The sequence below is a fragment of the Bradyrhizobium ottawaense genome, from assembly GCF_900099825.1.
Lineage (GTDB): Bacteria > Pseudomonadota > Alphaproteobacteria > Rhizobiales > Xanthobacteraceae > Bradyrhizobium > Bradyrhizobium ottawaense_A.
Map to the genome: position 1 here is coordinate 6,113,759 of NZ_LT629693.1, position 54,905 is coordinate 6,168,663.

The window sequence follows — 54,905 nt, forward strand, 5'->3', positions numbered from 1 at the left end:
CGGTCCGCGCTTCGGCGCCGCCAGTTTTCGGATCAGGCGCGTCACGATCTCGGCTGCGGCCGACAGCGGGCGGTGCGAGCCGAACGACATCCAGGTCGTCTGTTCGATGGTCGGACGCACGATGCGCACGGCGCTGAATTCACCGGAAGCGATTTCGCGGGCGAACACGTGCGCGGGCGAGATGGTGGCGAGGTCGGAGGCGCGGATGGTCTCGCCGATCAGCGAGGTCGAACTGGCTTCCAGCCTGATATCGAGTTCGAAATGCTGGGCCGCGGCGAGCCCGGTCAGGAGATTGGTCAGGCTGTTCGGCCGCACCGGCAGCGCCAGCGGCACGTCGGCAAGCGCGCGCAGCGCCACCTCGGCGCCTTTCGCGATCGGGTGACTGCTGCGGACGATCAAATGGGTGTCCGCGCGCATGATCGCCTCGGCGTTGGCGACGCGACCGCGCCGGTAACGATTATAGACCGCGATATCCACCCGCTGGGCCGCGAGCCATTCCTCGACCTGCCCGCTGTAGCCCTCGAGCACGCGCAGCCGGATCCCCGGATAATCGTCGCGCAACAGTGCGGTCAGTCCGGCGACAAACGTACGCGACGCGACCGGCACCAGTCCCAACGTGACTTCGCCGGAAGGCCGGTCGCTGGGACTCTTGGCGGCCTGTTCGAAGGCCAAGGCGTCCGCGATCAGCGCGCGTCCCTGCGGCAGCACCCGCTCGCCGATCTCGGTCAGCGCGACGCCGCGCCCGGTGCGGTGGAAAAGACGCCCGCCGACCTCACGCTCCAGCGCCGAGACCTGCCGGCTCAACGCCGACTGCGCGATGCCGAGCGTGTTCGCGGCGCGGACATAACTGCCGTGCGTCGCGACTTCGACAAAGGCTCTGAGGTGCCGCAGCTCCATTTTTCCGGATATGCCGTATCAGCAATTCTGAATTATCAGGCATGATCTTACAGCATGGATCGCGGCCCGGCTAGGATGCCGGCATGAAACCTTCAGCCGCATCCTCCGCCTCACCCAGCCCTTCCGGTCCGCTTGTCGGCCTGCGCATCCTCGATATGTCGACCGTGGTGGCCGGGCCCTTCGCCGCGACGCTGCTGGCCGATCTCGGCGCCGACGTCATCAAGGTCGAACTGCCGGGCAAGGGCGATCCGCTGCGCGAACTGGCGCCGCACAAGAACAATGTCCCGCTGTGGTGGAAGGTCACCAACCGCAACAAGAAGGGCATCACGCTCGATCTGCGCAAGCCGGACGGCATGGCTTTGCTGGCGCGGCTGCTTGCCGATCGCGATGTCCTGATCGAGAATTTCCGTTCCGGCACGCTTGACCAGTGGGGCATCACACGGGAGTGGCTGCAGGAGATCAACCCCAGGCTCACGATCCTCCGCGTCACCGGCTTCGGACAGACCGGGCCTTATCGCGACCGTCCCGGCTTTGCGCGAATCTTCGAGGCGATGAGCGGCTTCACCCGCATGTGCGGCGAAGAGGGCGGCTCGCCGCTGCATCTCGGCTATCCGATCTCGGACGCCATCGGCGGATTGTTCGGCGCGGTCGGCGTGCTGTCGGCGCTGTACCGGCTCAAGGAAGATCCGACGGAGCGGGGCCAGGAGATCGACTGCTCGATGACGGAAGCGATGCTGCGCACACTCGACTTCCTTGCGATCGAATATGACCAGCTCGGCGTGGTGCGAACCGCCAGCGGCAATCGCAGCCAGTATGCCGCGCCCGGCAATATCTATGCGACCGGTGACGGCAAATGGGCATCGATCGCAGCTTCCACGCAAAGCATCTTCGTTAGGCTATGCGCCGCGCTCGAACTTCAGAGCTTGCTGGGCGATCCCCGATTCGCCGACAATCCGGCGCGCGTAAAAAATCGCGACGCGCTGGATGTGATCGTCGGCGGCGCCATCTCAAAGCTGACGCTGGCAGAACTCCGCACGAAGTTCGAGGCGCACGAGGTCGGCTTCTCGCCGATCTATGATGCCGCCGATATTTTTGCCGATCCGCACTTCATTGCGCGCGAGACCATCGTCAGCGTGCCCGATCCGGAGCTCGGCAATGTCCGCATGCAATGCGTGGTGCCACGCTTTTCGGAAACGCCGGGTTCGGTGCGCAGCGCCGGCCCCTCGATCGGTCAGCACAATGATGAGATCTACGCGGTGCTGGGGCTGACGCCGGACGAGATGGCCCGGCTGCGCGGTATCGGCATTATCTAGGGGAGCGAATGATGAAGCGCATCATGATTGCCGCGCTGGCGATCTTCCTTGCCGCACAGGCGCAAGCCGCCGAAGTGTCGCGCATCGTCGTCGGATTTCCGCCGGGGCAGGCGACAGATATCATCGCTCGCCTGATTGCCGAACGGATCGGCCCGATCCTGGGCGAGACGTTCATCGTCGAGAACCGGCCGGGGCAGGGCGGCAGCATCGCGCTCGCCGGCCTCGCCAAGTCGCAACCAGACGGCCGCACGCTGGTGCTGGCGCCGCTGGCCTCGATGGTCGCCAATCCGCATCTCTATAAATCCGTCGGCTATGACACGTTGAAGGATTTCGCGCCGGTGGCGCTGATCTGCGACTTGCCGATGCTGCTGGTAGTCAATCCGTCCTTGCCGGTGAAGACCGTGCCGGAACTGATCGCCTATGCGAAGGCGCACCCCGACAAGTTCGTCTACGCGTCTTCCGGCAACGGCACGCTGTCGCATCTCGGTATGGAAGACTTCAAGCGGCGCGCCGGCATCACCATGCTGCACATCCCCTATCGCGGCAGCGCGCCGGCGATGACCGACCTGATGGCAGGCGTCGTGAACAGCGCGATGGATACGGTAGCCGTAACCCAGCCCTTCATCCAGTCCGGGGGCTTGCGGCTGATCGCGAGCGGCTATTCGCAGCGCGTGCCGGCCTTTCCCGATACGCCGACATTAGCCGAACAGGGCTTTCCGGGCTTCGGTCTCGCGGCCTGGCTCGGCTTCGTGGTTCCGGCGGACACGCCGAAGGAACGGGTCGAGGCGCTTAGCGCTGCAATCATCAAGGTCGTTCAATCCGACGACATCGGTCAGAAATTCGTGGCCCTCGGCGTCATTCAGCGCACGGCAGGGCCGGATGGGTTTGGCGCGTTCATCAAAAGCGAATATTCGCGCTGGGGTGAAATCGTCAAGGCGACTGGCGCCAGGGTTGATTGAAAAGCATGTCGGAAGTGTCCGGGTGCGGGGCAGGGTGAATTGACTTTGGCGCTTGATCGGCTGCAAATGCGGCCAATCAACAGCTTCAAAAAACCCGTGAAGGAAACACCATGGTTGACGCGCTGATCATCGACGCATGCAGGACGCCGCGCGGCATTGGCAAGGCCGGCAAGGGCGCATTGGCGGGTATCCATCCGCAGCAACTCGGCGCGACCGTATTGCGCGCGCTGGCCGATCGCACCGGCATCAACACCGCCGATGTCGACGACATCATCTGGGGCACCAGTTCCCAGCGCGGTCCGCAGAGCGGCGATCTCGGGAGAATGTCGGCGCTCGATGCCGGTTACGACGTGCGTGCCAGCGGTGTCACGCTGGATCGCTTTTGCGGTTCGGGGATCACCAGCGTCAACATGGCGGCCAACGCGATCATGTCCGGCTCCGAGGATCTCGTGATCGCCGGCGGTACCGAGATGATGTCGATGGAAGGCCGCCGCGGCGAGGGGCCGTTCATGATGGACAACGGCAATCTCCGCCTGCGCGCCCGTCATCCGCAATCGCATCAGGGCGTTTGCGCCGATGCGGTGGCGTCGCTCGAAGGCATCACACGACAGGACGTCGATGAGCTGGGCCTCGAGAGCCAGAAGCGGGCCGCCGCCGCGATCAAGGGCGGTTATTTCAACAAGAGTCTTGTGCCGGTTTCCCACGAGGACGGCAGTCTCGCGCTTGACCGCGAGGAATATCCGCGTCCGCAGACCACGCTCGAAGGGCTGGCCGGACTGAAGCCGGCCTTTACCGCGATCGCGGATTATCCGCTCGATGATAAAGGCACGACCTACCGCAACCTCATCCTCGAAAAGCACCCTGGCCTCGACATCAACTTCATGCACCATGCCGGCAATTCTTCCGGCGTCGTCGATGGCTCGGCGGCGATCCTGCTGGCCTCGCCCAGCTATGCCAAGGCGCACGGCCTGAAGCCGCGTGCCCGTGTCGTGGCGATGGCGAACATGGGGGACTCGCCGACCCTGATGCTGAATGCACCGGTGCCGGCCGCCCGCAAGGTGCTGGCGAAAGCAGGCCTCACGATCGACGATATCGACCTGTTCGAGATCAACGAGGCCTTTGCGGTCGTCGCCGAGAAATTCATTCGCGACCTCAAGCTCGACCGCAACAAGGTCAACGTCAATGGCGGCTCGATTGCGCTCGGCCATCCCATCGGCGCGACCGGTTCGATCCTGATCGGCACCGTGCTCGACGAACTGGAACGGCGTGATCTCAAGCGCGGCCTGGTGACGATGTGCGCCGCCGGCGGCATGGCGCCGGCTATCATCATCGAGCGGGTCTAGGCTCTTTCGTTTGACGCGTTTTCTTCACGCGAACCGGTAACGACCCTCGGATCAAGTCCGAGGGCATGCTTCGCTTGAAAACGCTACGGCGCAGAAGCTCGAACGCGACGCCGGCGTCGGACGGCAACAGCTCGATCGACCCGACATGGCTGGTCATGACGTCCTGGCGATCGCGAGCCCCATTCCGGTGCCGCCGGTGTCGCGGCGGGTGGTGAAGAAGGCGTCGAATACCTTTTTCCGGTTCGCTCCGATATCGGATCGCGATCATTGCTCACCGTCATCCTGACGGTTGCGACGTCATCGCCTCGGAAGCGTTTGCGCAAGGGCAAGCTCGACGCCGCCCCCTTGCGTGACAGCGAAGCCGGGCAAACGGCTGCCATCCCCGCCGATTGAAGGACGGTTGCCCGCTGTCGGGGATGCTATTTCCGTCAGCCGAAATACCCGGCGCGACGTATGCGATCGCGACGCATTCGGCCGCACCCGGCGGTCTTGACCGCTGCCCCCCGGCCATGTTCGTTGATACATCAAAATTTCGGGGCCGACGAGCCTCGAATATAACAAGACAATATAACAAGACATGGACGGCCGGGTGGCAAGTTCAGGGGAAACGCAACGTCGGGACGGCGCCGAAGTGCTTCGGGTGGAGAACCTGACGGTGCGCTACGGCGCGCTGGTCGCGCTCCGTGATGTCAGCTGGTCGGTGCGACCGGGCGAAATTCTCGGTATCATCGGACCCAACGGTGCTGGCAAGAGCAGCTGCTTTGCCGCGGTCACCAACGCGGTCGGGCATTCCGGGCAGACCTTTCTCGACGGCGATGAAGTTTCGGCGACGAAGACCTTTGATCTCGCCAGCCGTGGCCTTCGGCGCACGTTTCAGCAGAACTCGTTCTTCGGGGAGCTGACGGTACTGCAGAACGCGATCGCGGCGATCGTGCGGGAATATTCCGCCAGCCTTGCGACCTCGCTGTTTTTGCCCTGGCGCGAAATTGCCGTGCGTCGTCAGGCTGAATTGATAGCCGCCCAGCTCCTGGAGTTCTTTGGCGTTGCCGCGCAGTACCATGACAAGTTGCCCGGCGACGTTCCCTATGGCGTCCAGCGTTTGTTGTCGGTCGCGCTCGCCTACGGCACCGGATCCAAGGTTCTGCTGCTGGATGAGCCCGCCGCGGGCCTCGGCGGCAGCGACATGCAAAAGCTCGCGGATGTGCTGGTTGATCTGCGCGGGCGCAATCTCGCCCTTGTCGTCATCGAGCATCACATGGACCTGATCATGTCGATCGCGGATCGCATCGTGATGATCGATCAGGGCGCCATGCTGGCGACCGGCACGCCGGTGGAGATCCAGCGCGATCCGAAGGTGCGCGAAGCCTATCTGGGGCGCGACGAATGACCGGCGTGCTCGAATGCGACGATCTCACGGTGCGATACGCCGGAAACGTTGCGCTATCCGGTGTCAAGATCAGCGTGCCGAGGGGCAAGATGATCGGGCTGGTCGGCGCCAATGGCGCCGGCAAGTCCACGCTGGTGAATGCACTCGCAGGCTGGTCGCGCGGCCGAGCGATCGTGACGGGCAAAGTCAATCTGGAAGGGCAGGGCATCGACGATTTGGCGCCGCATGAGCGGGTGACGCGTGGCCTTACGCTGGTGCCTGAGGGCAAGAACATCTTTGTGGAACTGACGGTGGACGAAAACCTCGAACTGGTGCGTCCGCCCAGGGACACAAACGGCCGGCACATCTTCAGCATTCCCGATGTCTTCGACTTCTTTCCCCGCCTTGCCGAGCGGCGTCACCACAGGGGCGCGGCGCTCTCGGGTGGAGAACGGCAAATGCTGGCGGTCGGGCGGGCGCTGCTCGCAGGTCCGCGCGTGCTGATGCTGGATGAGCCCTCGGCAGGTCTCGCGCCGCGGCTGATTTCCGATTTGCTGTCGCGTATCCGGCTCCTGGTGGATCGTGGGCTGCCGGTGCTGCTGGTCGAGCAGAATGTGAAGGCGGCATTGAAGGTGGTCGACCATCTCTATCTGCTGGAGCGTGGTCGGATCGTAGGTGAAGGATCAGCGGAAATCATGGCCGCGGATCAACGCATCGTTGAGGCGTATCTCGGTACGATCGCAGCTGGAGCGCGCGCATGAACATTGCCCAGCAAATCGTCAACGGACTCGTGCTCGGTTCAGGCTATGCCTGCATCGCGCTGGGCTGGACCATCCTGCTTGGGGTTGCGCGGCTGGTGAATTTTGCGCATGGCCAGCTCTATATGCTGGGCGCCTTCGCGACCTGGTATGCGATGACCAAACTGGGCATGCCGTATCCCGTGGCTATCCTGGCGGCGATCGTGGCGCTCGCCGCTCTCGGCGCGCTGATGCAGATCGCCATGATGGGGCTGGTCATGACGCAGAATTTGACCAGCCTGATGATCGTCACGCTGGGCCTCGGCTATGTCCTGCAGGGCGGCAGTGCGTTGATCTTCGGCGGCAATCCGCAGACGCTGCCCGGCACGCTGTCACGTGCCAAGGTCGATCTGGGTTCGCTGTGGTTTACCTGGCAGGACGTGCTGGTGCTGGTCGCGACGCTCGTGCTCTACGGCGCGGTGTGGCTGTTTACGCAGCGAACCCGCTTCGGCTCGGTTATTCGCGCCGTCGCGGAAGATCCAAAGCTCGCTGAGCTGTTCGGCATCAACGCCAAAGTCGTCTATCTCCTCGTCTTCGTGTTCGAATGTTCGGTGGTGGCGCTCGGCGCCGCCCTGGTGGCGCCGCGCTCACCGATCCTGACCAGCATGGGTTTCAACGAGGTCATCATGACGTTCGTCGTCGTGGTGCTCGGCGGCATCGGCTCGATTGGCGGCGCGCTGGTCGCGGGCCTCGGCCTCGGGCTGTTCATCGCCTTCTTCGGTGCCTTCGTGGCGCAGGCCTATACGACGGCGGCGGCGTTCGCCGTCTTGCTGGCCCTGCTCGTGGTCCGGCCTGCGGGATTGGCTACCAAATGACGGTGATCGAACCGACATCTTCAAGGCCGATGCCGTTGCTGCGCGCGGCGGCCGTTGCTGCACTGATCGTGCTCGCATTCTTCCTGCCGCGGCTGCTCGGTGGGACCTCAGTTGCCTATTCCACGTTGACCACCATCGCGATCTTCGCCGTGATGTGTTACGGCGTCGACGTCGTGCTGTCCTATCTCGGGGAAGTCAGCCTTGGGCATACGCTGTTCTGGGCCATCGGCGGCTACACGGCGGCCAATCTTTCGGTGAAATACGGACTGAACGGTTGGAGCACCGCGCTCGCGACCGTTATTCTCAGCATCGCTGCCGCGGCATTTCTCGGCGCGGTGACGCTGCGGACGCGAGAGTTCGTGTTTTCGCTGGTGACCTACGCGGCGGCGGTCGTGGCCTACGAGATCGCCTTCAACTGGGATGCGATCGGCGGTTCCGACGGCATCGTCGGCATTTCCGCGCTGAAACTTCCGTTCGGCATTGCAACCTATACCGGCGTGACGCAGGAGGAGCTGTGGCCGGTTGCATTCGCGCTATTGCTGGCGACGCTGGCTTTCATCGCACGATTCCGTCGCTCCAAACTCGGCACCACCGCGCTTATGGTGCAGATGAACCCGCCGCTTGCCGCAAGCCTGGGCGTCGATCCGCGTAAAGTGAGGCTCGCCGTGTTCGTGATTTCGGCGCCGATCACCGGGTTGGCCGGCTGGCTTTACGCCTATCAGCGCGCCTATGTCGGACCGGATATGTTCGAAACCTATTTTCTGGTCATGATGCTGACGGCGGTGGTGCTGGTCGGACGGCGGGTCTTGATCGGGCCGTTGATCGGTACCGGAATCCTGATCGTGCAGCAAAACCTGCTGTCGCTCGGGGGCGACTGGAACAAGATTATTCTCGGCTCGGTGCTGGCGCTGGTTCTGATCTTCTGGCCGGCCGGGCTGATTGGACTGTTTCGCCGCTTCGGCAAGAGCAAGGCGTAGAGTTCACACCTAAGAATAGAGGGAGGAAGCGACGTATGAGCAAATCCATCAAACTGGCGATTGCCCTGCTGCTGGGCCTGAGCGCGCCCGCGATTGCGCAAGACATCAAGGTCGGCACGATTTTTCCACTCAGTGGCGGCGCTGGGCCCGACGGTCAATCCGTCACCAACGCCGTCAAGCTCGCGATCCAGGAAATCAACGACAAAGGCGGCCTTCTGGGACGCAAGATCGCGCTGGTCTCCAAGGACGACGAGAGTACGCCGGCGGTGGGCGTCAGCCGCGCCAACGAGATGATCGCTGAAAAAGTCGATGTCGTGATCGAGGGCTGGAATTCGCCGGTGACCTTGGCGATGCAGCCGATCCTCGCGCGGGGAGGCGTTCTCGATATCACGGCGGTGTCGAAGTCTGACCTGATCCTGAGCGGCGAAACCAACCCGCTGGCGATCCGCATCAATAGTTCGAATGGTTTCGATGCCGGCGTGATCGCGAAATATGTCGCCGAGACCCTGAAGGCGAAGAAGGTCGCGTTCCTGACCCAGAACGACGTCTACGGCAACGGCTTCCAGGCCGCGGTCGAGGCCGAGTTCAAGAAGCTGAATTTCTCCGGCGAAGTCACGACGACCGAGAAATTCGCCTTCAAGGATACCGATTTCCGGGTTCAGCTCACCAACCTGAAGACCGCCAATCCCGACGCCATCATCGTCACCAACTCGTCGAATTCCTCCGGTTTGCCGGCCATGGTTGAACAATATCGCCAGGCCGACCTGAAATCGGCCTTTGTGGGCGCGGTCGGCATCATGCTGCCGACGGTCTACAAGGTGGCGGGCGATGCCAATAACGGTATCGTCTCTGCGGATATCTACTTCTGGGACCTGCCGCCGTTCAACGCTATTCCCGAGAGTAACTCCTTTGTCGCTGCGTTCAAGAAGGCCTACGGCGTCGAGCCGGACAAGAGCGCAGCCCTCGGCGCCGCCGCGCTGCAGGTCTGGGCGCGCGCAGTCGAGGCGACCAAATCGCTCGATCGCAAGACGGTGGCGGAAGCCATTCGCGGCAAGACCATCAGGGGCACGGTGTTCGGCGATGCCCAGTTCCTGCCGAACGGCCAGCTGCAGCCGCGCTACGTCGTCTTCAAGGTCGTCGACGGCAAGACGGCGAAGCTTGAGGCGCTGAAGTAGACACTGCTTCCGCCTCGGCCTGGGCAATCGCTCAGCGGAGATCGTGCAGCGCGGCACGGTCGAACTGGCGGTACAGGTATCGACCTGGTTGCGGATGGTGGTATCACTCAGCTCTGAGGCGCTGGCGCCGGTGGGACGGAGATCCCGCGCCGCCAGCGCCGGGAAACGCTTTGGACGGGTGGCGCGATGCAGTTCGGCATATTCGATCAGAACGACCACGGGCCATATCCGCTTGGCGAGCAGTACGAAAACCGGCTGCAACTGATCGAATTCTACGATTCCGCCGGATTTCGTACCTACCACATGAGCGAGCACCATTCGACGCCGCTCAACCTGACGCCGTCGCCAAGTGTCTTTCTCGCCGCGGCCGCGCAACGGACTAAACGCCTGCGTCTCGGCGCGCTGGTCTACGTGCTGCCGGCGCATCACCCGCTGCGGCTCGCCGAAGAGATCTGCATGCTGGATCATCTGAGCCAGGGCCGGATCGAAGTCGGAATCGGTCGCGGGGCGTCACCGCATGAGCTGCAGTATTTCGGTGTCGATCCCGATCAGGCGCAGGCCATGTATGTCGAGGCCTACGGCGTCATCATGCAAGCGTTGACGAATGACGAGGTGGATTTTCGCGGCAAGCATTATCGTTTCGAGAACGTGCCTATCGATATCAAGCCGGCGCAGCTCCCGCATCCGCCGCTGTGGTACGCCGTCCCGGTGCCGGAGGGGGCGGCATGGCCGGCGCAAAATGCGATCAACATCGTTTGCGGAGGACCGCTGCCGCGGGTGCGCGAGATCACCGACCGCTATCGTGCCGAATGGGCGGCAGCGGGGAATTCGCTCGCGCAGTTGCCCTTGCTCGGGATCAACCGCTTTGTGGTTGCGGCCGATACCGACCGCGAGGCGTTGGAACTCGGGCGCCGGGCCTGGCCGTCGTTTTATGCGAGTTTCATGAAGCTCTGGAAGAAGCACGGCACCCAGCCGCGCTTTGCCCGTCTGCCTGAGGATTTCGGCACCATGGTGCAAAACGGCGGCGCGATCGCGGGATCGCCGGGCACGATCCGGGAGCAGGTGCGAAGGATGGTTGAGGAAGCCGGCGCGAACTACTTCATCAGCCAGTTCTCGTTCGGGGATCTCAGGCAGGAAGAAGTGCTGCACTCCGCCGGCATCTTCGCACGCGAGGTGCTGCCGGCCGCGCGGGAACGCGTGGCGCAGGTGGTCTAGGGGCGCCGGGGCATGATCATCCGCATCATCGGGGCAAGCCGCGGGATCGAGATCGACGATCCCAAAAACTTCAAGGCTTTCTCAGTCCGGATCGAGGGGCCGATAGGCCCTGAGATTCAAACTGAATTGCTCGGCCGCATGGCCGTAAGCCACGATCGCGAGCATGCCTGGATCTCCGAGAACGCGTTGCGTGAATGGCCTTCGCTCAAATCCGAGGCATGGTGGCAGGAAGGTCTGTCGAACATGATGGCTGCCGTGACGAAGTTTGGCTGGATCGATCAGGCCAACCGGTCGATCCGTGCTCATATTGAGTATGCGCCGTAGGAACAAGCGTCGCGGCTTCGTCGGGATTGCGCGCGGGCGTGGGCTTCTGGTCCTGCCGTCTGGACCACGACACGTAATAGGCAACGCTGGTCATGGAGGCAATTCCGGCGATGCTGACGAGAACCTGCATGGCGAGTGAATCCGGACCCGTGATCAGGACGAGATGTCCGGCAAACGACAGGAATACGCCGGCGCAGAACACCGGCAGCCATTCTTCGCCGCACTTCATGAGCGGCTGCAGGGCCGGCCATTGAAAGCCGCGCCAGTCCCGTGGCACCAGATGGCTGACGAGGAAAGCCAGCGCCAGGAAATGCAGCACGCGGTAGGGGGCGATGTTTTCCTTGTCGTTGGGAAGGAAGGTGTCGAGCAGGGGCTCCGGTATCATCGCGGCGAGCTGCGGGAATTTTCCTGCCAGCGTCACGGTCAATGCGAACAGCAGATACAACAGCGCTGCCACGCGCAGGATCGAGAGGTTCTGCAGCGCCTGAATGGCGCGCATCGTCCTGGCGCCGCTCAGCGCCAGCCAGGTGCCAAGCACAAAGAGCAGTTGCCAGCAGAACGGATTGAAATACCAGCGTCCATCCGGATACGCGGACAGGTTCCAGTCGAGATGCCGGGCCACAACATACAGGCCGATCGACCCGGCCAATGTCAGATTTGGGCCGCGCATCATTCCGAACAGCACGAACGGGAAGAATGCCATCAGCACGATGAAGACCTGCAGCACATCGAGGTTGAGCGGCTTGGCCTGCAGCAGCAGACCGTAAATCAGTGTCCGGATCGTGTGGTCGACGATCCCGGTAACATTGAACTCGCCGATGATTTCGGGCGCCGCGGATTTCCGCGCAACGTATCCGATCAGGTCGATGTAGATCACGAACAGGACGACGTAGGCGGCATAGAGCTGCCACAGCCGCTTGAAGATGCGGGTCGCCGTCACGATGAGGCCGCGCTCCAGCATCATCTTTCCATAGAGGATTGCGGCGGTATAGCCGCCGACGAATACGAACAGGTCGGTAGCGCCGCTGAATCCGAAATTCCGCAGGGTGAGCAGACCGACTGCGTTATGCGGGACGTGATCCAGAAAGAGAAACCAGGCCGCGATTCCGAGCAGGAGACAGAGCCGGAGATCGCCGTCGCGTGCGGCAATCTCGGCCTTCATGGAAGGATACATTGGAAGTTTAAGAACTTTGCATGCCGGAGGAATTGAGTCGCGAATCTAGCGCGACTGTCCGTCCCGTTCGAATAGACTTTGCGTGACCAATAATTAAGCCGGTTGCGGGCGATCGGCATTGGTTAACGATCACAATCTTTTGAGCAAGAACGCCTTTGAACAAGAATGCCAGGGCGCACGACTCAAATCGTCCCATGCTTGCGCAGATCGCGGACATGGTCGAATGGGTCGGCCTGCAGATCTAAGCCCGCGGCGTCGATGTCGGGCCGGGCCGTCTCGCTCAGAATATCGGCCGTGATGTCCTCGACCGAGCAATCCGCAATTTCATGAATGAAGCTGATATTCCTGTATTCGCCGGACGCGATCCGCGAGACGACCTCGCGCCGGGTGATTTCCGGATCGACGATGGCCTCGCGACCGCGCCGGCCGTCGTCGATCATCACGACGAAGTACTGCATGCTGGCGATCTGGTCCTCATCGGGGAACTGGAATCGAGTGGCCGCAGTATTTCTGAAAATCAGAAAAAATCCAGCGCAAAATTTGGCGAATCAGAAAGGCAGGGATCCCGGTGGCGCAGTCCGGGGCCGCGGGACAGAATCACCCTGCGGTCGGGCTGGCTACTTCTCCGGCGTCCGTCCGCCCGGCGCCTTGGCCGCCTTGCGCGTCCGCGCCAGCGCCTTGTTGCGCAGGCGTTCGATCTGGCCCCTCGGCAAAGTGACGCAGATCTCGCCGATCCATTCGAGCTTTACCCCGCTGATCGGCTTGGCATTGAAGCTCGTGAGATTGACAAGTGCGGTGGATTTTCCCCGCTCGATCGTCTTCAGATAACGCTCGCCGGTCTTCAGGCGTACGGCAGCTTCCTCGCCGTAGAAGCTCGAGAGCGGATGACGCTGTTCGCGAAAAACCACGATAACATCGCCATTTTCGTATTTCGGCAGCATGGAATCGCCGGCGACCTCGAAGGCGATGGTCTCTTCGGCGATCGGGAAGGGTAATTCGACCTCGCCAAGGCCTTCCGGTGGCACCTGCTCGTGCTCGGGTTCGATCGAGGCGCCGGCGCCGACGCGGCCCATGATCGGCACCGAGTTCAGTTCGAGATACTCCATGATCGGCGCAATTTCCGATGCCTTGATCAGGCGAATCCCCGACAGGATCTCGGAAACCGCGCCCGGGCGAACGCCCATGGCCGCGGCGAGACCGCCCTTGGTCTTGCCCGGTTTCTCCAGCCCGCGTTCGATCAGCCTGATGTCCAGCATGGCCCATCCTTTCCGAATTTCAGAAATGATAGCAGTTCTGATTATCCGAAATCAAGCTTGACTTGAATTTCGGAATATCAGAAATTAAGGCGGCGTCGGGCGTGACAGGAAGAGGTGCGAATAATGGAGCAGACAAGCTGGCCGCCTGAGCATTCGGACGCCCTGCGTCAACATCTTGCCGAGCGCCTGTCGTTTTCCGAGATCGTCAAGGCGATCAATCTGAAGTTCAGGACGGCCCATACCCGGAACGCCGCGATCGGCCGCGCCAGGCGAATGGGACTTGGTGGCCCCGATCGTCCGCAACCGCTGCTGCCGGCCACGCCGCCGCGGCTGGGGAGAATTCTCAAACCCCGGCCGGTCGAGCCTGGATCGGCTGCGCTACGCCGGCCGACACCAGCCCTGAAGGCGCAGGAGCCGCCGAAGCTGCGTTGTGCCGAGGTCGAGCCGCGCCATCTTTTGCTGATCGAGCTCGAGCGCGGCGATTGCCACTATCCCTATGGCGGCGACGCAGATCGCGAAGCCATCACCTTCTGCGGCCGCCCGCGCTGCGCCGGTTCGAGCTATTGCGCGCCGCATTTTCATTTGAGTCGCAATCCCGTCGCGCCGCCGGAGCGCGAGGCCAGCGATAACGCCATCTGGTTGCGGATTGTGGAGACGGCGTAACGAAGATTTTCAGACCGCTTTCGAATTGTCATTTGCGAAAGGAGACCGCCAGATATGTCCAAAGCCAAACGCAAAAAGCCCCACGATCCCGCCAAGGCGCATGACCGACGGCCGCGGGATCTGCTGCGCAACGCCGAAGTCGCGACCGTCGAGGTCGACAATCCGCTGGCGCTTGACCCCGGCGAGAAGATCGTGGCGCTGCGCTCGATCCGCAACGATCCGCTAGCACGGTTGCATTCGCACCACCAGATCGACGAGGCGCAGTATCAGGGTGGACGCGCCTTCCAGAGCGATTGGGAAAAGGCCGAGCGCGGCCCGCGCGCGGTAGATCCGACCCGGGAATATGTCGACGGCGGCCAGATGCGTGAGCCGATCACCGAGGGACAGCGCAAGGCGGTGCTGCGGTTGAACCGCGCCGAGCTCGAACTCGGCGCCGACGGTTCGGCGCTGGTGCACGATGTTCTGGTCCACGGCATGACCATGGACCAGATCGGGCAGCGGCGGGGACTACGTACCCAGCGCTGGCGCGATTATTTCTCCCGCCGTTTCTGCGAATGCCTCGACCGTCTGGCGCTGATCTACGGGTTTGCGACGCAGATGCGCTGACGGTCTGCATCGTGTGCGGACTTGGTCCATGGACAGTCCGGCGGAAATTCCGCGTTCCGGGAATGAACCAAACGGCGCGTGGGACCGTCAAAACGCGGTAACCCCCGGGAGCCGTCATGAAAGACGCCGTTGTCACCTGCTTTCTTGCCTGCATTGGCGCAGCGATGGCGGTCGCGGCTATCGCGGCCGACGCAACCTATCTCGGGACGTGGAAGGTTTCCGGCGCAACGACGGCGCCGTGGGCCGATCCTAAGCAGAAGGCCGACGTCGCGGAGCAGACGCGTCTGATCGGCAAGGCCGTGGTCTTCAAGACCAGGGAGATTGCCGGCCCCGAGCCGCTGGCCTGCAAGGCGGCGCACTACAAGGAGAAGAATTACACCGCCGACATGATCTTCCAGGGCGCTTTCGAGGAGATGAAGTCGAAGGATAAATCGGTCGACCCGAGCAAGATCGCCGCCTCGCTCGGCTTTACCGGCAGCGGCATCAAGACGGTGGAAACCGGATGCGAGATCGACTTTCATTTCGTCGATGCCACGACGGCTGAAATCGGCCTGAACAATATGGTCTATACGCTGAAGAAGCAGTAGCGGCGCGTGCTTGTCCGCCTGCAGGCTAGAACCCACCGGCGCTGAATCGCAGCGGTTGCACCACGTCGTAGGCGGCCTTGGTCAGCGGCACGGCATAGTCGACGGTCAGGGCGCCGAACGGCGAAGCCCAGGTCAGGCCGGCGCCGACCGAGGAGCGCACGACATTCTTGTTGGCGACCTGCAGCGAGGCCGTCGATCCGCTGTAACGAAACACGCTGCCGGCGTCGACGAAGGCGCTCGCCTTGAGGCCGTATTCATCCGGCACGCCGGGGATCGCGCTTTGCAGTTCGGCGGTGGTTGCCCAGTACATGCTGCCGCCGACATTATCCATGGTGGTGCCGGGCGTCAGATCCCGCGGCCCAAAGCCGTTGGGCGCAAAGCCACGGACCATGGTCGGGCCGCCGAAGAAGTTGTTCATCAGCGGCACCTGCTGGCCGCCCCAGCCGGTGATATAGCCGCCTTGCGCCCGAACCATGCCGACCAAATCGCTGTTGATCGACTTGTAATAGCGCACGTCCTCGGCGGTCCGCAGGAATTTAACGTCACCGCCGAGGCCGGCCAGATCCTGGCTGAGCTGGGATTTGATCCCGTTCGACGGGCTCTTGGTGTTGTCGAGCGTACTGTAGGTCGCGGTGCTGCCGGTGGCGGAAACCCAGGCGGGACCAGCGGCGGCCGCCTGCTGGATTGGCAGCGACGGCGTCAGGCCGGAGGCGTTCGGCACCAGCGTGATGTTCTGATTATAAAGGGAATAGCGCCACTGTACGCCGAGTTGCTCGTTGATCGGCGTCCCCAGTTGCAGCGTCGCGCCGTAGGTGGTGCTGGCATAGGACTGGTAACTGTTGGCATCGTTTTGCCGGCCGAACAGCTCGATCCCCGCCGAAACCTTGGTGCCGAGAAAATACGGCTCGGAAGCTGCGAGATCGACCCCGCGCGCATATTGACCGTAGGTGAAGGTGGCCTGCACGTTTTTTCCGGTGCCGTAGAGATTGCGCTCACCGACCTTGAGTTCGGCGAGGGCGCCGTCGGTGGTTGAGTAACCGCCGGAGATGTTGAAATCGCCGGTCGACTGGTCGATGGCCTCGACGTCGAGCACGACCCGATCCGGCGTCGAGCCCGGCCTGTCCGAGATCTTGACGGTCTTGAAATAGTTCAAGTTCTTCAGATGCCGCTCGGCCCGATCGATCAGCGTCTTGTTATAGGGATCGCCCTCTGCGATATCGAATTCGCGCCGGATCACGTAGTCGCGGGTACGCGTATTGCCGTGGATCTCAATACGCTCGACATAGGTTCGTGGCCCCTGATCGATCACGAAGGTGATGCCGACGCGCTGGGCGGCAGCATCGCGGTCGGGGCGGGGCGTGGCCCGTGCAAAGGGGTAGCCGAGCTTTGCCATCTCGACCGCGAGAACTTCGGTGGTCTTGTCCAGCGCGTTGCCGTCGAACACCGCGCCGGTGCGGGCGAGCGGCAGGCGGCGGAGTTTGTCGCAATCCAGCCCCGGAACGTTGCAGGTGACGCTGACGTCGCCGAAATGATAGAGCGGGCCCTCGTCGATCGCGAAAGTCACCGCAAATCCCTTGATCGCCGGATCGTATTCGGCCCTGGCGGAAGTCACGTTCGCGTCGGCATAGCCCTTGCTGCGGTAGTAGAGCCGCAATTGTTCCTGGTCCTGCGCGATGCGATCGGGATCGTAGACGTCGCCGCCGGTCAGGAAACTCAGGACGTTCGTTGCCGACGTCTTGATGACGGCGTTGAGCTGCCGCTTGCCGAAAACATGGTTGCCGGCGAAATTGATCTGTCGAACCGTGGTCTTTGCGCCCTCGGTGATGGCATAGACGAGGTCGACGCGGCCGTTGCCTCGGCCGATGATCTCAGGTTCGACCCTGACGTCGTCGCGCCCGGCATGCCGGTAAGCCTCGATGATGCCGTTGACGTCGGCCTGCACCGTGGCGCGCTGCAGCGCGCCGCGCGGCTTGGAGGCAATGGCCGCCGCAAGGTCGGCGTCCTTGACCTTCTTGTTGCCCTCGAATGCGACGCGGTCGAGCACGGCGGCTTCGGACAGATGCACGACCAGCCGCTCGCCGGAGCGATCGATCGAAACCTTGTCGAACAGGCCGGTTGCGATCAGGGCCTTCAATGCCGCGTCGCGCGCGGCTTCGTCGAACTTCCCGTCCGGTGCGGCGTGAAAATACGACCGCACCGTTTCGGCATCGACGCGGCGGTTGCCCTCGACGACGATCAGATCGCGCGACGGCTCTGCGGCTTCGGCGGCAATAGACGCCACGGAAAGTAATGCAAACGTACCGGCAAGCCAGCGCGCGGCGATGCGCAATTGGTGCGACCGCATGCAAGGCGTGATGCGCAAGATACTCACGTCGGTCTCCGATCTGCCCGGCGTCGATCGAATTGCCCGCGCAGGGCAAAAAAATGTCTCACGTAAGGTGAGTTGCAGGCCGAGGTGTCTTCGGCGCCACAATTTGAACGCCTTGATTAACCCGTTCGGTTCTCAGAATTGTCGCAATGGCCGCTTCATGCTCCGTGCTCGAAAGAGACAGGAACGTTTGCGCTGTGGCCGCACCACGCGCCAGCCTTTCGTCAGGAGCATCACATGCGTTATGCAGCCCTCGTTGCAGCGTTGCTCATGCTGGTCCAGTCCGCCCATGCAGAGAAGACGCCCGATATCGATCCGCGCGCGTCGCTCGGCGTGGTCCAACAATGGATCTATAACTACCGCGCCAAGCCGGACTATGCACATGTGCCTGCCGCCGTGCGCGTGCTGTTTCATTCACAGACCTTCAAGGAGCCGGAAAACGCCGGCATCTATCTCGGCTTTGTCGCGGGCGCCATCGGATCCAATCCGGCCAAAGCCGAGCAACTCATCGCCGGTCTGTTTCCAGTGCCGCCGGAGGACGAATGGGTGATCGTCCGCGCCATCGCCTATTCGGGGCTGCCGGACTGGCGAAACATATTGCGCCGGGTCGCTCCGCGAATGCCGGCGCGGCGGGTGATGATCGACAGCTATCTTGCAGGCAAGCTGCCGACCCTGACCGATATTCCGCTGGAAGAGGTGAAGCCCGGCATGCTCGACAAACTGAAGGGGGCTTTCACGAAAAACCCGTTCGCCAAGGACGACAAGAAGCTGAACACGACGCTGACATTCGCGAGCAATCAGGATCTGCTGGACACGCTCTGGGGATATTACTTTGCGACCGGCTCGCATGTCCCGATCCAGCGCATCCTGCAGATGCTGCCCTGGAGCAAGAGCCGCGACACCGTCGACAAGCTGACGGTCGGGAGCATGGCGCGCTATACGCTGGCGAGCTACGCGATCCGCGATGCCGGCTTGCGCGAATATCTCCGCAGTGAACTTGCCACGCAGCCGGCCGCGGTCAAGGTGCCGCTCGGCGAGGTGGTCGAGGCCGCCGACACCGTGCAGATCGCGGCATTGCGCAAGGACGCGCTTGCGGCCGTGGACGAACTCAAGACCAAGGGCTCGGACAGCCGGCGCAACCTCGACCTCTGGGGGCAGGTCGGCGTCGGCGCGGTCGCGCTCGGTTGCGTCTCGGCGGCGGCACTGGGGCAGGTAGCGATTGGCATTCCCTGCGTGATCGGAGGTTCGGCCTCGCAGGGGCTATTGTCGTTCTGGGAGAAGCAGCAGTAATATTAGCTCGACCATTGGCCCGGAATTTCTGGACACGGTTGATGCTTCGCCGCGCACTGTCAGCGGGTGCAGCCGTTTCGACGATCGCGATTGATACGCTCAAAGGAAGCCGCAGGCATTGCCGGTAATTCGGAATCGACTATGCGAGCCTGGGTTGTGATGAGCACGGGCATTGGTGGCGGAGCCTGGTTATCAGTCCAGTCGCGCTAGTCATGGTTCTGGGGCGATGACAAGCTTTGCGGGCTTGTTATCCAGGCGATCGGACGAGCAAAATGGTCGCGAACTAGTTCGTCCCGGCTGGCCTCACAGACATGGTTGATGCCTGATCCGCTATTGGCGTAACCAGGTCATAACTTTAGTCATTTTATCTAGTAGGCCGTGAACCCATCATAAATATGCCCGGTGGACAGCTTGCCAAAATCCGCTATGCACCGATAGCGAGCAAATTCTGCAGCGCAGCTAATTGACGCGATGTGCGAACCCCGGAAGTCGCGAGCCTGCCAAGAATATCGCGCCAAGCCCTTGCCGGGCGCAGCTCGTGGTACGTTGAAGAACTCGCCCTCGAAGGAGGTGGCGATGAGCCAGCCGTTCAGCATTTATCATTTTGGCGGTTGCGGTGACCAAGGGCCGCATCATGCGCCTGCGCAGCGCCCTTGACGACAAAGGATGCACCAGGCAGCGTCTGTAACGTTGAAGTCGTGCGCCCAAGCCGCACTTCCGCGCGGGGTGAAAGTGCCATCCCGCTTCGCGAATGATGTATCACCGCGCAAGCGGAGTTCGGAGCGCGAGGCCGTGACATTCTTTGAACCGTACGCGAGCGCAAACGTGGCGGCGCCAAACCACCGTCAGTTAGGCATGTGCAGGCAGATCGTTTGCGGGCTTCTTTGACTCATCTTTATTCAACAAAAAAAGGCCAACTTTTCAGCTGGCCTTTTTTCATCCATCCCCGCCGACGAGAATTAATATTTTGCGACGATAGGACCGCCGAAGCGGTAATTCACGCGGATCGTTGCCATGTCCACGTCCTGATGAATACGCTCGACCGGCAATACGGGCGGCGGCGCGAGCGGGCCACTGAAGGCGAGATCGCGGGAGCCCATGAACAGATGATCGTATTCGAAGCCGACGGACCAATTCGGTGCGAAGCCAAACTCCAGACCTGCCCCGACGGTGCCACCCCAACGGGTTTCGGAGGCGGAGGAAATCAGGACATCTCCTGCGGTAAAGGAGGTACGGTAATGATCGCCAACAACCGCAGCTCCTCCCTTCACGTAGAACAGCACGTTGTTCCAGGCATAGCCGACCTGACCGGTGAAGAGGCCGATGCCATTAATCTTCACATGTTCGGTGACCCCTGCAAGCAGCGTGCTTGGCGAACTTCCTTTCAGATCTGCCCAGTCGCCCTGTGCTTCAAGACCGAATACCCAGGATGCCGACTGCCAGCGGTAGCCGATCTGCCCACCGGCGAGCCCGCCCGTCGCATCGCCGCAGTTATCCCGGACCGCGGCAGTCGGAAAACCGACAAAACCCACGCTGTCAAAGCACTTGCGGCTTGATCCGTACCCGCCGTTGGCGCCGACATAGAAGCCACTCCAATCATAGATTGCAGCGACCATCGGGGGAGCCTTGGTATAGGGACGAGCGGCAAGATCTGCGGCCGACGCGGGGGCCGAAATTCCCAATGCGATAAGGCCCACTGTGCCCAACAAAAACTTCTTCATAACCCCCCCAATCTCATTTCGCTTCAAAGGTCAAAAAGTTCGAGTCTCCATCTGTAACGCGATTCACTTCGGAAAACCGTTGCCCGATTGCCACACCGATTGCAATTGTGGCTTAATCTTAGCGGGATGACGGCCTTGATGGCACATACTTCCTTCTCCCGGATCGTTAGCCTGCCGATGCCGCGCCAAAGACAATGTTCGGTTGGCACATCGGCCGGGCGGTGTTTTAGCGCTTTGTGTCCAAGTCCGAGAATGGGTCAAACGCCACCGGTCATTTTCCGCCTGGCCAGTGTCGAAGTCCGCTTTCGCCCGAGAACCCACCTGATTCCGATACGTAATCTGGTGGCTCATGCTTGTCGGCTCTGTAACCAAGCCGAGGAATGTGGCCATGCAGGATCAAGTGAATACCGCCCAGCGGGTGCTAGAATAAGGGAAAGCTGACGGCGGCAAAGCCACCGCGAAGGCCGCACGGTTGGGCGTTTCGTTACGCTGCCGCCGGCTCTAACAGGCAGCTTTTCTTGCGCTCTTCAGTAAGCGCAGCGATTGTTGCCCTTAGATTGTCGCGGCGCGCAACCATCGTTCGAGCGATCATTGGAAAGGCAAAATGCGACGGATCTCTAATTGAGACGCTTCGCGTCTCGGCATCGATGCTTTGATCGAGTAACTTAACTGCATTGCTAAGATCACGCAGCAGCTTTTCCATTTGTTGCTGCCTCAGACGCGCCGCATCAAGGCCAGCTAATAGCTTGGACTTATCCTTTGCCAGGCGGCGGGCCGGGGTGAAACCTGACCGCACTTCCGTCTCAGAACGGGGCGCTTGGGTCATCTATTTGCTCCAAGATGGCACATTGCCGGCAAAATGCCTGGCACGTGGCGATAACTCGCAAGAAGCTTGCCAATACGAAAACGTGCCTCCGATCGGAAGGTGGAGGGCGAACTCACATCGGAATATGACCGGGCGGCGCGCATTGCACCGGAGCACTTGGAAGCTGCGACCGGGCCGCCGTCATCGACGCGACAGCGTTGGTCGCTTCGAGGCGCTTCACCGGGTTGCGGAGACCGAGCTGACGTTGAGGCGCGGACCAAATCAGCGGCGGATGACGGCAGGAGTGGACAAGCTGACGAAGGCTGTGACCGAACTGGAAGCTCCCGTGAAAACGAGAGTTCGCGCTTCGGCGACCTTCGCAACCGCTTACAGCGGACTAGAACCAAGATAAACGCTTCGGTCTAGCCGCCCGACGATGAAACCTAACCAGAAGAGTTGAAGACGGTTTTCTTCGCTCGTTGTGCCATCATCGAAACAAGTGTCCTTGGTACCAGAGCTTCGCGCCATCAATGTCTCTGGCCGAGCGCCAAGCACTCCACCTCCTGGCTCCGCCTCGCGCCAGGTAACAAGATCTTGGGCGGTAAGGCGCTGTCTCCTCACGCAAACATCCAATGGGCCTGAAGCGGGCAAGTCGTTGCCTGCGACCTTTGCGGTCAGAATCCGTATGAAGCAGATTCGAACTGGATGAGCAGCTTGGTCACTTATTCTGCTGCTCGGATTGCTTTTTGCGGGCAAGGGCCGCATCTGCGAGCAGGTTCTCCTGTCTGTCAAGGTGACGACTATGCGCTCGCCCTGCGAGGACGATCAGACTAACCGCGATCAGAATCAGGCACAGCCAAATCATGTTCTGGGTATTCAAAGCGCCAGCCAACGTGAACGCAATAAGCTTCGACAAGACCCGTGCCCTCGGACGCGTGAGATTTTACAGATGCTGCGCGAGGTACGCTCGTCGTGTTAGGAAATTAGTCAAAATGGCCCCGCTTTGCCTCGACCGATGTGTTCCTAGATTGTTCTTTAATTTTCGGTACAACGTCAAGAGAAGATTTAGCGAGCACCTTTGCAGAAAATCGTCTGCTCTGCGGGAGCGTGATGCTGCGTTAATCCTGCCCGACCGGGCAGTCAGTCATGTTAGAACCGAATTACGAAGCTCTAGAATACCCCGTGCGTCGCAGATCCACGAAAATGTTTAGCTGCGATTCGTTGACCCGTACTGCGAGCCTGCAAAACATATCGCAAACGCAGTAGTAAATTGCGCTAGGCTGCGGTTGCAGGGTTGTCTGGGTTTACGTTTGAAGGTGCCTTGAAATTCTGACCGGCTTGCTGATTGCGGGACATTTCTAAATTGGTTGCCTTAATCGCGAAGTCTCACGGCTAATTCGCGACCTAAGTTCCGAGATATCGATAAACACGTCCGCCTGTCGGCGAAGCTCATCTGCAATCATCGGCGGTTGAGTTAAGTTTGTGGAGACCACCGTAAATCTAACCCCGCGACGGTGAAGCCATTGTAAGCGAGCCAATCGAGCAGGGGCCTGAGCGTCGAGGACTCACCTTCGTTGAACATCGCCGTGTAATAGTAGGCCCGTACGACCTGGCCACGACTTTGGAACTCGCGAAGAAGACGCTTAAAATCAAGATCGAAACCGAGCGTCCGAGCAGTTGAATACAAGTTGGCGCCGTCAATAAAAAGCGCAATTCGGGGCGGCCTCGTCATGCAATTGCTCACAGATGCCGGTGCACTGAATGTCACGGGCTACGGGAAATACCATCCATCAATGATCAACATTAGATAATTGGCGGGCAAGGATCTTTCAGAAGTTAGCCGTCATCCCAAAAAAAGCAATCTCGGGCAAGTGGTTGGCTTGGTCTCCCTCCGGTGTGGGCCGCCTTGTTGGGTTAGGTTGATTGCGCTGTAACAGTCCTTATGGACGTCCATAAGCACAGTACTCAGACTGAACGGTTAGAGGTCGTCGAGACGGGCCGGCGGCGGCGTTGGTCCGACGATGAGAAGCTTCAGATCGTGTTGGAGAGCTTGGAGACGCCGCGTGCGATCTCGTCGACAGCGAGGCGTCATGGCATTTCGCGCTCATTGCTGATGACGTGGCGGCGCGCCTTCCGCGCCGAGCCCATGAGGCCCGCCATACGGCAGAGCGGCTTTGTGAGGGCGGTGGTTGCTACTGCCGAGACAATCGCTGCGGAACCCGGCGCACGAGCGAGCGGCCGCATGGTGATCGAGATCGGTAAAGACCGTCGCGCCATCGTCGACGCCGGTGTCGATGCGGCCGCGCGCTGGCGCGGGTGCTTGCCATTCTGGGGCGGCGATGATCCCGGTCGGGGCAGGTGTACGGATCTGGATTGCCAGCGGCCACACTGACATGAGGAAAGGGATGAATGGCCTGGCGTTGCTGGTGCAGGAGGGCCTTGGCCGCGTTCCGTTCGCAGGCGACGTCCTCGTGTTCCGCGGTCGCGCTGGTTCGTTGATTAAAGCCCTGTGGCATGACGGGATCGGACTGTCGCTTTAAGCGGCTCGACCGTGGACGGTTTGTCTGGCCGGCGACGGTGGATAGTGTGGTGGCGCTGAGTGCGGCACAGATGAGTTATCTGCTGGAGGCGATCGACTGGAGAAAGCCGACGATGCCGGCTGACTGCAAAGTCAAAGACCCCTTCTAACGCATTATGCTAATTTGGCCAACTTTATAGCGGTCACCGCTCATTCGGACCCGCAAAATTGAAATAGCGGCTTAACGCTAGGCAGGCGCGCCGACGTTGAGGGGCGAGGTGAACACATTTTGCGTTGTTGGAAAGCTGTGGTTCGACCACAAGTGCAGATCAGCGATGGAAAGTGTCTGTACACAAAGGTCGAAAATCATCCGCCTTCAATCGACTGAAAGTCCTCTCGTTAGTCCGCTCCCTTGTCTCCGCTAGCGGGTAAACTCACTCTCGTCTGACGATCAGGTGGGGAGACTTGCCCGCCGGGAAAATCCATAGGAGGTGAAGTGCCTTGTTTCGGAGGCGCCTGCATCGCGAAATGCTCCAGTGCAGCCTGCCGGAGGTGATCCGGATTTCGTTCGCCGTCGGCCGCCCGGTCAAGAATTTTTTGAGCGATCTCTTTCATCCTGGATTGTGCGACGGGCGAGGGGAGGCACACTATCGCCTGGTCGAGGGCTTTGGCCATTGCGGAAATCGATTCCTCTCCAAATGATGGTCCTCCGAATTTGGCACCGTCGAGTTCTTCAATGAGAAGACGACTTCTCGATTTGCCGACGGAGTCAGTCAATGCTGCATGGCCGTCGTCGGCAGACAGAACAGGGTGAGTGGAAGCGAAAGGCACCGGTGGCGCTCGTCGTTCGAAAGCCGACATTACTTTTTCAGGCAAGAAAAGCTGCAGCGAGTATGAAATGATGTGTCGCAACTTCATGAGGCCACCCTCGAGGCGCCGGGAGCGAGCGCAAGGCAAGCAAGATCGAGCGAATATCCGTTCAGTATATCGAGATCCCAATTGCTCACAATCACCGTCAGCCTTAATTTCTGCGGTGGCAACCGAACAGGTTTATTTGGAGCTGATGTTCGAGTTGCTTCGCGATAGCCCTTGAAGCCTCGCCCCACAGAACGCTGCAGCTTCAATTCCCTCGTGGTGCTAATGGCTCGTGGTTGCGGGAGCTTGGGAATAGTTTGCGACTGCGAGCCAGCTCTGGTTTTGCGCTATGCGATCGGCCGGGACCAAGCGCGTAAGGCACGGTCCGATATCGAATATTGCGACCCCCGTAAGTACGTGGGCGGCGCCGACGCGCTGGTGATCGTCGCCGATTGGGTGCAGCTTTCCGCGCTCGACCTCGACCGGATCAAGCGTGCGATGGTGCGGCCTTTCGTGGTCGACCATCGCAATATCTATTGTTCTGAAGATTGGCAGAGGCTGGGTTTGCCTAGTGAGTGTTGGGCGCAAACGGTTCCTTAAGGCCAACAGAGCGGTTATGCTTGGACCGCTTCACGCAATTTGCTGGCTCAGTATATCATTTCGTCAAAGTGGGTTCGGCGATTCAGAAAGGGATGCGCGATGGCAAGTTTTCAAGTTCGCTCCAACCAGCGCGACAAACAGGCTGACTCGGAGCGAATTGGCTCGGTGATAAAAGTGGTCGATGATGCAATCGCTGCCGCCCAGCGCGAGAAAGATTCGCTGGGGCGGCGCGTTCGGAATGCACGCGATCTGGCTGCTATCGCCATGGGCAACGATAGTGACGAGTACCTGACGCGGGAAAACAAGGATACGACCAGAATTAAAGAATATGAACAGCAGTTTATTGCCGGGCAGGCACGCCTTGACCAATTGGAAAAGCAAATCGAGGGTCTGAGTGCGGTGCAAAACCTGCTACGTGCCAAATTTCCTGTCTTGATCGAATAAAATAACTTGCGCGCCGGTTCCCTTGCCTCGGTATTGATGAGATCCCGCCAGCGAATGCCGCTGGGCCGTGGGGCTGCTGCTTGAAGGCGTGTCTTCAAATTGCATGGGTAAATTGCAATGGGGATGTGACACGTCAAATAGAGCCGCGCAGTTTCAACTTGGATGATTGGTTTGTTCCAGCTACTCGGAGACCAATTGAATTAACCGAATAATAATTCGTTATTGGCGTCTAGAAGTGGAATTCGTGAAGACTACACGCGCTTAGATTGCGCAACATTAAGTCTAGCCCAAAGCTGGGCGACCATATCCCGACCGGTGAGGCCGAGCATAAAGCCAGCCTGCAGAGGGACCGCCGCTATTAAAATGGCTGCCGCCGCAGTGCCAAGCCCTTGTCCGGGAGATAGAAAGGCATAGGCGAGGGCGCCAGCCAGGGTAACCGGCAGCAGCACGACGACATTTGAAGTTAGTCCAAGCAGGACGCCAGCAAGGCATGCCAGAATGATGAGCATTTCTCGTGGTCCATCCTACAATTACACCCACCTCAATTAAATGGGTGTTACACAACGCGGAGCGCATTGTGTTGCAACGCACGCGCTTTAAGCTTATCCTGCTCCCGTTAACGAAAAGTTACTTTGGCGATTGGTTGTGTGCCAATTTTATGGTTATTGCGCCTCAATGATTATTGCGTGCTGGAATTGAAGCATTACTGGTGAAATATACTCCATGTCGTTTGGCTCAGATATTCACGATAAACCGGGACCATTATCGTCGCCAATCGAGCGTCGGCACACCACGTTTCCGTGCGAGTCAATTCCTTACGTTCTTTCGACGGCGGACGCTGCGGTCATCCTGCTATCCAGCCTGATCGGAGGGACGCTGTATCAGTGGTCGATTGGAAACCCGACGCCCAACCTGCTGCCACATTGCGCAGTCGGATTACTTGCTAGCTTCATTCATATCCTGAGGATAAGCGGCGGCGGCTATTACGACTTTCAATACGCGTCAAAGCCGCGGGTTGAGGCGGTAGATATCCTGGTTTCCTGGGTGACGACCGGTCTGCTGCTGGCGTTTTTTGCATTTTTGCTCAAGATCGGGGTTGCCTACTCACGCGGCGCTTTTGTGATTTTCTTCTTTTTGGCGCCGGTGGGACTGCTCGGTGTTCGGAAAGTCTCGAAGCTTGTCCTGGCGCGGGCCATCGCCCTTGGCATGATCGGTCGACGGGACATGGTACTGATCGGAGATCAGCTTGAATTATCCGTGCTTGAGCCGAGGGATTTGCTGGCCTTTTTTGGAGCTGGTGACGTCAACCGCTTTATGCTCAGCAAGGATGAAGATCCGCTCGAACGCGAGGCGAACGACATTCGTGTCGTCAATTCGGTCGCCAATTTTGTCCGGGAACGAAATGCGCGCGAGATATTGCTAGCGGTGCCGTGGACCGACTCGGCGCGGATCGATTTCATCCGCGAGCATATCAAGGTGCTCCCTGTATCCGTTCGGCTGCTTCCTGACATGCGGGTACGGTCGCTGACGGACTATTCCTCGTCGGCACGCCAGAACATCATGTCCGTCGAAATTCTGGGCGCGCCGCTTAGCCTGCTCGAACAGGGCGTCAAGCGCCTGGTCGACATCGTTCTGGCGTCGATCGCCTTGGTGTTCTTCTTGCCGGTCATGTTGCTGACGGCGATTGCGATCAAGCTTGATGGGTCTGGTCCGGTGATCTTCCGCCAATTCAGAAAAGGATTTAATGGACAGCAATTCGTGATGCTTAAATTTCGGACCATGACGGTTCAGGAAAACGGGCCTTCCGTAACGCAGGCGACGCGAAATGATCCGCGTGTCACGGGGATCGGAAAATTATTGCGGGCTTCCAGCATCGATGAACTGCCGCAGCTGATAAATGTTCTAAGCGGTGAGATGTCGCTGATCGGGCCGCGTCCGCATGCCTTGGCCCATGACAGCCAGTTCGAAAAGATGCTGAGCGACTACGCGTTCCGCCACCACGTTAAGCCGGGCATCACGGGGTGGGCACAGTGTAACGGCGCACGAGGCGCAACACCCAAAATCGAACAGATCCAGGAGCGGGTCAAACTCGATCTTTGGTACATCAATAACTGGAGCCTCTGGTTGGACTTCCAGATCGTGGTCAAGACGTTCTTTGAGGTCTTGCGCAAGCGCAACGCCTTCTAGGCCGGTTTTGCGTCGCGATTGAGGGGCTGCAAAAGCCCCCTCCGCGCAGACCTGGAAGTAGCCCTGTTCTTCATCTCAATCGCTGGCTCGCTGTGCATCGCGGCATGCATTGCCGAAATATTGGCTGTCCCTTCACAGCAATATCGGGAAACTAAAAAACCGCATATATATCAGTGACTTAGTGCAATTCACTCTTAATTGTGGAAAAATTGTGCTATTTAATTTCTGTTCCAGGTTCAGGATTATCGCTGGTAACTCTTGACAGTCCATTTGTATACTTGTGCACGAATCAACACGGTCGCTGACTAGGGGACGAGTAAGCGAGAATGAACAAGAAATTAGATCTAGACGCCATGTCGGTCGACGAGATGTGGAAGCTGCACGAGCAGATCGGGCAGATGCTTTCGGTCCGCTTGACCTCCGAAAAGCGCGAGCTCGAAAAGCGGCTTGCCCACCTTCGGCGTGAGCACGAAATGAATCCCGCCTCAAGCGAAGCGTTAAGTGCGCCGCGTGAACGGCGGAAATATCCGCGTGTCTATCCGAAGTATCAAAATCCTGAAGAGCCTTCCGAGACGTGGTCGGGGCGTGGCAAGCAGCCGCGCTGGCTGACCGCGGCTCTCAAGACCGGCCACAAGATCGAAGAGTTCATCATAAGCAAGGCCGAAATTGATGCTCACGGCCGCCGCAGACGGGCATGAGCGATGAAAGATCGCTAAGGCTGTTCAGCGTGTCGATGTCAGGAGATTGCTTATGAAGTCTCTATTGCTCACGGTGGTGTTTGCTAGCTTGACCGGGGCAGCCCTGGCCACCCCGATTTCGAGCAGGGGTAATTTGCGAGTGGCGGATGCGGCCGCCGACGCCTGTTTTGCCAGTTGCGCCAGCCATGCCGAATCCTGCAAGCGCACCTGTCCGGCGACGTTGAGCACACCCTGTATCAGCGCCTGTGATAGTCAGGCGCAGACCTGCAGGCTGGGTTGCCAAAGATAGGAATTCGTCATCCTGATCCTGATCTGTACGTGACGATTGTGCTGACAGGAAATTCGACGACTGCTTTTTGAATTCCTCTGTATTGCACGATGAAAACCTCGCCACGACAGCGATATCTGATTGCTGTCAATACACAGGCTGACGAGGTCATTGCCTGCGCACTCTACTGCCAGAACCGACGGGATCAATCGCGGGGCCATGCGAAACAGATCGCGCACTATTGAAGAGTTCATGGGGCGAGGACGGCCGTGGAAAAAATACTGATCGCGGCACTGCTGGCGTGCCAGCCCGGGCATCGGTTGATCGACTGGGCTGATCGAATCCCGCGCGGAACCCTGCTTGCCGATGTCCTTGTGACCGTCGAACCCTTCTATACCCGGCTGTCGATCTACCAGCCCGGTCATTTCGAAACCGTTCAGCGCTGTTGCAATGGGCGGCAAGCGTCGGTGATGCACGTTCCGATCGAGAATGGCCGGTTTTGTATCGCGCAAAGTCAGCCGCAGATGAAGTGGACGTTGCGTCTGAATTTCAAGCCAGGGTTGGAATTATGAGGCTTGCACGATCGAACTAAAGCAACTTGAGCAGTCATCTTCATGTGTCGGTTGGGCTGCGGGCCAAGGTTGCGCGATCAATGGCACCATGAAGAAGCTCAGACCGCGTCAGCAGATTAAATCGAATCCACAGCAACCCGATCGGGCAATTTGGCGCAACCAATGATGCGGTTCGTGAGCCTCGCCGTCAGATTCCGATTCTCTTGCAACGATCGCGGCGAAGAAGCGAGACGAGGCCGACAGGCTGAGTGTCGTCACGCATCCTTGTGGCTGTCGAGGGCGTTCGGCCCCATGGATATGTCCGGGCTCCGGTTTACCAGTTTCCCAGGCGGTTTCCCGTCCTCCGGTAGGCCACGCGTTTACGTCCAATTAACCATCACGCGTTTACGTCCAATTAACCATGATGATTTACCGATTATTTACGCGCGCAAATTCCGCCGTGCGGTGCCGTTGGAGCCATCATTCGTGCCGGTTGCCTGTAGCCTTGCGACGAGGTTTGCCGCCTGTTCGCTGGCGGTCATTGCCGTTGCCGGCTGCAGCACTCCCGGCGCGATTGGTCCAACCGCCAACGTTCAGCCCAAGCTTGCCGGCCAGCCAGCCTCCCTCGATACATTTGCCTACGATCCGACGCCCACTGCGGCAGTTGCACTACCGTCACCTTCGTCCCAGGCCGTCGCGACCACTGATCCGGGCGATGGCCTGATGATCGGGGTAAGTTCCAAGCGACCGCGGAGCGGCAGCACGGATGCAAATGTGGTGCTTAACCTGTCAAGCGTGCCGCTGCAGCAGGCGGCCAAGACGGTTCTGGGTGACATGATCGGCGTCAACTACGTCGTCGATCCCCGGGTGGATGGCGTGGTGTCGGTTCAAACAACCCAGCCGGTAAGCAAGGCCGATGCGCTTGAACTGTTCCAGGCGGCGCTGACGCCGATCGGGGCAGTTTTGGTACAAAGCCGAGGCATCTATCGAATAGCGCCAGCCGACCAGGCCGCGACGGGGGCGGTTTCCACGGGCCAGGCGCCCAACGCGGGCGCTGCCGGTGGCAATGGGATCCGCATCGTGTCCCTGAAATATGTTTCCGCGACCGAGGTTGCTCGCGTTCTTGAGCCGATGGTTCCCAAGGGGGCCATCGTACAGGCTGACGATTCGCGCAACATTCTGGCGCTCAAGGGATCGCCGGCCGAAATCGACAGCATGCTCGATTCGATCTCCATCTTCGATGTCGACGTGATGCGCGGAATGTCGTTTGCGGTGGTGCCGGTGAAGACGTCGCAGCCGGAAAAGATGGTTGACGAGCTGAAGGCCGTCTTTGCTTCCGACAAGGAAGGACCATTAAAGGGAAGGGTCAGATTCATTGCAAACACAAGGCTCGGCGCCATCCTCGTCGTGACGTCGCATCCGGGCTACCTGCCTCGCGCCCAGAGCTGGATCAGGCGGCTCGACGCCAAGGCAAACGGCTCTGAACGCCAGCTGCATGTTTACCAGGTGCAGAATCGTCCAGTTGCGGAATTGGCCGGCGTTCTCCAATCGATGTTTTCCAATGAGATGAAGATCGTGCGTCCGACGCGAAGTGTTTCGCCACGCTCCAGGCAGGTCGGTCTGGCCGGGACCTCATCGAAAGCGGCGGGTCCTGGCGGGGTCACGGCAGATCAGGATCCGGCTTTGCAAGGAGGCGGGGCACGCGGTGGCGGTGCAGGCGGTGACCTGCAGGGTCTTGCCCGCGCCCTGAACAGTACCGATCCGGACGCTGCCGCGGGCGATCCGATGGACGCAACGTCCTCATCAAGCGGTCCGGTGGGCGAGCCGCCACTCAAAATCGTCGCCGACGAGACCAAGAACTCTCTTCTGATCATGGCCAACGATCGGGACTATCAGCGGGTGCTGCGGGTGATCCAGGGACTGGATGTGGTCGCAAGCCAGGTTCTGATCGAAGCGGTGATTGCCGAAGTCACGCTGAACGACAAGCTGCAGTATGGCGTGCAATGGCAACTGTCGAAGGGCGGCACGCCGACCGCGTCATTCAGCAATGCAGTCACAGGTGGTGTGGCGGCGGCCTTTCCCGGCTTCAACTACGCCGTCAACGCCGCCAATATTGCCGCGACCTTGAGCGCGCTCAATTCACTGACGCATGTGAACATCATCTCGACGCCTTCGCTGATGGTACTGGACAACAAGACGGCGAGGCTGCAGATCGGCGACCAGGTGCCAATCACGACGCAAACCGCGACCAGCACCGTTACTGCCAGTACGGCGATCGTCAACTCGATCACCATGCAAGATACCGGCGTCATTCTGTCAGTGACCCCCCGAATCAACGAGAGCGGCCGCGTACAGCTCGAGATCGAACAGGAAGTGAGCGCGGTGGTGAAAACTACTTCCTCCGGCATTGACTCCCCGACCATTCAGCAACGGCGCGTCAAGACAACCGTCGTCGTCAACGATGGCGAGGTGCTGGCGCTCGGCGGCATGATCCAGGAGCAAGCCAGCAAGACCAGTAACCAACTGCCGCTGCTCGGCGACATTCCAGGTTTGGGCGCGGCATTTTCCAATCGCAACAACGATGTTCAGAAGACCGAGCTGGTTATCCTGATCACGCCACGTGTCGTTCGCGACGGCACCGAGAGCCGGCTCGTGACCGAGGAATATCGCCGCAAGATGAACGTCTATATGCCGCACGCATCGACCCGCGCGCGGACGCCGATGAATACTGCAGCCCGGATAACCGCACAGTGAACAAGCGCGACAGCATGGCTCTCGCAAGGTTTGGTTTGGTTTGCAGCGTTGCGTTCGCGCTGAGCGGCTGCGTGACAACTGTCTATGCTCCCGATCCGCCGCCATACATGTTGTTGCCGGTTGACGAATCGATGTCGTGCGCCGGAATTGCCTCTTCCTTCCGCTTCTCAGCCAGACGCGCAGCGCGTCTCGAATACTGGCTTTCGGTAGGACCGTTGGCGGGATACGGCAACGAACGATTTCCGCTGGATGCTCCAAAACAGCTCGTTGATGAGCGCAGACGGCTGGACGCGCTGTCCGACTTGCAACGCATGAAAGGCTGTACCGTGATGGAGCCAGGTCCAGCGGTCGTCGAGGAGCGGTCAAGACTTGAAGGCTCAATCATTCGGACGCCTCCACCACCCGTCGTTCTCAATTCCCGCGGCTGAGATGCCAGTCCGCGAACGTCAGGCCCCTTCACTTGCGGCGGCATCCACCGTGCGAAAACAGGGCCGGCGAGGAGCCTGGATTTCGTCGCGTGACGACAATTGCGGCTGGGCTGCTTGATCAACATCGCCGTGTCGCCATTCCCGTATCACGTATGGTCGGCCGGCATCGGCCAAGGATACCAGCGCTTCGCGGATGAAACGAGCACCGTCGGGCGCTGTCACATCAGCGCGGATTGTGATGCTTCCGGCCGCCGGCACTCCGCGCGCGGCTGATGTCGTCTTTTGGTCGAGGTTGAGTAACCGTCGCAACGCAGGCGAGGCGGCTTCCATGTCGGGTTCGGGGCGGCCTGAGCGAACGGTAACGAACCGCGAGGCGGCACGAAAAATGCGCGGCGTGATCCCGTCAATCTGATCGAGCTGCATAATGGTCGTAAAGGTCGCTCCAGGCGGCGCATTTTCCGGTCCCGAGTTGACGTCTTTCTTCGGCTTACGCGGCTCGATGATTTTCCCGGCAATCCGGGCTCCCGCCGACGGATCGCGTGTCAACGCGGTAAAAAAGCGGGTTAGTACGGCGATCGAGGCGGTATTTAAATCGATCTTCCCGGTCTCTTCCTCGACCGTAACGAAAATATGTTCGCCGCCGGGCAACTGGCACCTCAGTGGAAATCTGACGTCTGGTCCGGCAACCCGGTTCAAGACCATCGAAAGGCCGAGGTTAACGGCGCTCTCGGCAGCCGTTTCGGCGGTCGCCGCGGAAGCGTAGTTGGCGGCGACCCGGGTGCGGTATCGCGCCCCGACCATCACCGCCATTCCGAGCAGGGTTATCAGGGCCAGGCTCCAGATCACGGCGACCAACGCAAAGCCGCGACGGTTACCGGCGAAATATGGCAACAGGCGCCGCACGCCGACACGGGCTCGGCAGGAACAGGATGGTGGAACGGTCAGGCGGTCTGTCACGTAGCCAAGCCTTGTGGTGACGGCGCGCTCCGCTGAATTCCGCCCCTGGGGCGGTGTTTATGCGGAAATGGCAAATAAAGCGTCAAACAGCTTGTGTTAACAAAAATCCCCTAGCATTCGCCTGGACCAGCATCGAAATCGCCCGGGCGCGCCTATGTCTTTCGAAATCCAGCAATTTCTCCGTCCGGCTGCCTTAGCCGCGCCAGCGATTCCCGGGCCCAAGGACGCCGGGTTCGCACGGGCCTTTGCTGATGTCCTGACTGCCGAGGACCTCGTCGATGCGGCGGCGGTCGCCCGGGCCCGCCGCGCCGCCGAGGCGGCATCCGAACGTCTCGACTTTGTGTTGGTGAAGCTTGGGCTGATCTCGGAGAGCGACCTGTGCATCGCCTATGCCACCTATTGCAAGCTTCCCGTGGTCGGCGGTTCCGATATTCCGGGTCAGGCCGTGCTGGCGGATCGGTTGAGGCTTCCTTTTCTGAAAGCCAACAGGCTGCTGCCGATTTCATTCGACGGCCGTTGCTTGCTGATTGCAACCGCCGATCCTTTTGTCGACGAGGCGGCGAAGGCGATCAGCTATATGCTGGAGGTCCAAGTCGAGCTTGCCGTGATTGCCCCGGCCGAGATCGAACGGGCGTTGCGCAAGCTCTATCAAGACCCTGGTACTGAATCGCATGCCGATGTCGGCGAGGATACAGCTTCCCCGATTGACGCAGGCAGCGAATACGATATCGAACGGCTGCGCGACATCGCCAACGAAGCGCCCGTCATCCGGCTCGTCAATCAGATCATATCTCGTGCCGTGGAGCGGGGCGCATCCGATGTGCACATTGAGCCGGGCCGCGATGCGGTCGCGATCCGGTATCGCATTGATGGTTTTCTCCAGCAGGATCGGATTGTGCCTGCGTCCCTGCGCGCGGCGCTGACGACGCGCGTCAAGATCATGGCCAAGCTCGATATTGCCGAGCGGCGGCTGCCGCACGATGGGCGGATCAAGACCGCGGTTCGAGGGGTCGAAATCGACATTCGCGTTTCGACGCTGCCGACTGTCTTTGGTGAGAGCATTGTGATGCGAATTCTCGACCGTACCCGCGTCGAGCTTGATTTCACCAAGCTTGGCCTTGATGCCGAGACGCAGGAAAAATTGCATCGGCTGATGGCGCTTCCGAATGGAATTGTCCTGGTGACGGGGCCGACCGGCAGCGGCAAGACGACAACGCTTTACACCGCTTTGAAAAATCTCAATCGGCCCGAACTGAAGTTGTTCACGGTGGAAGACCCGATTGAGTACCAGCTCTCGGGGATCAACCAGATCCAGGTGCAGCCGCAGATCGGTCTGGATTTTCCGAAAGCGCTTCGCTCGATTTTGCGCCAAGACCCAGACATTGTGATGATCGGTGAAATTCGAGATCTCGAGACGGCGCGGATTGCGATCCAGGCTGCGCTGACCGGGCATCTGGTGTTCTCCACGCTGCATACCAACGGCGCGATTGCGGCGATTACCCGTTTGATCGATATCGGGCTCGAACGGTATCTTCTCGCCTCGACGGTCTCGGGGGTGATGGCGCAGCGCCTGGTCCGAAAGCTGTGTCCAGCCTGTTCGCGGCCTCACACCGAAAGCGAACGCCTGCATGGCAGCCTCAAGCTTGCGGCGTCGAGTGCGGCGGTCGATCTGTCGAACAGCCGGGAGCAGGTTGGCTGTGAAGCCTGCAACGGTACCGGCTATCGCGGGCGAACCACGATATGCGAGCTTCTGATCGTGGATGACGGTATCCGAGAGGCGATCGGCAGACGCAGCCAGGATCAGCGCCTGATCGAGCAACTGGCGCGAACGAGCGGATTTCGCACGCTCTATGAAGATGGCCTGTTCAAGGTGGGCGCAGGTGAGACGACCTTGGAAGAGGTCCTGCGCGTTACACGTGCATCCTAAAAGGGTATCGGGTCGTGGCAACGTTCCAGTACAAGGCTTATACGGCACAAGGGGTCATTACGGCGGGCACGATCGTGGCCGATGGTGCCGATGCGGCGATCGATGCCCTGTATGGATCGGGTCTCACGCCGTTCGAAACCTATGGGATATCCGATGCGCAGGCCGATCGCCGAGATCATGGCCAGGCCGCGTCGCGTCAATCAGAAGTTTCGATCTGGCAACGCGAGTTTTTCGAATCCCATCGTTTCAGCCTGAAGGAACTGACGGCCTTCACCGTCGAGCTGGCGACGCTGACCACTTCCGGTTTGCCGCTGGATACCGCGTTCCGGATCATTGCCGGACCGGGGGCTGCGCCGAAGACGGCCCGGCTGGCCAATGAGCTTCTCAAGGATGTTCTCGCCGGCGCACAGCTGTCGGAGGCGATGGGGCGACGTGGTGAAATCTTTCCGCCGGACTATCGCGCGATCTTAAGCGCCGGCGAGGCCGGCGGGGTTACCGGTCAGGTTCTCAAGCAGATCGCGGACCTTCTCGTCCGCCGGCTTGAAATACGCGGCAAGATTACCTCTGCGCTCCTCTATCCGATCATTCTGGTTCTGATGTCGCTGGTCTCGGTGACCGTTATCGTATTTGTGCTCATTCCCAGCATCTCGCCGATCTTCATCGACGCAGGGCTTCCACTTCCCGGTATCTTGAGCGTTTTTGCCGATATCCAGGACAACTGGGTCAGCGTCAGTCTGGGGACTGGGGTAGCCGCGGTTGCATGCGCGTTAATCTGGCGCAAGGTCAGACAGAATGACGGGCTGATGCTCGCGGTCGACCGGCTGAAGAGCGCTCTGCCGATCATCGGCAAACTCATTCTGGCGCGAGAAGCCGGCGGCTTCACCCGGGCTCTTGGAACGTTGCTTGGTGCGAGAGTTCCGTTGATGTCTGCCATGCAAACGGCGCGTGCGCTTGTGATCAACCGGCATCTCAATGCGCTTTATCAGCATGCGATCGGCCGCGTTCCTGAAGGTACCGCTCTGCATCGGGCCTTTGACGGAACGGGGCTGCTGCCTGCGGCGTCACTTCGGCTGATCGCCGTCGGCGAGGAATCCGGCCAACTTGCCAGCATGCTGATGCAGGTAGCAACCGTGATCGAAGCCGACCTGCAGCGCCATATCGAACGGATGGTCAGCTTGCTGACGCCTATGCTGACACTCGTCGTCGGAGGCAGCATCGGCGGATTGATCATGCATGTGATGAGCGCGGTTCTTTCCATCAACAATCTTGCATTCCAATGAGGCGCGGCAACAACCCATCGGCCGGTTTTACCCTGGTCGAGCTGCTCGTGGTCATGGGGATCATGGCGGTAGTGCTGGTTGTCGTGCTCAATGCGCGGCCAAAGGCGGCAGCGACCAGGGTTGCGGTCACCGCACGGGCGGTCGGCGCGACGTTGCAACTGGCCCGTGCGCAGGCAATGCAGAGCAATACCGAAACGCTATTTCGCATCGATACTGACAGACTTCGATTTGGCCTCCCGCGCTCGATGCATTCGCTGCCCAGGGGAATGACGGTCGCGATGACCGTTGCCGAGACGGAACGCGTCGGCGACGCTGGCGGAATTCGCTTCTTTCCCGACGGTCAGTCTTCGGGTGGTGAGATCTCGCTCACGCTCGAAGGGCGATCAGAGCGCATCGCGGTGAACTGGCTGACCGGTAAAGCGCAGTTGAACCGATGAACTCTGTCTCGCTAACGCCTATCCATGGAATCGCCGCCAGACGAGGCAGCGAGCGGGGATTTGCGCTGCTCGAGATTCTGGTCGCTTTCCTGATCCTGGCGCTGGGTCTTGGGGCAATACTGGTGGGAGTTTCGGTGGCTATGCGTTCCGATGTTCGGACGCAGACCAGCCGCAGCATGCTTCGTGTGGCCCAGTCGCGCCTGGAAGCCGCAGGCGTGACCGAAGTGCTGGCCTCTGGGCATCGGGAAGGCCGTGTTGGTAGTACTTACAGTTGGCAGCAAAAAGTTACTGCGATTCGACCGAGTGCGGGATTGCCCAAGCCCGATGGCGCTAAAGCTGCGCCAGCCTCGGCCAATGGCGTGACGGCCTTCTGGGTCGAGGTTGCGGTTCGCGGCAGCGACGGCACGGTCGCGAAACTCGCCGGTCTTAAACTGGCGCCGGCGGCCAAGCCGTGATCGTGATGAGGCAAAACAGGCGATGGAAGCTTGCGGCGCGCCGGCGCCGCGCCGAGCGGGGTCTGACGCTGATCGAGCTGTTGCTGGCGCTCGCCATCCTGGCAGTGCTGACGGGCTTTCTTGCAGGCGGACTATCGATTGGACGGCGAGCTTTCGGCGCCGATCGGTCCAGCGAGATGCGCGGCGAAACCGATGCGGCGATCGAAGCTATCGCTTCCCTGATTGCGTCGGCCTTGCCGGTATCTGCAACCCCAAAATCCGGGATTGAATTCGACGGGCGTCAAATGTCCCTCACGTTCGTCGGATTGAGCGAAGGCCGCGCGCTCCGGGGCGGGCCGCATTTGATCGTCTTGCGCCGAACTGGCGGGGACTTTGTCGTCGATGTGGTCCGCTCGGCTCCGGACGCGGCCGGCGCTGCAGCGGTCCCACCTCCGACGCGGGTCGTTGCGCTTAGCGGGGTGCGCGATATTCGCTTCAGCTATTTCGGCAGGATGAACCCTTCGGGGGCGCCGGGCTGGCAGGCACAATGGTTCCGTGCCGAACGCTTGCCGGAGCTGGTGTCCATCCAGATTGATTTCGACGATCCGCTGCGTAACGAACCCGCTCGGATCATCGCACTGCGCCAAGGCTAGCGGATCGGGCTCACCAACAGGCTGAGCGTTACCCTTCGTAAAGAATTAGTAAATAGGCTCCCGTGAACTGATCGAATTGACCCAGAGACCTTCGCGACTATGGCCAATGTATCAGCAGCAGGTTCCGTCGCATCGCAGCTCATGGTTGCGCGATGGCAGAGTTTTGCCCGGTGGTGGCTGGCGGGACTGCAGGAAATCGTTCCGCAAGCGTGGCGGACCTGGGCTGATAGCGAAGCGCCGCCTCAAGTGCGGGTCCGGCGCGTCGGGGAGACCATCATTTGCCGGTTGACGTCAGCCGCAGGCGCGCTCGACGCCCGGCTGCCGGCCGCCGGCTTCGATTCGGGCGCGCTCGCGATCTGGCTCGAACAACAGGGCTTGACGCGGGAGGGGGTGATCGTTGGTCCGGTGATTGCCCGCGATCAGTTTTTTGTGCGCGAGCTCAGCGTGCCAACGGCAGCACTTGGCGTGCTGCCAAAAATTCTCGACCAAGAGGTGTTGCGGCGGACACCTTTCCAACTTTCGGAGATCTGGCACGCGGCAGCCGCCGTGGCTGGCGGCAGCAACGACGTTGTGACGATGTGCCACTGGATCATTCGGAAAGATCGCGCTGAAGTGGTGCTGGCAGAGCTTGGCCTCATGGCCGGCGAGGTCGATTTTCTGGCAGTGGGCGATAGCGGTGGCGACGTCGTCCCGGTCATCAGCTTTCGCGGCTCTGGCGAAGAAGATCCGCCGTGGTCGGGCCGCGCCGTGCGGCTTCTGGCGGGGGCGACGCTCCTTGCGTGCGTCTGCGGCGCCGCTGTTTTCGAATGGCGACAGGCCAGCGTTGCCGCAGCGATCGAGAGCGAGCTCGCCGAAGCACGCCGGGGCGCGCAAAGCGGCCGCGATGGCATAGACCCTGTGGGGCGGCTACTTGCAATGAGGGCCGATGTCAGCGTGCTCGAAGTCTGGGCCGAGCTGTCACGTATTCTTCCCGATCACACTTTCCTGACGGAATCCCGCATCGCCGACAGCAAGGTGACAATGACGGGATTTTCGTCCGACGCCGCGCGGCTGGTCCGGATCATCGACCAGTCGCCGTTGTTTTCCGGCGCGGCGCTAACGGCGGCGATTACGCCCGACGCAACCGAACACAAAGATCGTTTTAGCATCAGTTTCAGGGTGAGGGGCGGTCGGCCAAGTGCGAGCAGCAGGAGTGGCTCTCAATGATTGCGGCGATACCGAAAAGGATTCCGCGGGGGACGTCGTTCCTGGCCTTCAACATCTTGGTCATGCTGTTCATCGTGATGTTCCTGCTGACGCCGGTGCTTGGCCACTTTGCGAGCCGCAGTGAGGAGATATCGGAAAGTGCGGCACAGCTGGCGCATTTTCGCAAACTGGCGCGGAGCGCCAGCATACCAGCCAACAGGTCATCCTCAGCCGCGGATCCGTTTCTGCCAGGCACCGAGGAGCGTGTCGTCAGCGCCGATCTGCAGGCCGGCCTGAAGGGGATCGCCGCCAATGCCGGCGTGACCCTGCTTGGCATCCGCGGCCAGCAGGGCAGCCGCTATCAGCAGTTGCGAATGGTCGCGGCCAGTTTGGAGTTGGAGGGGTCGCTGGCGGCGGTACGCGACATGATCGCCGCCATTGACCACCAGACGCCGTTCTTGTTCGTCACCTCGGCCTCGTTTCGCAGCATCAGCGAGGGCGAAGACGGCCCAATCCGCGTGGAGCTGAAAGTGCAGGGCGCGATGCGCGATGGTCGACCATCGGGCGCCACAGAGATCGGCACCCAATGACCGGGCGCCGACTGATGTCTGTGGCTGACGCCCGCGCGGCCACCCTGCCGGCGGCGTCTCGACGGCCGCTGGCAAAGACAGCAGCCGCGCCGTTGCATTGGGCGGCGTCGGGGATTGCCGCATTGCTGGGTCGGTCCGAATTGCCCGGTCTCGGCGAAGTAGCTGCGCTACGCCCCGCGACAAGGGTCCTCATTGCGGGCTTTTCAGGCGGGATCATCCTGGTTTTTTTAGTCACCGTAGCGGCCGTGGTGTCGGTTGAGATGTCCGCCGTCAGCCTTCCCGAATGGCTCGGCGCGCCATCGTCGGCCGCCCGGGGCGCCGCGGCCCGGCCACCGGCCGGTCTTGAGAATATCGTGCAGCGTCCCCTGTTCTCGCGAAGCCGCCAGGGCGTGACTCCATCGCCAGCCCCGGTGCTGGCCGCCGCGCCCACGGCAGTCACGCTGGACCAGGATATCACCTTGAAGGGGGTCTTCATGAACGGTGCCCTGGCCAAGGCCTTCGTCTTGTCATCGCAAAATCAGCTTGGAGTGTGGGTTCAGGCCGGCGAGGAGATCTCCGGCTGGAAGGTCCTGGCTATTCAACCGGGCTATCTCCTGCTTGAGGGGCAGGGTGAAAAGCGGGCGGTGCAACTCCATGCTGGAAGCACCAAATGATCGTCGCCCTGCGCAAGACGTCCGGACGAACCGGCCGCTTCCTTGGGCGGGCGCTTGCCTGGCGCGCCTCTGACCGGGCCCATGCCGTGGTCGCGTGGGGACTGGTCGCCGGCGCCGTCTGGCTCGCCGCGGGCTTACCGGACGACCCGGTCTGGCCGGAAGCGGCCCTCGCGGGGCTATACCTCGTGGCTCTTTTGGCCGCGATCTGCGCGATCGATGCGCGCTACGGCATCATTCCGGATGGCCTGGTTGCCGCACTCGGGGCTGGGGGGCTTCTCCAGACCTTGCTTGCCGGGCAGGCGGGGCTGGTGGAGCGGGGATTGGAAGCTTTGACTGTTCTTGCGGCGGGGACGCTTCTGCGCGCCTCCTACCGTCGCCTAAGGGGTTTTGACGGGCTTGGGTTCGGGGATGTCAAGTTCGTGACCGCAGCGGCGCTCTGGGTCGGCCTTCAGGGGATGCCGACGTTGCTTTTGGTGGCGGTCTTCTCGGCCGCGGTCAGCCTGGTGATCCTGCGGGCCGAGGGCCACGAACTGGATGGCCGGCAGGCCATTTCGTTTGGACCCCACCTGGCTGTTGGACTTTGGCTTGCTTGGGTAGCGGGGCCGCTGCTGAATGGTGTCTAAGGCCGTCTATCCGAGCCTGGGCAAAATGGCTTCGCTCTGCCAGAATTTCGCCGAAGCGCGTTGCATGGTTCGGGACTAGTGATCCTGGGCATGTCGTCGCATCACATAGCTGTCCCGTGAACATAAAATGGGTCAAGCCGTCGGATGACGCCGATAAATTCAAAGATGTTGGAAAGCCGATTACTTCGAAATACGAGCCGCTAGGATCATTGCCTGCGATCTATCCGACCGGTGCCCCGATGACCGTGATGGATCTGGAAAATGTTGATCCTGCCAGATCTACAGTTATCGACCCGATGGGAGTTGTCCAAGCAAAGCTCATAGTTGGCTGCGCATAGAGGAACGGGGGAGGAGCAAACGGAAATGCAAGCGGTGTCGTAGGATCGATAATTAGCGTTCCAGTGAACGTATCTCCCGCTGCGACAGATGAAAGGAGTGGATCTGCGACCGCCGAACATGTTTCATAGAGAAAAGTAGAAAAAATAAGTGCGAATATTGCTTTCCGCATCACCCCCCAAAGCCCCATCCCACCTTCCCGCGCCGGTTGAGTTAATCGGGACGCGATCTTAAGGTGCGTCGCACAATCGATTTCGCTTTGAAATAATGGGAATCATATCAGACTGGTACCATCGATCATGACGTGGGGACGAGCATGAGCGTGGGTGAGATTGTGCTATACACGGCTCTGTTGATCTGGGGGCCGCCGCTTATTGTTGTCGGCTTTCTGATGCGTCCCTCGCGGCGGCGCGCAGATTAAAACAGGTGCATTCCGATCCAGGCAAAGAGCCACAGCCAGCCAAGCATCGCAAGCGCAACGGCGATAACATAATTTATCTTTAGCCAGAGTTGGCGCAACCGCGGCGATATTCTCATTGCTAGACTTCGAAAAGATCTCGTTTTTCGGAGCTGGAGAGCGCGCGGAGATCTCCCAAGCTTCCTCGCGTCGCGTCACAATGCCGACACCTGATCAAGGTGTGGGATGGTGCGTCTTCTCGACAGTCAAAGACAATTCCCAGTCCGTCGCACATTTTGCAAACGATCTGAAATTGAGACGCCTGGTTTGAGCGCTGTGCTTGCATATCAGGCGGTCTTCAAAACAAAGCCGCCAGGCGGAATATGTTCGCCTGACGGCTTCGCTAGTGTGGGCCCGGACGACGGGGGAATTGTCCGGTACGTTGATCGTAGATAATTTTACCGGAGCCGCCACTAAACTCGCTTGTTAAGCTGAATGTCGAGCGCGCGGGTTAATTCTGGAACCGAAACAAAAGACCGCCCGAAGGCGGTCTCTGGCAACCTTTCGATTTCTAAGTCAGGCTGCGATCGTTGAACTCTTGCGACGACGGTATGTCATCGCACCGATCCCGACAAAACCCAGGATCATCATGCCCAAGTAGAGGTCTCTGGAACAGCAGCGACCACGGGAAAGCTGGCGGTCCAATGTCCGGCATTAGGAAAGCCCGAAAGGCTTGCCCGTGATTAAGCGCGTTGAATTGGTCTTTCACGCTGCCTGAAACAGGGTTGTCGACCAAAATGGAAAGGAAGGTAGAGAAATTTGGATCGCTGCTGTCGGAAGCGATTACTGCGAATCCTTGATTGTCGTCACTGTAAACAAACGCACCGGTCACAGGATTGACGAAAGCAGCGAAATCAAATCCGGTGCTGCTGACCGCAGCAGTGTCGAACGACAATCCGGGATAGAAAAGTTGAATATTCGAGACGTCAAAAAAGGATATCTTCCCCGCGAGCACGTCGCTTAATGGGACTTGGAAGGTAGCTGACGATGGCGCGTCAACATGCGTACCGAACCCTTCGCGTGTGGTCGTCCAGCTGTAAGTGACCAGTGGAACAGCTTGTGCCTGAGCAGAAACGATCGTTGCAGCAACGAAGGCGGCTGCGGCGAGTGCGGATTTAATTGTTATAAATCTTCCCATTGTTATTGTTATCTTGGGATTTAAGCATCGATTTTAGTCGAGTTCAATCTGTAAAATCTAGTGCCCGGAGCTACAGTTTGAATTGTCACAATGAAACTCGCCGCAAGCTCGTGGATGAGCTCGACTTTTTGTCAGCTATTCCAGATGGTTCTAAGCGCAACGCCGATCGCAGCTGGCTTATTCCACTGAAGACCTTGGTCAAACCAACTCGCAGCGTGATTGGCTCCCGACGGAGCGCGCGCCTCTCGCGCTCGCCTTCTCAATTGCGAGACAATTGATAGCGTCGTTGTAGATCTCGCTGGATCCGGTCGATCTGTTCCTGCGAAACATGACGGCGGCGCGCATGGCGCTTGAGCTTTGGAAAGACGGCAACCCAGCCGGCGTCACGGTCTGGAACGATTGCAAGCGAGATCCCGATTGAGCACCCTTCAAGGGCCAGCATTCGCTCTCGAAACAAAAAGGCCAAGTCAGCACTTGAGATCTTGATTTTCGGCATCGTCTTTAGGCGAATAGTTTTGCGCCAGCTTGGGTGAACGTTACGAACGTTCCAGATTCGTGAAGTTTAAGCCAGCCGTTCTCGATCGCGCGTTTGAGGCCGGCGCCGTATTCGGCCGGCGTGCCTTTGTCGCGAAACAGGAACGGCCCGTTGATCTTCTCAATGTGGATGCGGCCCTGCACCGGCTCTACCTGGTTGGCGATCTCGAGGAGATGGCGCGCCGCCCTGTCAGGATCAGAATAGGGTCGATCTCCAGTATTATTCATGCCGTCACCCGATGCTGTGGTTCTTTGCGTGCAAGGCGCCCCGATCGCCTGTCAGCTTTTCCACATATTCGTCAATGGCGTCGATCAATTCGCGGCCGGGAAGGATAACCTTCCGGCCGAAGACGAGATATTTCCGCAGGGCGCCCAGGTGTTCCAGATCCGCCGCTACGGCTGCGGCGCGGGATTCTTCCCGCCACCGGCTCTGCTTTTCCCGCCATCACGCGTCAATGTTCGCCGCGGCGCCGCGCAAATCATCAATCCTTGGGTATCTGAACGCGGCGAGCGTACCGGGTGTCGCGAACGTGGACGGCCGTACGCCTCCGGCGGCGGCCGCCTTGCGAAGTGGCTTGGGGATTAAGAACCAGTTTCTATGGACAGTGATAGGCGCAGCGCCCAAGGACGGCCCGACGCATCGCCAAATAAAAAGACCGCCCTTGGGCGGTCTCTGGTGCGCTAAATCAAGCTGGTGATCAGGCTACGCGAAGTGCGGCGCTTTGATTGCGACGGCGATACGTCATGAAACCGACGCCAGCAAAGCCCAGGATCATCATGGCCCAAGTCGAGGGCTCTGGTACTCCACCTATCGTCGTTTGGGACAGCAGGTCTACTTGCCCGGCAATAATGTCATTGGCGCAAGTCATACCCCAGGAAAGGGCGAAATCGTTGCCCAAAGCCCCTCCATCGTAGATGTCGAACGTGATCTTACCCGCCGTAACCGACCAGCTGTCGGAGATATTTAGATACTTTGCGGCGTTACTGTCCGGATTAAATTGGACAGCCTGACCCTGACGGAAATACCAGCCGGAACTCGGATCAATGGGATAGGTGACCGTTTGTCCGTTAACGTTGGAGGCTACAATGGTCCCCTTCCCAGGCGTCAGTACGCCAAGCGCTCCTCCGCCGGTTTCATACAAACCACCGGTTCCGGAGTTGGCTGTCAGCCCCATCGTGGCGGCAAGTTGCCAATCCCCCGGCTTGTACACGTCGGTCCCGTAGTTCGGACCGGTGCCGGTAGGATGCCACGCATTTATTCCCGGGGTTATGAAGAGCGCGCCGTATCCCGTGCCGTCTGTTCCAGCATTTAATGCATAGGCCGTATTAATTACGACCTCGAGGGTATTCCCGCCATTTACGCGCTGTATCTCTGCATTTGTAATCGTGAAGACACCGCCGCCGATGCTATTTCCGTTGGCAGGATTGTAGGTGTTCGTCCCACCCCAATAGTCGTTGGCCAAGACAAACGGCGTCGCAAATGCAGGCAACGGAGCGAACGAAAGAGCTATGACTGCAAGGAACGGGACCCGATACCGCATAACCAAAGACTCCGTAACAAGAATATATTAATTTGGAAAACCAATATTATTTTTTATGAATATCCCGAACTTTGGCGTTGGTCAATGGCGTTTCAATGCGCGCTATTTAATTACGGCGATTATTGAACACATTACCGCTCAGGCCCATTGCTCGGCCCGCTACCAAATAGCCGCCACAGATGCGGAATCTCACGTGATTTCGTTAACACGCCGCATCACGTCGCTCAACGCGACGCCTGGCAAATTATCAATCCGACGGTGGTTCGTTGGCGGAGATTTTCGCGGGCCGCAGGGCGACTAGGTGGCTGCGCTTGTATGGGCGGCCACTGAGCCGGGAGCAGTCCTTGCAGCGCATATATCGCTCGAGCTCGTGAATCGGCGTGGTCTTCAGCCGGCGAATGATGTCTAGCGCGACGCTTTGCTGCGTGTTGCAGCCTAGGCATTTCACCTCGAGGTAGAGGTAGCCGGCGTTAAGGGCGTCACCGAGAGGCGGGGAGGGCTGTGCGGGGCCCTGGAAGCCAAGCATGCGCTTGTTCCAAGCCTGGCAGGCGAGCCGGTCAGCGTCCTTGCGCGTCCTAGCGGCCAGCTCCGCACCGTGGCGGACGGACGCGCCGTAAATGCTTTCCCGGGATTTGGTGCCCATGACTGGAGAATGCGCCCTACGCTCCGTTATCGGCAAGCCGCTACAGCTCACGACGGCGCTCCGCTGGCATCACAGGGCTACGCGACGGGCACGGCCTAAACCCCGAACGAATGCCGCAATTGGGTCGCCAACTGCCCGACCGCGCTGGCGTACTTGCCTGCCGTGTAATGCTGGTCGGCAAAATAAAGGCCGGCAACAATGACCGCGGCGATCAAAAGTCCCTTCATCCGAAGAACCTCCTAAATGTTGCCCGTCATGCCGCCATGGACTTGCACAAATTCCTCGGCCTGACGGCCGTTATGATCTGCGCAATCGCGGTTTGTCCCCAGACCTAGTCGGCTTACTTGGCTAGGAAGTGCGCCAGATGTCGAATGCGTGGGCGAGGAAAATGCCGATGCTGAAGAGGGCTGCCGAGGCCGCAACGATCTCGATCATGGCCGTGCTCTCTGGCTCGAGATGCCGGGCAGAGCGGCTTGGAGAAATTGGCCGTAGATAGCGTTCAGGATGTTCAACATGATCGCACCCGTTGTCTAACCCCGACGATGATCAAAGCATCGGTGTGTTTCAACCCGGTTTCGTTGGGCCGGGAAAACGGCTTCATCCGGCATAATCTGCAGCAGCCAGGGTCTGTGCCGGGTTAGTCCTATCGGACGATCAGGCAGCCTTAGTCTCGGCCTGCTCAACAATCTCGACCTCGAAATATCCCATCGCTCGAAGCTCCTCGGCTTTTTTGACCGCGGCTTCCCGGCTCTCCCGTCGCAGTGTGATGCCGCCCGCAGTATCCCGGGCATGGATGAAATACGCCATTTGCCACCCCCCGAAAGATGCGAAAAGTAGGCGCCACTTCCGGTTCTGACAATAGGAACTGGGGGGCTAGGTTGGGGCCGGCGGGCGCTTGCCTCTGCTCGGCCTGTACCGCGCCGTTGACTCGCCCATCGGATTAGACCGACGGCGTGGCTATCCCCTCGGGCCAGGCGCTAAACGCACTAAAGCCAGCACAGCGCGGCGCGGGGCTAATGTTGAGCCGCGGAGTGGCTGGTTCGCCCTTACGTAAAGAACAGTGCCAATAGGCCCGTCGCCAGCAGGGCGACGCCCGCGACCGTCACGGCAAGAAATCCGTATGAGGCAAATTCGTCGCGCACAATGTCACCTGTGACCGCAGAGGCCGGTCATCATGGGCCACCGGCCCCATGAGAAGGTAGCCTGATCCCGTATCCGGATCGCTTCGACCTAGCGGCAAAATGGCTTCAGGACTGTTTCGTTCGAACTGCGCAGGCGCGCGTTGCCTTGCCTGTTCCGTATCGAGGTCCAAATGAGCCGGCGCTCCGCGAGCGTACGTGCCGGCGGGTCGCGAGGCGACTAAATCAACGGTTGGAAGTGGTTAGTTGAATAGTTGAGACTGATTTTCCGGGCCGCCTGGAGTGATCGCCTTTTGGGCTCGAACCTAGGCAACGGTCCAGGGGTTACCTGAGCGAACACGAAAGCTGATTGCGACATCGGTTGCTGCCTGTTTTTGAGGACAGCGACCGTCGCTTTGTCGACTCGAGTCAAGGGTGACGGGACGCTTGTATCGAAGACTACTCGCTCGGGTAGCTTCTCAATGGAGCTTATTCTGATCGCAAATTTGCTGGGCTCCGCTCGAACCGCCAAAAATTGCTGCTCAGGCATAAGCCAATTCAAGGCGAATAGCATTGCGAGCAAGCCACTGCTGACAAATCCAAAATATTTAAGAATGGGCATTTTAGCCGCCCGCTATCTTTGCGTCCGTTCGTACGGATCAGCAGGCAAGTCGGAGAACTGACTCCCGGCGATAACCGAACCGCTATAAGCGCAGATGGCGAGAACGATGAAGCGAAGGATGATAGACACTGGCCGCCTCTTTCTTATTTTGAGAGAGGCTACGAGGAATGTCTTTCGGGCGACTTAGGAAAACTGGTGTTCAAGGGATTGAACAAATTGGTTAAATGTCTCGTACCCGAGTGAGGGCGATTATGGTCTCTGCTGTTTCCGCTCATTTGTCGGAAAAACCCTACCTTGATCGCCTTGCGGGCGTCAGGCCGCATGGATGATGCTCCCCCGTTGAACTGACAGGAGCTCCGGATGGGTTTGGGAGTACGTTTCTATCTCTTCGTGGAGGATGATCCTTTCGATCGGCTCCAGGCTCGCGGCTGGCCGATGGGTGAGGCCTATTTGTGGAACTATTTATCCCTTGGGGATCGGGACGAGAGTAACACACTGCTGATCGCGCGTTAGGGCCGCGGCCGCGCCGGTTCATGTTGGCGAGGAGGATCGTCGGGACGAGAAGGCGGCGCCGGCGGGCGAGCCGGAGTGGGGATGCGAGGCGGTTCTCGTGCTGGCATTGCAAAAACTCCCTCATGGGGAAATCGCGTTAGCCGTCCCAGACCGTGTCTTGCCCTGCGATCGTAAGCGCCGGCCGGTCGTCCTGCATTTCGACTAGGCCGAGATCAATCAGTTTCGGGACATGTGCTTGATTCAGCATCTGCCATCGCTTGCCCGCGATGTCCTTCATCGTCCATCGCAGATCGATGGCGTCGAGACCAAACTTCGCGAGCGGATCTTCGTCGTTTTGCATAGCTGAAATTACTCGTTCGTCTTTAGCGCGACCACGTCGAGCGCGACCAGATACACCATCACGATATCGTCGGACGCTTCCACCTCTTGAGACGCCTCCAGATACTTTGCTCTCTCACTCTCGTTAGCGATCCTGGCCTTCAATTTTGCCCCGATCCTGCAGACGGGTTCGCCGTTTGACGTGAGGGCGTTTAGGTCGGACCGAAACCACTCCTCTTGGCAGAGTTCGGACGCTTCCCGCAGTTGCCGGGCCTCGAATGAAACCGTTGGCGTTCCGTCAACCTCGATCGTGAAAATTAGTCCCAAGGACGGCGGCATTCATTTCCCCTTCGCCTTCAGCCCAGCTTCACGCGCCAGCCGTTCTGCCCTGAGGCGCTTGTGGTTTTCCTCGAACTCCGGGACGGCTTGGCTTTCCGATATTTTCTGCTTTGAGGTGTTCGGATCAAGAGCCCTTCGTTTGGCCTCGTCCGCGACATGCTCTTCAGCTGACCGTTTTTCCGTGCTCATTGCTTGCCCTTCAGCCCGCTTCCTGGGCGCACGCCGTCAGTCGATGGCAGGCCCAACGTGTCTCTTAAGTGGGACACGGACCCTTTACCGAGATCCGGTAGACTTAATAGTGTTCCGTCGGAGGCTTCGCGGATTTCACCGACGGTTTTCCAGCCCGCGACGGATATCGCGTTCCGAATCCGGGTAGAAAATCGGACCTTGTCGAGTGGCGTATCATCCGGCAATTCGGGAGCCGGGTAGAGCATTGGTCCCTCTAATGCCTCCCGCGCCAAACGTTCTGCCCGCAACCGTTCGCGGTTCTTAGAAAAAGCTTCCTCCGCACTCTCGTGCTCGGTCATTGCCGCTTTCGCATCTCCTTCGCGAAATGCTTTTCGCGCTTCGCGCTCGGCTTTGCTGACCGGTTTCGGCTGTTCGAAGTTGCCCGGATCCTTCGTCATCTTTTCACCGTTTGCGGCAAAGCCGACCACTTAGTCGCCGACTTCAGTCAGTTTCGCTTCCTTTTGTTGGCCATGCAACTTTTTACTCGCCGCCTTCTTAGATTTCTTTTTCGCGGCAGCAATGAGCCGATCAGGTTTCCGTTCAACCTCAGCAATCACCTTTTCCATAATTGTGCCGCGAGCCTTTTTGCTCAATGCGTAACCGCTTATTATTATCTTCAGCTTGTCCTTGCCGGCATGATACTCGTGTTCGATCTTCGGCCTTTCGACATTCTTTCTCCTCCCAAGGAGTCACGAGTGTTTCGGTGTTTGCCAATCTTTTATGCTAGCCAAGTTTCGGTCCGTCGTTCGTAACATCCGAAATCATGCTCCTGTAGCAATCTTGAATAGCGATCCCACCACGACCCAGGCTATCGAAGCCCAAATTGATGCAAGGGTGACGAGTATGAGAAGTGCTTCGCCCGCGGGTCTTGCCCGCCACCTTACCACAAGCCATTCTTTTTGTTGTGCGCACTGCGCTGGCGGTGCTTTCAGGGTTCATCCCGGTTGCCTCAGACGCTAACAGCGCCATTACCGCCTTCTATCTTGGAGCCGGAGCTCCTGTATTTATCGACAAGGCCAAGTCCGGCCTTCGGTCTCACAACACCAAATCGGTCTAAAGAAACGGCCCCAGCGCGGGGGCGAGCTGAGGCCGTCAGGGGTCGTGATTGTGTCGATGTCCGTTTCGACAGCCCGTCAACGCCGATCATTGCCACTTGTTCCCGATTTTTTTTCGCCATCTGTTACTTTTTGAACAGACGGGCAAAGCGCTGGAAAATAGCCTCCGACCATTGCCAATCTAGGATGATACTTCGCCTACTGAATTGCCCGGCCTTGTGCCGGGCCTTTTCGTTAGCGGCCTACTTTGCTTTCGCGAGTGGCCTTGGGCCAGTATCGTCACGACTTCCCTACGGTCAGACGAACCTGAGCTGGCCAAACTTCGCCCCACCGCAGAGGTGGGGCTTTCCTTTGCTCGGAACCATTTCGGTCCATGAGAGTCCATTCCACGCTTCCGGCAAATGCCCCCCAATGCTTGAGCCGGGAGTAGACCTCCCACTAGGTTGGCGGCTCCGGCGCTTCCTATCCCCGCGCCGGGGCCGTTTGCCGCGCTAGCCGGGCGGGAAGTTTGGCCGGATCTCAGCGCCGCGGTGACCGCAGACTTTGCAAATAAACTGCTGCTCAATGTCGGACAGCCGGATTTCGTCCGGCCACTGTTCGGCGCTCATAGTGACGTTATGTCCGCATTTGTGATTGGAACAGAATACGACTACTCCCGTGACGCCTGAACTCCGCATCTCGCCGACCGTGATCTTTTGCGCACGCTGCATTTTGGCTATTCGTCGATCGCTCTGAGCTTTTGTTCGAGTTCTTTGATCAGTTCGGCAATGCGTCGGGCAGTTTCCGGGTCGACCAATGCTGCTCGGGCTAGTTGCCGATATTTCATAATTTTCATTTCGAGTTGTAGACGCTCGTTTTTCGACGGCACGGAGCATTCCCATCGCTTTTCAATTCAAGAGCGGGAAAGCGAGTTTGTTTCAAGGGGTTGATAAATTCACCATGACCCGTCCTTGGCGCGGAGCATCGCCGGTGAAGCCGGGTTCTTCACCTTGACCCAGTCCGGCGACCGGCCGGCGCGATAAGGCCGGTCCCGTCGCTTCGAGACGATACCCTCAAGGCCCATGCTGCGCGCGGCCTTGAACAGGTCCGCCCGATCTCGCCCTGTTCGAACGGCGCGAACTGCACGCCGCCGACGCGTCGCGCCAGCAGGCGGGAAAGCTGGTTTTTCCGAAGGTGAACGGCAATTCCCTGAGGTCGTCGCCGTCGATCGAGAGCAGGTCGAAGGCGTATCCCTGATGCATTCCAACACGCACAATGCGGCGGAGCCGTCCGGTAGTTTGACTTGCGAGGGTGGCGCCTGCGGTTCGGCGACATACCCTGTCGAATGGAACCTGATTGCGATTACGCGTGTTCCCTCCCCGGAAATTCGGAGGAACACGATTGGATCGGAACGCGCTTCTATTGATTGTGGATATAGCTATCCCGGTAATTATTTTGATCTGGCTGTTTTTCGGGTAGTGGCTCAGTGCGCTTCCCTGCGGGGGTATTGTCAGCCCCACTACGACGCAAGGAGATGACTGGTCGTCGGCTAGTCTGGGCTTGGGGCGCAGCCTCACTGCCCCATTCAGTTCACAAAGAGCGTTCAAGGATGGCTACAATCTTGAAAAGGGTAGCCTCAATGCGATGGTTTGTCGGAACCGTACTTGCTCTGTTAGTCGCACTTGGAATTTATGTTGGCTCAGCCGTCGTATCTCTCAATGGCCTTGTCGAAGCAGCAAGGGCTGGGGATGGCGCTGGTGTTATTGCGCGAACCGACACCGCCCGCTTGCGCCGCTCACTGGTTGATCAGATCGTTTCCACGTACCTAAAGCAGTTAGGTCGGGACCGACCTGTAAAGCCGCTGGAACGGATGGCAGCGAACACATACGGCGCGTCGGTTGCCGATGCGATGATCGCCAAGATGCTTACGGAGGAAAATCTCACCGCCATCCTAAATAAAGGTGCGATAAATTCGAGCGCCCCGATTGCGAATATGCAGCACTTGACTGAGATCGACACTTCTCAGGTTTTGGAGACATTAAAGCGGATATCGCCGGTCAAGCTGGTCGAATTTTTGGTCCGCTTCGGCGAGACCGAAAGCGCCGGCGGTATTAGCATCCATTTTGAGGGGGATGGATGGAAACTATCTGGCATCCGATTACCTACTCACGTCGTACAAGTGTTAGCGCAGGACCTCGCACACAGTAGGGGCCGAAACGGTTAGGAAGTGGCTCCCGCCGATTTCCTGTGCGTGCGCGCTTAAGTAACGGTGCTCCCTCGGCCGATGACAGCCTGCACCTGAACGTGAGTCCAGACCCCACCCCGAGCTGTGGGCACTCGGCGTTCATTCAGCTTGGTGGCAATGGCGGCATTGCTCTTGGCACCACCCACCTGGATCTCACGAATGACCGGCAGCACATTGGCCGCAAACTTCCGGGCGGTATCTTTGATGACGATATTACCCAAGACGCCCGCTTCCCGGACCTTCGGATTGCCAAGTTTTTTGCCTCGTGCCTTCGCCGCCTGCAGGGCGCTGCGCGTCCGCTCTGAAATCATCTCCCGCTCGTGCTGCGCAACAGCGGCCAGGATGTGAACCGTCGACTTATTTGCGTGCGGATTATCGACCGCCAGAAACTCGACGCCGGAATCCATCAGTGTGGCGATAAACGCCAGATTGCGGGAAAGCCGGTCCAGCTTGGCGATAAGTAGCCAAGGGCAACGCTTTGAGCGGTATGGCCAACTGCGACAAAGGATCGCGGACGAAATCCTGCTACGGCGTTCCAAGGAATTGATCGCCGAATTAGAGGCAGACAAAGCCGCCCTGCAATCCTGAATTAAAGCCGCGCTAATCCCGATGGCCCGTACTAATACTGCGGTCGGAACAGCGTGCATCTGAGAGAGTTGGCTCTGTATCATCGCAACATTCGGGCAGTTACCGGTGACAGAGAGTGCTTCAGACTCCCACCCATTACGGAGCGTGGCACACATGACCAATCCTCCAGACAAGTACCGTCATAAGGCTTTTGTTTGTGAAAAGCTTGGGCGAGAGGCTACCGACCCCGAAACCCGGGCCGCATGGGTCGAGATTGCGATTGAATGGCACGCGCTTGCTAGCCGAGTGGAACGGGAATTTGGCCCGGCCGGGTTGAGAAACCAAGCAGGGGCAGCACCTCAGTTGGCCCAATAGTCTATTTGGGAGGCTGCCTCCGCCCAATTTCACAGCGCGCGCCGGGCCTTTGCTCAACTGCAAGTGAGAAATTCGCCCTGCACCGGAGTGATAAGTTAAATTTCCGTCAATGAGCAAAATGGAACAGCGCGGGATCGTCCTTGGGTTCCATATGGGCGATGAACTCAAGTCATCCCCATGCCGTTGCCATGCCGTTTTGCTACCATCCCGGGAATGTGCGAGGGCGACCTCTGCGCCTACGACTTCTTGGCCTGCGAGGGTTGCCAAAAGTCGTGACTCGGCAAAGCGCCATGGCTTGATGACCCAATGAAATCGGAGATCTGGCGCGGCTGGATCAAGGGAATCGCTGGCATTAAGAAGTGACGGAAATGTCGTCCGATCTCCAGAAGGCTGGACCGGAAAGGCCGTCGCGCCTCTGTGGCAACTGCAGCGAGAACATGAGGCATCTAGTTAATCTTCCCAGTGCGGGTCTCTATCCCGCAAAACAGATATTCCGTTGCGACAATTGCAGTTACGTCGTTTCCGCGCCTTGTTAAGGCCGCCTCAGTTGGCGGCCTCTTGGCTTTAGCAAGAAGCTGGACAACCACGTTGCGGCCAGGGCGCTGTACATCGCTCACTACAATCTCTGCCGGCCCCATGAAGCCCTCCGGACGACGCCAGCCAAGGCGCTGGGCGTGGTGGACAAGGCTTGGAGCATTGCCCAGCTTTTGGATGCGGCGCTTGCCGTTGCCCCGGCCCTGCCGACCGAGACCCCTCCGTATCGGCGGCGGAAGTTCACGGTAATTCAGGGTGGGAAGGGCTAAAAACAAAGAAGCCCTGCCCGGCTTGGAATCGCCTTGGCAGGGCAGCCCTTTGCAGGGTCTTGAGGCTCAACGGCGCACTCCCCGCTGCATTTGACCGATATGCGATCTGAGCACAAAGGATTCGCATGGCTTGGTAAGCTTGATGTGGAGGAGCGATCACGATTCTGGTCGGAATATCGACGGTTCCTCGCGCGAGTAAAAGTTGCTGGTACCGCATGTGTGATTGACCGGCCCGGTTATGTTGCACGAGGCTATGGCAGGCGCGAAGGAGACGCAAAATGGCCTCTTGCACTAAAAAACCGCTACGCGTAGGGGGGCGGCCGGCGGATAGGCAAGTTGCGAGGGCGCTGGTTAGGCAGCGACGGATCCGGATAAAGGGCGTTTTAACAGCGCCAGCGTCT

Annotated in this window: 59 protein-coding genes and 5 pseudogenes (2 of these 64 running past the window's edge); 35 read left to right on the forward strand and 29 right to left on the reverse strand. The window is 59.6% G+C overall.

What is annotated here, in order from left to right; translation table 11 throughout:
• A protein-coding gene (locus tag BLR13_RS28505) for a LysR family transcriptional regulator (protein ID WP_074817011.1) crosses the window boundary here: on the reverse strand, positions 1–897 show its 5' portion. 33 nt of this gene lie to the left of the window's left edge; only the first 897 of its 930 coding nucleotides appear in the window; the start codon lies at positions 895–897; its stop codon lies off the left edge, out of view.
• Between the two features lie 83 nt (positions 898–980).
• Here BLR13_RS28505 and BLR13_RS28510 point away from each other — a divergent pair, with 83 nt between their 5' ends.
• The 3 genes from BLR13_RS28510 to BLR13_RS28520 all read left to right on the forward strand — a co-directional run bounded on the left by BLR13_RS28510 (position 981) and on the right by BLR13_RS28520 (position 4,512).
• Positions 981–2,210 carry a CaiB/BaiF CoA transferase family protein gene (locus BLR13_RS28510; protein WP_074817006.1) on the forward strand — a complete coding sequence of 410 codons (1,230 nt, stop codon included), beginning with the start codon at positions 981–983 and terminating at the stop codon, positions 2,208–2,210.
• Positions 2,211–2,218: 8 nt separating this feature from the next.
• Positions 2,219–3,169, forward strand: a complete 951-nt coding sequence (locus BLR13_RS28515) for a Bug family tripartite tricarboxylate transporter substrate binding protein (protein WP_083387562.1) — start codon at positions 2,219–2,221, stop codon at positions 3,167–3,169.
• Between the two features lie 110 nt (positions 3,170–3,279).
• A complete protein-coding gene (locus BLR13_RS28520) occupies positions 3,280–4,512 on the forward strand; it encodes an acetyl-CoA C-acetyltransferase (RefSeq protein WP_074817003.1) in 1,233 nt (410 codons plus the stop codon).
• 94 nt (positions 4,513–4,606) lie between these two features.
• On the opposite strand, the pseudogene BLR13_RS41935 reads toward BLR13_RS28520, so the two are convergent.
• A pseudogene (locus BLR13_RS41935) lies at positions 4,607–4,796 on the reverse strand (ATP-binding protein); the annotation flags it as partial.
• Here BLR13_RS41935 and BLR13_RS42295 point away from each other — a divergent pair.
• The 7 genes from BLR13_RS42295 (at position 4,780) to BLR13_RS28555 (ending at position 10,857) form a co-directional block, all read left to right on the forward strand.
• Entirely contained in the window at positions 4,780–4,905 is a 126-nt protein-coding gene (locus BLR13_RS42295; protein ID WP_283806936.1) for a hypothetical protein, read from the forward strand. The pseudogene BLR13_RS41935 and the gene BLR13_RS42295 overlap by 17 nt on opposite strands.
• Positions 4,906–5,101: 196 nt before the next feature.
• Complete coding sequence (locus tag BLR13_RS28530; RefSeq protein WP_244524953.1) at positions 5,102–5,899, forward strand: ABC transporter ATP-binding protein; 798 nt, start codon at positions 5,102–5,104, stop codon at positions 5,897–5,899.
• Positions 5,896–6,639: an ABC transporter ATP-binding protein gene (locus BLR13_RS28535; protein ID WP_079585684.1), complete on the forward strand. Its 744-nt coding sequence runs from the start codon at positions 5,896–5,898 to the stop codon at positions 6,637–6,639. The genes BLR13_RS28530 and BLR13_RS28535 overlap by 4 nt, the downstream gene beginning before the upstream one ends.
• On the forward strand, positions 6,636–7,490 hold the full coding sequence (locus BLR13_RS28540; protein WP_074816995.1) for a branched-chain amino acid ABC transporter permease: 855 nt from the start codon (positions 6,636–6,638) through the stop codon (positions 7,488–7,490). Before BLR13_RS28535 ends, BLR13_RS28540 begins: the two co-directional genes overlap by 4 nt.
• Positions 7,487–8,467 carry a branched-chain amino acid ABC transporter permease gene (locus BLR13_RS28545; RefSeq protein ID WP_074816989.1) on the forward strand — a complete coding sequence of 327 codons (981 nt, stop codon included), beginning with the start codon at positions 7,487–7,489 and terminating at the stop codon, positions 8,465–8,467. Before BLR13_RS28540 ends, BLR13_RS28545 begins: the two co-directional genes overlap by 4 nt.
• Before the next feature lie 35 nt (positions 8,468–8,502).
• Positions 8,503–9,642, forward strand: coding sequence for an ABC transporter substrate-binding protein (locus BLR13_RS28550; protein WP_074816988.1), 1,140 nt, complete (start codon positions 8,503–8,505; stop codon positions 9,640–9,642).
• Between the two features lie 186 nt (positions 9,643–9,828).
• Positions 9,829–10,857 (forward strand): LLM class flavin-dependent oxidoreductase, encoded by a 1,029-nt coding sequence (locus tag BLR13_RS28555; RefSeq protein WP_074816987.1) that lies wholly within the window; start codon positions 9,829–9,831, stop codon positions 10,855–10,857.
• A gap of 205 nt (positions 10,858–11,062) precedes the next feature.
• On the opposite strand, the gene BLR13_RS28560 is transcribed toward BLR13_RS28555, so the two are convergent.
• The 3 genes from BLR13_RS28560 to BLR13_RS28570 form a co-directional block, all read right to left on the reverse strand.
• The gene (locus tag BLR13_RS28560; RefSeq protein WP_074816986.1) at positions 11,063–12,355 is read right to left on the reverse strand and encodes an OpgC domain-containing protein; all 1,293 of its coding nucleotides are present in this window, start codon (positions 12,353–12,355) and stop codon (positions 11,063–11,065) included.
• A gap of 182 nt (positions 12,356–12,537) precedes the next feature.
• A complete protein-coding gene (locus tag BLR13_RS28565; protein WP_074816984.1) occupies positions 12,538–12,813 on the reverse strand; it encodes a hypothetical protein in 276 nt (91 codons plus the stop codon).
• Positions 12,814–12,972: 159 nt separating this feature from the next.
• Complete coding sequence (locus BLR13_RS28570; protein WP_074816980.1) at positions 12,973–13,611, reverse strand: S24 family peptidase; 639 nt, start codon at positions 13,609–13,611, stop codon at positions 12,973–12,975.
• A 123-nt stretch (positions 13,612–13,734) separates the two neighbouring features.
• On the opposite strand from BLR13_RS28570, the gene BLR13_RS28575 reads away from it, so the two are divergent.
• From BLR13_RS28575 to BLR13_RS28585, 3 genes are all read left to right on the forward strand, one after another.
• Positions 13,735–14,274 (forward strand): GcrA family cell cycle regulator, encoded by a 540-nt coding sequence (locus tag BLR13_RS28575; RefSeq protein WP_074816977.1) that lies wholly within the window; start codon positions 13,735–13,737, stop codon positions 14,272–14,274.
• Between the two features lie 54 nt (positions 14,275–14,328).
• Positions 14,329–14,880, forward strand: a complete 552-nt coding sequence (locus BLR13_RS28580) for a hypothetical protein (protein ID WP_074816974.1) — start codon at positions 14,329–14,331, stop codon at positions 14,878–14,880.
• Positions 14,881–14,996: 116 nt separating this feature from the next.
• Positions 14,997–15,467, forward strand: a complete 471-nt coding sequence (locus BLR13_RS28585) for a hypothetical protein (protein WP_074816971.1) — start codon at positions 14,997–14,999, stop codon at positions 15,465–15,467.
• Positions 15,468–15,492: 25 nt separating this feature from the next.
• On the opposite strand, the gene bamA is transcribed toward BLR13_RS28585, so the two are convergent.
• Positions 15,493–17,838 (reverse strand): outer membrane protein assembly factor BamA, encoded by a 2,346-nt coding sequence (gene bamA / locus BLR13_RS28590; RefSeq protein ID WP_244524954.1) that lies wholly within the window; start codon positions 17,836–17,838, stop codon positions 15,493–15,495.
• A gap of 234 nt (positions 17,839–18,072) precedes the next feature.
• On the opposite strand from bamA, the gene BLR13_RS28595 reads away from it, so the two are divergent.
• A complete protein-coding gene (locus tag BLR13_RS28595; protein ID WP_074816966.1) occupies positions 18,073–19,125 on the forward strand; it encodes a hypothetical protein in 1,053 nt (350 codons plus the stop codon).
• A 632-nt stretch (positions 19,126–19,757) separates the two neighbouring features.
• On the opposite strand, the pseudogene BLR13_RS42685 reads toward BLR13_RS28595, so the two are convergent.
• From BLR13_RS42685 to BLR13_RS28620, 5 genes and pseudogenes are all read right to left on the reverse strand, one after another.
• A pseudogene (locus BLR13_RS42685) lies at positions 19,758–19,943 on the reverse strand (hypothetical protein); the annotation flags it as partial.
• Between the two features lie 141 nt (positions 19,944–20,084).
• A complete protein-coding gene (locus BLR13_RS28605) occupies positions 20,085–20,846 on the reverse strand; it encodes an outer membrane protein (RefSeq protein WP_074816959.1) in 762 nt (253 codons plus the stop codon).
• A gap of 484 nt (positions 20,847–21,330) precedes the next feature.
• A complete protein-coding gene (locus BLR13_RS28610; RefSeq protein WP_083387561.1) occupies positions 21,331–21,672 on the reverse strand; it encodes a hypothetical protein in 342 nt (113 codons plus the stop codon).
• A gap of 697 nt (positions 21,673–22,369) precedes the next feature.
• The gene (locus BLR13_RS28615; RefSeq protein ID WP_074816956.1) at positions 22,370–22,567 is read right to left on the reverse strand and encodes a hypothetical protein; all 198 of its coding nucleotides are present in this window, start codon (positions 22,565–22,567) and stop codon (positions 22,370–22,372) included.
• A gap of 442 nt (positions 22,568–23,009) precedes the next feature.
• Positions 23,010–23,383: pseudogene (locus BLR13_RS28620) on the reverse strand (NYN domain-containing protein).
• A gap of 210 nt (positions 23,384–23,593) precedes the next feature.
• Between BLR13_RS28620 and tnpA the strand changes: the two are divergent.
• Entirely contained in the window at positions 23,594–24,043 is a 450-nt protein-coding gene (tnpA, locus tag BLR13_RS42690; protein WP_091976799.1) for an IS66-like element accessory protein TnpA, read from the forward strand.
• A gap of 13 nt (positions 24,044–24,056) precedes the next feature.
• Positions 24,057–24,339 (forward strand): annotated as a pseudogene (gene tnpB / locus BLR13_RS28630) (IS66 family insertion sequence element accessory protein TnpB).
• A gap of 229 nt (positions 24,340–24,568) precedes the next feature.
• Here tnpB and BLR13_RS40525 read toward each other — a convergent pair.
• A complete protein-coding gene (locus BLR13_RS40525; protein ID WP_143039633.1) occupies positions 24,569–25,087 on the reverse strand; it encodes a hypothetical protein in 519 nt (172 codons plus the stop codon).
• 279 nt (positions 25,088–25,366) lie between these two features.
• On the opposite strand from BLR13_RS40525, the gene BLR13_RS28640 reads away from it, so the two are divergent.
• Both BLR13_RS28640 and BLR13_RS28645 read left to right on the forward strand, forming a co-directional pair.
• Positions 25,367–25,624: a UDP binding domain-containing protein gene (locus BLR13_RS28640; RefSeq protein ID WP_074816948.1), complete on the forward strand. Its 258-nt coding sequence runs from the start codon at positions 25,367–25,369 to the stop codon at positions 25,622–25,624.
• Positions 25,625–25,723: 99 nt separating this feature from the next.
• Positions 25,724–26,068 carry a hypothetical protein gene (locus BLR13_RS28645; RefSeq protein ID WP_074816945.1) on the forward strand — a complete coding sequence of 115 codons (345 nt, stop codon included), beginning with the start codon at positions 25,724–25,726 and terminating at the stop codon, positions 26,066–26,068.
• A 251-nt stretch (positions 26,069–26,319) separates the two neighbouring features.
• Here the strand turns inward: BLR13_RS28645 and BLR13_RS28650 are convergent, their stop codons facing one another.
• On the reverse strand, positions 26,320–26,577 hold the full coding sequence (locus BLR13_RS28650; RefSeq protein WP_074816942.1) for a hypothetical protein: 258 nt from the start codon (positions 26,575–26,577) through the stop codon (positions 26,320–26,322).
• Between the two features lie 214 nt (positions 26,578–26,791).
• Between BLR13_RS28650 and BLR13_RS28655 the strand changes: the two genes are divergently transcribed.
• The 5 genes from BLR13_RS28655 to BLR13_RS40530 all read left to right on the forward strand — a co-directional run bounded on the left by BLR13_RS28655 (position 26,792) and on the right by BLR13_RS40530 (position 32,954).
• The gene (locus BLR13_RS28655) at positions 26,792–28,255 is read left to right on the forward strand and encodes an undecaprenyl-phosphate glucose phosphotransferase (protein ID WP_083387560.1); all 1,464 of its coding nucleotides are present in this window, start codon (positions 26,792–26,794) and stop codon (positions 28,253–28,255) included.
• 326 nt (positions 28,256–28,581) lie between these two features.
• Positions 28,582–28,953 carry an H-NS family nucleoid-associated regulatory protein gene (locus BLR13_RS28660; protein WP_074816939.1) on the forward strand — a complete coding sequence of 124 codons (372 nt, stop codon included), beginning with the start codon at positions 28,582–28,584 and terminating at the stop codon, positions 28,951–28,953.
• Positions 28,954–29,490: 537 nt separating this feature from the next.
• Positions 29,491–29,793 carry a hypothetical protein gene (locus BLR13_RS28670; protein WP_074816937.1) on the forward strand — a complete coding sequence of 101 codons (303 nt, stop codon included), beginning with the start codon at positions 29,491–29,493 and terminating at the stop codon, positions 29,791–29,793.
• Between the two features lie 291 nt (positions 29,794–30,084).
• Complete coding sequence (gspD, locus tag BLR13_RS28675) at positions 30,085–32,526, forward strand: type II secretion system secretin GspD (protein WP_157793732.1); 2,442 nt, start codon at positions 30,085–30,087, stop codon at positions 32,524–32,526.
• Complete coding sequence (locus BLR13_RS40530) at positions 32,523–32,954, forward strand: hypothetical protein (protein WP_143039632.1); 432 nt, start codon at positions 32,523–32,525, stop codon at positions 32,952–32,954. The genes gspD and BLR13_RS40530 overlap by 4 nt, the downstream gene beginning before the upstream one ends.
• A gap of 18 nt (positions 32,955–32,972) precedes the next feature.
• Here the strand turns inward: BLR13_RS40530 and BLR13_RS28680 are convergent, their stop codons facing one another.
• Positions 32,973–33,809, reverse strand: coding sequence for a type II secretion system protein GspK (locus tag BLR13_RS28680; protein ID WP_143039631.1), 837 nt, complete (start codon positions 33,807–33,809; stop codon positions 32,973–32,975).
• Between the two features lie 256 nt (positions 33,810–34,065).
• Between BLR13_RS28680 and BLR13_RS28685 the strand changes: the two genes are divergently transcribed.
• The 9 genes from BLR13_RS28685 (at position 34,066) to BLR13_RS28725 (ending at position 41,693) form a co-directional block, all read left to right on the forward strand.
• The gene (locus BLR13_RS28685; protein WP_074816925.1) at positions 34,066–35,838 is read left to right on the forward strand and encodes a GspE/PulE family protein; all 1,773 of its coding nucleotides are present in this window, start codon (positions 34,066–34,068) and stop codon (positions 35,836–35,838) included.
• A gap of 14 nt (positions 35,839–35,852) precedes the next feature.
• Positions 35,853–37,118 carry a type II secretion system F family protein gene (locus BLR13_RS28690; RefSeq protein ID WP_074816922.1) on the forward strand — a complete coding sequence of 422 codons (1,266 nt, stop codon included), beginning with the start codon at positions 35,853–35,855 and terminating at the stop codon, positions 37,116–37,118.
• Positions 37,115–37,555 (forward strand): GspH/FimT family pseudopilin, encoded by a 441-nt coding sequence (locus BLR13_RS28695; protein WP_074816919.1) that lies wholly within the window; start codon positions 37,115–37,117, stop codon positions 37,553–37,555. The genes BLR13_RS28690 and BLR13_RS28695 overlap by 4 nt, the downstream gene beginning before the upstream one ends.
• On the forward strand, positions 37,552–38,010 hold the full coding sequence (locus tag BLR13_RS28700) for a type IV pilus modification PilV family protein (RefSeq protein WP_074816916.1): 459 nt from the start codon (positions 37,552–37,554) through the stop codon (positions 38,008–38,010). The genes BLR13_RS28695 and BLR13_RS28700 overlap by 4 nt, the downstream gene beginning before the upstream one ends.
• Before the next feature lie 5 nt (positions 38,011–38,015).
• Positions 38,016–38,642, forward strand: coding sequence for a prepilin-type N-terminal cleavage/methylation domain-containing protein (locus tag BLR13_RS28705; RefSeq protein ID WP_244525288.1), 627 nt, complete (start codon positions 38,016–38,018; stop codon positions 38,640–38,642).
• Positions 38,643–38,741: 99 nt separating this feature from the next.
• Entirely contained in the window at positions 38,742–39,848 is a 1,107-nt protein-coding gene (locus BLR13_RS28710; protein WP_074816909.1) for a PilN domain-containing protein, read from the forward strand.
• The gene (gene gspM / locus BLR13_RS28715; RefSeq protein ID WP_074816906.1) at positions 39,845–40,417 is read left to right on the forward strand and encodes a type II secretion system protein GspM; all 573 of its coding nucleotides are present in this window, start codon (positions 39,845–39,847) and stop codon (positions 40,415–40,417) included. The genes BLR13_RS28710 and gspM overlap by 4 nt, the downstream gene beginning before the upstream one ends.
• A gap of 14 nt (positions 40,418–40,431) precedes the next feature.
• Positions 40,432–41,070 carry a hypothetical protein gene (locus BLR13_RS28720; protein WP_143039630.1) on the forward strand — a complete coding sequence of 213 codons (639 nt, stop codon included), beginning with the start codon at positions 40,432–40,434 and terminating at the stop codon, positions 41,068–41,070.
• On the forward strand, positions 41,067–41,693 hold the full coding sequence (locus BLR13_RS28725; protein ID WP_079585657.1) for a prepilin peptidase: 627 nt from the start codon (positions 41,067–41,069) through the stop codon (positions 41,691–41,693). The genes BLR13_RS28720 and BLR13_RS28725 overlap by 4 nt, the downstream gene beginning before the upstream one ends.
• A 1,304-nt stretch (positions 41,694–42,997) precedes the next feature.
• Here the strand turns inward: BLR13_RS28725 and BLR13_RS28730 are convergent.
• From BLR13_RS28730 to BLR13_RS28735, 3 genes are all read right to left on the reverse strand, one after another.
• Positions 42,998–43,624: a hypothetical protein gene (locus tag BLR13_RS28730; protein WP_074816902.1), complete on the reverse strand. Its 627-nt coding sequence runs from the start codon at positions 43,622–43,624 to the stop codon at positions 42,998–43,000.
• A 259-nt stretch (positions 43,625–43,883) separates the two neighbouring features.
• A complete protein-coding gene (locus BLR13_RS40535) occupies positions 43,884–44,066 on the reverse strand; it encodes a hypothetical protein (RefSeq protein ID WP_143039629.1) in 183 nt (60 codons plus the stop codon).
• A gap of 59 nt (positions 44,067–44,125) precedes the next feature.
• A complete protein-coding gene (locus tag BLR13_RS28735; protein WP_074816900.1) occupies positions 44,126–44,386 on the reverse strand; it encodes a hypothetical protein in 261 nt (86 codons plus the stop codon).
• Here BLR13_RS28735 and BLR13_RS28740 point away from each other — a divergent pair.
• A complete protein-coding gene (locus tag BLR13_RS28740; RefSeq protein ID WP_074816897.1) occupies positions 44,385–44,744 on the forward strand; it encodes a hypothetical protein in 360 nt (119 codons plus the stop codon). The two genes, BLR13_RS28735 and BLR13_RS28740, sit on opposite strands and share 2 nt — an antisense overlap.
• A gap of 112 nt (positions 44,745–44,856) precedes the next feature.
• On the opposite strand, the gene BLR13_RS41950 is transcribed toward BLR13_RS28740, so the two are convergent.
• From BLR13_RS41950 to BLR13_RS40550, 10 genes are all read right to left on the reverse strand, one after another.
• Positions 44,857–45,699, reverse strand: a complete 843-nt coding sequence (locus BLR13_RS41950; RefSeq protein WP_074816895.1) for a PEPxxWA-CTERM sorting domain-containing protein — start codon at positions 45,697–45,699, stop codon at positions 44,857–44,859.
• A 247-nt stretch (positions 45,700–45,946) separates the two neighbouring features.
• Positions 45,947–46,342, reverse strand: a complete 396-nt coding sequence (locus BLR13_RS28750) for a hypothetical protein (RefSeq protein ID WP_074816893.1) — start codon at positions 46,340–46,342, stop codon at positions 45,947–45,949.
• A 95-nt stretch (positions 46,343–46,437) separates the two neighbouring features.
• Positions 46,438–46,569 carry a hypothetical protein gene (locus tag BLR13_RS42300; RefSeq protein ID WP_283806893.1) on the reverse strand — a complete coding sequence of 44 codons (132 nt, stop codon included), beginning with the start codon at positions 46,567–46,569 and terminating at the stop codon, positions 46,438–46,440.
• Positions 46,570–46,996: 427 nt separating this feature from the next.
• Positions 46,997–47,149, reverse strand: a complete 153-nt coding sequence (locus BLR13_RS41155; protein ID WP_171944924.1) for a hypothetical protein — start codon at positions 47,147–47,149, stop codon at positions 46,997–46,999.
• 1,582 nt (positions 47,150–48,731) lie between these two features.
• Complete coding sequence (locus tag BLR13_RS28760) at positions 48,732–48,935, reverse strand: hypothetical protein (protein ID WP_074816889.1); 204 nt, start codon at positions 48,933–48,935, stop codon at positions 48,732–48,734.
• Positions 48,936–48,943: 8 nt separating this feature from the next.
• A complete protein-coding gene (locus tag BLR13_RS28765; protein WP_074816886.1) occupies positions 48,944–49,252 on the reverse strand; it encodes a hypothetical protein in 309 nt (102 codons plus the stop codon).
• Positions 49,253–49,441 carry a hypothetical protein gene (locus tag BLR13_RS28770; protein ID WP_074816883.1) on the reverse strand — a complete coding sequence of 63 codons (189 nt, stop codon included), beginning with the start codon at positions 49,439–49,441 and terminating at the stop codon, positions 49,253–49,255.
• A complete protein-coding gene (locus tag BLR13_RS42465; RefSeq protein WP_074816880.1) occupies positions 49,438–49,908 on the reverse strand; it encodes a DNA-directed RNA polymerase subunit alpha C-terminal domain-containing protein in 471 nt (156 codons plus the stop codon). Before BLR13_RS42465 ends, BLR13_RS28770 begins: the two co-directional genes overlap by 4 nt.
• Positions 49,909–50,073 (reverse strand): hypothetical protein, encoded by a 165-nt coding sequence (locus BLR13_RS40545; RefSeq protein WP_154070738.1) that lies wholly within the window; start codon positions 50,071–50,073, stop codon positions 49,909–49,911.
• A gap of 1,177 nt (positions 50,074–51,250) precedes the next feature.
• Positions 51,251–51,403, reverse strand: a complete 153-nt coding sequence (locus BLR13_RS40550; RefSeq protein WP_157793734.1) for a hypothetical protein — start codon at positions 51,401–51,403, stop codon at positions 51,251–51,253.
• A gap of 750 nt (positions 51,404–52,153) precedes the next feature.
• Between BLR13_RS40550 and BLR13_RS28790 the strand changes: the two genes are divergently transcribed.
• The gene (locus tag BLR13_RS28790; protein ID WP_074816872.1) at positions 52,154–52,738 is read left to right on the forward strand and encodes a DUF2939 domain-containing protein; all 585 of its coding nucleotides are present in this window, start codon (positions 52,154–52,156) and stop codon (positions 52,736–52,738) included.
• A gap of 35 nt (positions 52,739–52,773) precedes the next feature.
• Here the strand turns inward: BLR13_RS28790 and BLR13_RS28795 are convergent, their stop codons facing one another.
• A complete protein-coding gene (locus BLR13_RS28795) occupies positions 52,774–53,502 on the reverse strand; it encodes a recombinase family protein (RefSeq protein WP_083387558.1) in 729 nt (242 codons plus the stop codon).
• Positions 53,503–54,261: 759 nt separating this feature from the next.
• Between BLR13_RS28795 and BLR13_RS42695 the strand changes: the two are divergent.
• Positions 54,262–54,504 (forward strand): annotated as a pseudogene (locus BLR13_RS42695) (IS1 family transposase); the annotation flags it as partial.
• A gap of 351 nt (positions 54,505–54,855) precedes the next feature.
• Here BLR13_RS42695 and BLR13_RS28805 read toward each other — a convergent pair.
• Positions 54,856–54,905, reverse strand: partial view of a putative bifunctional diguanylate cyclase/phosphodiesterase gene (locus tag BLR13_RS28805; RefSeq protein ID WP_143039628.1) — the 3' portion only. The gene runs 1,561 nt beyond the window's last position; the window shows 50 of its 1,611 coding nt (coding positions 1,562–1,611); its start codon lies beyond the right edge, outside the window; it ends in the stop codon at positions 54,856–54,858.

What these genes read in the sequence shown, in the direction of transcription:
- tnpA (WP_091976799.1), top strand. Translation starts at nt 23,594, where the DNA reads ATGGACGTCCATAAGCACAGTACTCAGACTGAACGGTTAGAGGTCGTC.
- BLR13_RS28795 (WP_083387558.1), bottom strand. Translation starts at nt 53,502, where the DNA reads ATGTGTGCCACGCTCCGTAATGGGTGGGAGTCTGAAGCACTCTCTGTC.
- BLR13_RS28700 (WP_074816916.1), top strand. Translation starts at nt 37,552, where the DNA reads ATGAACTCTGTCTCGCTAACGCCTATCCATGGAATCGCCGCCAGACGA.
- BLR13_RS28750 (WP_074816893.1), bottom strand. Translation starts at nt 46,342, where the DNA reads ATGGGCACCAAATCCCGGGAAAGCATTTACGGCGCGTCCGTCCGCCAC.
- BLR13_RS28725 (WP_079585657.1), top strand. Translation starts at nt 41,067, where the DNA reads ATGATCGTCGCCCTGCGCAAGACGTCCGGACGAACCGGCCGCTTCCTT.
- BLR13_RS28645 (WP_074816945.1), top strand. Translation starts at nt 25,724, where the DNA reads ATGGCAAGTTTTCAAGTTCGCTCCAACCAGCGCGACAAACAGGCTGAC.
- BLR13_RS28740 (WP_074816897.1), top strand. Translation starts at nt 44,385, where the DNA reads ATGCCGTCACCCGATGCTGTGGTTCTTTGCGTGCAAGGCGCCCCGATC.
- BLR13_RS28515 (WP_083387562.1), top strand. Translation starts at nt 2,219, where the DNA reads ATGATGAAGCGCATCATGATTGCCGCGCTGGCGATCTTCCTTGCCGCA.
- BLR13_RS28705 (WP_244525288.1), top strand. Translation starts at nt 38,016, where the DNA reads ATGAGGCAAAACAGGCGATGGAAGCTTGCGGCGCGCCGGCGCCGCGCC.
- BLR13_RS28560 (WP_074816986.1), bottom strand. Translation starts at nt 12,355, where the DNA reads ATGTATCCTTCCATGAAGGCCGAGATTGCCGCACGCGACGGCGATCTC.
- BLR13_RS28735 (WP_074816900.1), bottom strand. Translation starts at nt 44,386, where the DNA reads ATGAATAATACTGGAGATCGACCCTATTCTGATCCTGACAGGGCGGCG.
- BLR13_RS28510 (WP_074817006.1), top strand. Translation starts at nt 981, where the DNA reads ATGAAACCTTCAGCCGCATCCTCCGCCTCACCCAGCCCTTCCGGTCCG.
- BLR13_RS28770 (WP_074816883.1), bottom strand. Translation starts at nt 49,441, where the DNA reads ATGAGCACGGAAAAACGGTCAGCTGAAGAGCATGTCGCGGACGAGGCC.
- BLR13_RS28610 (WP_083387561.1), bottom strand. Translation starts at nt 21,672, where the DNA reads ATGACCCAAGCGCCCCGTTCTGAGACGGAAGTGCGGTCAGGTTTCACC.
- BLR13_RS28730 (WP_074816902.1), bottom strand. Translation starts at nt 43,624, where the DNA reads ATGGGAAGATTTATAACAATTAAATCCGCACTCGCCGCAGCCGCCTTC.
- BLR13_RS28605 (WP_074816959.1), bottom strand. Translation starts at nt 20,846, where the DNA reads ATGAAGAAGTTTTTGTTGGGCACAGTGGGCCTTATCGCATTGGGAATT.
- BLR13_RS28540 (WP_074816995.1), top strand. Translation starts at nt 6,636, where the DNA reads ATGAACATTGCCCAGCAAATCGTCAACGGACTCGTGCTCGGTTCAGGC.
- BLR13_RS28595 (WP_074816966.1), top strand. Translation starts at nt 18,073, where the DNA reads ATGCGTTATGCAGCCCTCGTTGCAGCGTTGCTCATGCTGGTCCAGTCC.
- BLR13_RS42300 (WP_283806893.1), bottom strand. Translation starts at nt 46,569, where the DNA reads ATGAAGGGACTTTTGATCGCCGCGGTCATTGTTGCCGGCCTTTATTTT.
- BLR13_RS28685 (WP_074816925.1), top strand. Translation starts at nt 34,066, where the DNA reads ATGTCTTTCGAAATCCAGCAATTTCTCCGTCCGGCTGCCTTAGCCGCG.
- gspM (WP_074816906.1), top strand. Translation starts at nt 39,845, where the DNA reads ATGATTGCGGCGATACCGAAAAGGATTCCGCGGGGGACGTCGTTCCTG.
- BLR13_RS28565 (WP_074816984.1), bottom strand. Translation starts at nt 12,813, where the DNA reads ATGCAGTACTTCGTCGTGATGATCGACGACGGCCGGCGCGGTCGCGAG.
- BLR13_RS28710 (WP_074816909.1), top strand. Translation starts at nt 38,742, where the DNA reads ATGGCCAATGTATCAGCAGCAGGTTCCGTCGCATCGCAGCTCATGGTT.
- BLR13_RS28650 (WP_074816942.1), bottom strand. Translation starts at nt 26,577, where the DNA reads ATGCTCATCATTCTGGCATGCCTTGCTGGCGTCCTGCTTGGACTAACT.
- BLR13_RS28695 (WP_074816919.1), top strand. Translation starts at nt 37,115, where the DNA reads ATGAGGCGCGGCAACAACCCATCGGCCGGTTTTACCCTGGTCGAGCTG.
- BLR13_RS28760 (WP_074816889.1), bottom strand. Translation starts at nt 48,935, where the DNA reads ATGCAAAACGACGAAGATCCGCTCGCGAAGTTTGGTCTCGACGCCATC.
- BLR13_RS28720 (WP_143039630.1), top strand. Translation starts at nt 40,432, where the DNA reads ATGTCTGTGGCTGACGCCCGCGCGGCCACCCTGCCGGCGGCGTCTCGA.
- BLR13_RS28790 (WP_074816872.1), top strand. Translation starts at nt 52,154, where the DNA reads ATGCGATGGTTTGTCGGAACCGTACTTGCTCTGTTAGTCGCACTTGGA.
- BLR13_RS28655 (WP_083387560.1), top strand. Translation starts at nt 26,792, where the DNA reads ATGTCGTTTGGCTCAGATATTCACGATAAACCGGGACCATTATCGTCG.
- BLR13_RS28550 (WP_074816988.1), top strand. Translation starts at nt 8,503, where the DNA reads ATGAGCAAATCCATCAAACTGGCGATTGCCCTGCTGCTGGGCCTGAGC.
- BLR13_RS41155 (WP_171944924.1), bottom strand. Translation starts at nt 47,149, where the DNA reads ATGGCGTATTTCATCCATGCCCGGGATACTGCGGGCGGCATCACACTG.
- BLR13_RS28555 (WP_074816987.1), top strand. Translation starts at nt 9,829, where the DNA reads ATGCAGTTCGGCATATTCGATCAGAACGACCACGGGCCATATCCGCTT.
- BLR13_RS28545 (WP_074816989.1), top strand. Translation starts at nt 7,487, where the DNA reads ATGACGGTGATCGAACCGACATCTTCAAGGCCGATGCCGTTGCTGCGC.
- BLR13_RS28570 (WP_074816980.1), bottom strand. Translation starts at nt 13,611, where the DNA reads ATGCTGGACATCAGGCTGATCGAACGCGGGCTGGAGAAACCGGGCAAG.
- BLR13_RS40525 (WP_143039633.1), bottom strand. Translation starts at nt 25,087, where the DNA reads ATGAAGTTGCGACACATCATTTCATACTCGCTGCAGCTTTTCTTGCCT.
- BLR13_RS28520 (WP_074817003.1), top strand. Translation starts at nt 3,280, where the DNA reads ATGGTTGACGCGCTGATCATCGACGCATGCAGGACGCCGCGCGGCATT.
- BLR13_RS41950 (WP_074816895.1), bottom strand. Translation starts at nt 45,699, where the DNA reads ATGCGGTATCGGGTCCCGTTCCTTGCAGTCATAGCTCTTTCGTTCGCT.
- BLR13_RS28580 (WP_074816974.1), top strand. Translation starts at nt 14,329, where the DNA reads ATGTCCAAAGCCAAACGCAAAAAGCCCCACGATCCCGCCAAGGCGCAT.
- BLR13_RS28660 (WP_074816939.1), top strand. Translation starts at nt 28,582, where the DNA reads ATGAACAAGAAATTAGATCTAGACGCCATGTCGGTCGACGAGATGTGG.
- BLR13_RS28765 (WP_074816886.1), bottom strand. Translation starts at nt 49,252, where the DNA reads ATGCCGCCGTCCTTGGGACTAATTTTCACGATCGAGGTTGACGGAACG.
- BLR13_RS40535 (WP_143039629.1), bottom strand. Translation starts at nt 44,066, where the DNA reads ATGCTGGCCCTTGAAGGGTGCTCAATCGGGATCTCGCTTGCAATCGTT.
- BLR13_RS28535 (WP_079585684.1), top strand. Translation starts at nt 5,896, where the DNA reads ATGACCGGCGTGCTCGAATGCGACGATCTCACGGTGCGATACGCCGGA.
- BLR13_RS28585 (WP_074816971.1), top strand. Translation starts at nt 14,997, where the DNA reads ATGAAAGACGCCGTTGTCACCTGCTTTCTTGCCTGCATTGGCGCAGCG.
- gspD (WP_157793732.1), top strand. Translation starts at nt 30,085, where the DNA reads ATGGATATGTCCGGGCTCCGGTTTACCAGTTTCCCAGGCGGTTTCCCG.
- BLR13_RS28575 (WP_074816977.1), top strand. Translation starts at nt 13,735, where the DNA reads ATGGAGCAGACAAGCTGGCCGCCTGAGCATTCGGACGCCCTGCGTCAA.